Genomic DNA, 57,671 nt, shown 5'->3' on the forward strand with positions numbered 1-57,671 from the left:
CACACCGCAGGAGATCTACTTCGAAGAGGAAGACCTATAGCAGTCTGACCTAAACTAATCTAGGCTAAAAAATGGTCTTGACAATGGGGTCCACCATAACGTCGTACTTTACGAAAGTTCTGGAGGTCGTTCGTTCAGCTTTTATTCTAAAAAGCTCGATTCCATCCTCTCCTGAATTCAAAAAAGTCAAAGGCTTTACAATCCTAAACTCTACAAAGACGTCCGCTCCGACCAGAGAGACCGACGGAACCCTTTCCCCCATAACGACATCGGCTATGTCGGCAGGTGGAGACACCGGCAGATAGTTTTCAGACCTCAGTCCATGATCGTTTGTCCACAATATAGGAGTTCCTTCGACGTAGATATTTCCATCTATCGAATAGGGGCTATGAGAACCTACATGCATCCTCCTTACTCTACAGGTATCGATAAGGATAGTCCGATCTATCGGCCAAGGCCATTTTAAGTGTATCCCTTGAGAAAGCTCTACGATGGGACACCCCCAACGCAAAAGAACCGCCTGAAAGCCAGGAGGGACGATCTCTATAGAGGAAAGCCCAATCAACAAAGAACAAACCAAGAAAGAACCCACGGGCAAAAAACGCCACGTCATCTGAAAAAACCAATTTTTAGATGGATCTATCCCAAACTGATAACGAAAAAAATCCCTCGTGATTTCTTTAAAGGAAGAAGACCTGCTTAAAAGAGACAACATACGTGATTCATGTACCCAACGAGCAGTATTCTCATCGAGAGGACGATACCATTCAAGGATCAACGAAAAAAACAACTCTGAAGCCACGGCCAAATTCAAAGACAGTATTCCCCATCCGACAAACTTAGATAGATCGAATCTACCAAGATGACATAGTATAACCTGCGCCACCATCAAAGCCCCTACGATCGAAGACCCCCTAAGATAGCCAATGCAGGGAGTTAAAGACCCATCCTCCACTGCGAGATCTTCCATGTAAGACTTCGCGAACCACGAAACCACCGGAACCGCGACGGCTAAAGCCAAAGTAATGCTGATAGATAAGCCGGGAAGAAAGCCCTGTTTTGAAGGGTTGAAGACATGCGAGAGGGAACCTAAAACCAAGACTGCGACGATAAGCCCCGCTGTTGAAAAGCGCCATTCGTCGAAGTGAGGGGACGGAGTTGTTTCCGATGGCTTCGAAAACAATAAAGCTCCCCAAGGAACAAGTGAAGCCCAGAGAAAAACAGGACCCAAAAAACCTATTTCGGAACTTCCAAAAAGGGATGTAGCCGAACCTAAAAGTACGATAAAGGTCTGAGCGATAAATCCCTGAAGGTAGACTTTCCGGAAAAGGTCAGACACCAAAACCATCACCCCCTTTAAACCTTACCAATCTGGCAGAGTTGAAAACTACAGTTAAAGAAGTTCCTCCGTGCAAAACGGCAGCAGCTATGGGGTGCAAAACCCCGACAGCGCCTAAAATCATGGACAACGTCACAGCTATCAGAGCAAAATGCAAGTTCTGCCTCATAATGGACAGAGCCTCTCTGGCAAGATCTATTACCAAGGGAATTTTCGATATATCGTCTTTCATCAACGCGATAGATGAAGAAGAGATGGCTACGCCGCTTCCGGCGGCTCCCATAGCAATGGAAAGATCTCCAGCTGAAAGGGCTGGACCGTCGTTGACCCCGTCTCCGACCACCGCAACGACATCTCCTTCATTTTTCATAGCGGTAACATAATCCATCTTTTGATGAGGTAACATTCCGAACTCCCAAAAAGACACTCCTATAGACTGAGAAACCCTCTCAACAACCGTTTTTCTGTCTCCCGACAGAAGAACGATCTTATCGACCCCTCGGTTCCTTATTTCGACAAGAGAAGATTTTACGTCGTCCTTCACTCTATCTTCGAGAAAAATTTCCCCGGCAAAAACACCGTTCACGGCGACATACAACACACTCTGTCCAAAGTGGCTGTCCTCTATGTCTGGAACATCCACGCCAAAGGATAAAAGCCAAGACCGCCTCCCTACCATTACAGATTTATCTCTCACTTTTCCAAAGACTCCCATTCCATGGACTTCCTTCATCTCCTCGGAGGGAAGAAAATTCAATCCCAGAAACCCCGCTTTTTCACAGAGAGATCTGGCAACCGGATGACTAGAGTCCCTTTCCAATGAACAAGCCAAAGAAAGAAGCTCCTCTTCGTTCATAAAACCGCATGGAGAAATTTCCGTCACCTCCAGACGACCGGTGGTAACGGTACCAGTCTTATCGAAAACTATCGCTGTAATCCTCTCTGCCACCTCGAGATGGGCTATGTCCTTTATTAGAACGCCTAGTCGAGCAGACACGCCAAGTAAAGCAACCACCGCGGTAGGCCCCGCCAAAAGTATGGAACAGGGGCATGCTACGACCACTATGGAAACAACCCTGTCCAAATCACCGGTTACAAAAAAAACTGCCCCGGAAAGAAGCATAACAACCGGCACATACCATCTAGCGTAACGATCTATCATTCTCATAACAGGGGTACGAGATTTTTCCGCATCGGAGATCATCTCCTGCACCTTTCCCAGTGTAGTTTCAGATCCTACCGATTTAACTCGACAGATTACAGTTCCAGTTAAATTGACCGTTCCTGCGTAGACCTCGTCCCCACTCTTTTTTCCAGCCAGCAAAGACTCTCCCGTGATTGTCGATTCATTGATTGAGGTCTCTCCATCCAGGACCACCCCATCGACGGGGAGCCTCTCTCCCGGGATGATCCTGACTTCGTCTCCTACGACGAGATCCTCCGCATCCACGGTAAGCCATTCTCCATCCCGAAAAACCGTTCCCTTAGGTGGTTTCAGATCCAAAAGCTCTTTAAGGCTCTCCCTAGCTCCTCTTGCAGAACGTCCCTCCAATAGCGCGGAAAGGACCATAACAAAGGAGATGGTGGCGGAAGTTATAAAACGTCCCGACACGAAAGTAGCTGTAACACCTAAAGCGGCCAATTCGTTCATCTCCGACGATTCTTCGAAAAGCTCTCTAACGGCCCTCAAGAGAAGAGGGGTTCCCATAAAAACAGCGGCTCCCATCGAAAGCAGGGACGTTCTCTCTTCATAACCATATATCGAGATGGAAAAAAGCGACGCGATCAAAAGAGATCCTCCAATAAAAAAGAAGAAAAACCCCCCTGAAGACCGCTCTCCTCCTTCGACTATCTTTCTAACAAAGTCATGAGCCATTACATCTCCTCCTCTAAAAGTATACAAATATCAAAAAAAGATGGTCACGTCAACATGACTAACTCTTTTCACCAAGAAAGGTCTCTTGATCCTACCGAAACGGTATGGTATTATCGCCAAACAAAGTACGCATAGCTCGCAGAGGGGGAAATAACGTGGTCAAGATAGCCATGAGACAGATGGAGGATAACCAGACCGGGACCATCGCCAAGGTAAGGGCCGAGGGGGAGCTTGGCAGACGTATAAGGGATATGGGGCTAACTCCGGGAACGACTATTAGAATAATGGGAAGGGCTCCTCTCTACGACCCAGTGGCCATAAGGGTTGGTGACTTTACCTTGACCCTTAGAGACAGCGAGGCGGACTACATAGACGTGGAGGTGGAGGAAAGATGACCACCGTAGCCCTAGCGGGAAATCCAAACTCGGGAAAGACGACACTCTTCAACGGTCTGACCGGAGCCAGACAACACGTCGGCAACTATCCGGGAGTGACGGTGGAACACAAAAGGGGAACCTACAATCACGACGGTATATCGGTGGAGGTCGAGGACCTTCCGGGAATATACTCTCTCTCCGCCTACTCCGCCGAGGAGGAGGTAGCCAGGGATTTCCTTATCCGACAGACGCCGGACGTGGTGATCGATATAGTCGACTCCTCCAATCTGGAAAGAAACCTGTACCTGTCGGTCCAGCTGAAGGAGATGGGCCTTCCGGTATGCCTGGCATTGAACATGATGGACGTGGCCGAGTCGAGAGGGATGGAGATAGACACGGAAAAGCTCTCTTCCCTTATGAGGACCCCGGTGGTCCCCATAGTCGCCAGAAAATCCGAGGGAATCCACGAGATGATGAATCGGGCCCTGGAGATAGCAGGAAAGGACCCGGAGCCTTTTAAGATCTCCTACGGCCCCGATATCGACCCGGTTCTGGACGAGATGGCCAGGGCTATAGACCAGGACCCGATATTGGACGAGGCGATAAGGCCGAGATGGTCAGCCCTGAAGTATCTCGAAGGGGACGAGACTATAAAGATCTCCATAGCGGAGAGAGCCCCGGAGCTGGAGAAAAAACTTAACGGCATGGCCGAAACTCTGGACTCCCACTTGAGAGCCACACTGGACACTTACGCGGAGGCCTTAATAGCGGACCATCGTTACGGGTATATAAAATCGATCCTCCAGCAAGGCGTTCTGATATACAGAAAGGACAGAGAGGCCAAGAGCGTGTCCGACAGGATAGACGCCATAGTGACCCACCGTTTCGTGGGCCCCATAGTTATGCTCGCCGTCCTGGGGACCCTTTACCATATAACCTTCGCCTACAGTGAGATACCGGTGGGATGGTTCGAGAGCTTTTTCGGGTGGATAGGATCTCTGGCGAACGATTATATGTCTGAAGGACCGTTGAAATCGATGATAATGTCGGGAGTGATAGACGGGGTCGGAGGTGTTATGGGATTCGTTCCCCTCATATTCCTGATGTTTCTCGGGATATCCTTCCTGGAGGACACCGGATATCTGGCAAGGGTGGCTTTCATGCTGGACAGGGTCTTCAGAGTTTTCGGACTACATGGCAGTTCGGTGATGCCTTTCATAATCTCAGGAGGCATCGCCGGAGGATGCGCCGTTCCAGGTGTCATGGCGGCCAGAACGATAAAGTCGCCCAAGGAACGATTGGCCACCTTACTGACCGTCCCCTTCATGAACTGCGGGGCGAAGCTGCCGGTGTTCGCCCTGTTGATAGGGGTCTTCTTCCCTGAAGGGGAAACCCGAATGATGCTTCTGATAACGGCAATATCGTGGATAGGAGCCATGTTGGCCGCCAGGCTTCTCCGTTCGACGATCCTTCGAGGAGAAACCACCCCCTTCGTGATGGAGTTGCCGACCTACCGTTTCCCTACTTTCCGAGGGCTTCTGATACACACATGGGAGAGGACGTGGCAATATATAAAGAAAGCCGGCACCGTCATCTTGGGGATATCGATACTTCTATGGGCTATGATGACCTATCCCGGACTGGACGAAAAGGCTACAGTCAAGTTCGAGAACATGAGGGAAAAGGTCTCGAAGGAACTGTCTCAGGAAAAACAGGCCGAGATACTGGCAGAGATAGACGGAATAGAGGCCCAGGAGGCCCTGCGGCGTTCTTACGCCGGGCGAATCGGGACCGCTTTGGAGAGAGTGACGTCTTTCGCAGGGTTCGACTGGAGGGATAACATCGCACTTGTTGGAGGATTCGCCGCCAAGGAGGTCGTGGTGTCAACGCTTGGGACGGCTTATTCCCTAGGCGAGATAGATCCGGAGGAAAGCGGTGGTCTGGCATCCATAATAGAGAGATCTCCAGACTGGTCACCTCTCAAGGCATTGGCGCTGATAATATTCACTATGTTCTACGCCCCATGTTTCGTAACCGTGGTGTGCATCGCCAGGGAAGCAGGCTCGTGGAAATGGGCGGCCTTCTCCATGATATTCAACACACTTTTGGCCTATCTGTTGGCGGTGGCGGTCTACCAGGGAGGGACGTTTATACAATCCATAGGAGGGTAGATTATGGAAAAACTCGTAGTAGCCGTCATAGTGGCCTTCGCCGGATGGATCCTATTCAGGCGATTCAGATCGTTGGTAAAGGGAGGAGGCTGCGGATGTTCCGGTTGTTCCGGCTGCAAGACCTCCTCCAGCTGCAACGGCTGCGATATCCGAATCGATCCGGGAGAAGACGATAGAGAAAAGCCACAAGAATAGGCATCGAGAGATACATGCTATACTGATAACAAGAACCAGAATTAAAAAACATCGCAAAGGAAGGAAGGTGCTTTATGATGGAAAACAGAATACCCTTGATAGGAGAGGCTATGCCGGAGCTTAAAGTGGTAACAACCAGAGGAGAGAAGACCATCCCCAACGATTACGCAGGGCAGTGGTTCGTGCTCTTCAGCCACCCTGCGGACTTCACCCCGGTCTGCACTACCGAGTTCGTTGCTTTCCAGAAGAGATACGATAAATTCAAGGAGTTGAACTGCGAACTCATCGGAATGAGCATCGACCAGGTCTTCGCTCACATAAAGTGGGAACAGTGGATAGAGGAGAATCTGGACGTCGAGATCCAGTTTCCCATAATTGCCGACGACGGCACGGTCGGGAAACAGCTCGGCATGATACACCCCGGCAAGGGGTCCAACACCGTCAGGGCCGTATTCATAGTCGACCCGAACGGCATGATAAGGGCGATCCTCTACTACCCTCAGGAACTCGGCAGGAACATGGACGAGGTGCTGCGCATGGTCAAGGCCCTTCAGATAAGCGAGAAGAACGGGGTCGCCATGCCCGCGAACTGGCCGGAAAACGAGATTATCGGAGATTCTGTGATCGTTCCTCCGGCAAGTGACGTTGAAAACGCGAAGAAGAGGCTGACCGAGTACGATAACTTCGACTGGTGGTTCTGCCACAAGAAACTCGATTAAGATCGTCTCGAAAAAACGGAAATCCGGGAGAGGGTCCCCTAAGGGGAGCCTCTCCTTTTTATGTTGAACCCTCGGTCTTTCGCTGGTATAAATGGGGGATCAAACGTCAAAAGGAGATGGCGCCATTGGACTGGAGAAAGACGATCCCGCAGGGATTGAAGAACACCACCACCGAGCTTTACGTCAACACGGTAGAAAAGAGAAGTTTCTCCGTAGACTGCGCCCTGGGATCTAGCCCTATAGGGGCTCCATACGGCGTCGTATCCGCCTTCGGTAAGACTTTTGGAGAGGACCTTTCGTCTTACGTTCCTCCGTCGGAGAGACTGACCGAGCCTGTCTGCCGTTTCTGGAAAGGTCTGGTGTCTCCGGAGGAGCTGGTCTTCGCCAACGGGACGGACACCATCCTGGTGGTGCTGGCCAAGGCTCTGGGGGCCCCGGGAGGACGAATCTTGGGCATGGCTCCACAGTTCACCGACGCCCCGGTCCATTTTCAGCTTTCCGGATGCGACTTCAAAGCGGTGAATCTGGAGGGACCCTCCTACGAGATAGATACATACCGGCTACTGGAGGCTCTGGACGATTCGATATCGCTGGTCTACATAGATCGTCCACACAATCCTACGGGGCAGCTCATGTCCTTGGACGATCTGGAGAGGATAGTGACGGCAGCGGATAAAAGGAAAGCCCTGGTGATAGTGGACGAGGCTTATGGAGATTTCGTCAACGAATCCACGTCCTGTCTGAACCTGAAACAGGACAACATCCTCTGTCTTCGCAGTTTTTCCAAGGGATGGGGGATGGCCGGCATAAGGGGAGGATACGGGGTATTTCGATCTCCCTTTGCAAGGGATCTCTATCTGAGGGTCAGCCCTCCCTTCACCGTGGACGCACTGGCTTTCGCAGCCATACCTATGGCACTGGACGAAGCCGGTGAGTTTCTACCGTCCATGAGACGGGAGGTCGCCAGGCTGAAGAGAAAGACCATGGACACGATAACCGAGTCTCCCCGGTTCTCCGTGGCCAAGACCCATCCGTCGGTATCCATCATGATGGTGACCTACGACGACAGGGACGCAAATCTCTACGATATGCTGATGAAACATGGGATAAAGACCGCTCCCGGATCGGGTTTTCTAGGTATAGGCGACAATTCCGTAAGGTTGAGGGTTCCCCCGGAGGATCAATTCGAAGATTTCAGGACGAGATGGAGAGACATGGTCTCGTCCCTTCCCAGGTGATGTCGTGAAGTTAAGGGAGCGAAGCGCCGACTTGGTTATGTTCCTGGCGGTGTTCGCAACGTCTACGGGGTCCATCTTCGCCAAGGCGGCAAACGCTCCGTCCTTGACAGTAGCAGCATACAGGGTCGGCCTGGCCTCTCTCGTTCTGGTGCCAACGGCTTTCATGTTTCGAAGAGACGAGATAAGGTCCCTGTCCTCCAGGGACTGGAAAGATACGGTTCTATCCGGGACGGCGCTGGCGATCCATTTCGCCTCGTGGATATCGTCCCTGAGTTTCATCTCGGTGGCCAGCTGCGTGGTTCTGGTCAACACGGCACCTCTATGGGTGGCGATAATGGCCCCTTTTCTGACCGGTGAAAGGATAAACGGAAAGACTGCCGCCGCTATAGCCGTGGCTATATCCGGGGCCGTGATCATAGGCTGGGGGGATTTCTCCTCCGGCTCGGAGGGATGGAAGGGAGATCTTCTAGCCGTACTTGGAGCGATAACCATGGCCATCTACCTCCTGCTAGGGAGAAGGGTCCGGGAGAAGGTATCCCTGCTCTCCTACGTATCAGTATGCTACGGAACGGCAGCGGTCCTTCTGTGGGTCGTTGTTTTGATAGGACCCTATAGAGCCTGGGGGTTTTCCTCCGGCACGTGGTGGGCATTCTGGGGGATGGCCATAATCCCCCAGCTGTTAGGTCACTCCGCCTATAACTGGGCTCTCAGGTGGGTGAGTCCTTCGGTGGTATCGGTGGTGTTGCTGGGCGAACCGGTCTGTTCGTCGGTTATGGCGTTGTTCTTGTTCGGCGAGCCCCTGGGGCTCAAGACTATAACCGGTGGATGTCTCATACTTATAGGGGTTCATATGGCCCAGAGAGCCAAAAAGGACCTTTAACCTCAGTACAGGAGGTCCATGGCGGCCCTGTAACCGACCTCCATGGCCTCCTCCGCCCGGAAAAACTCCATGAAACGGATATGACCGAGTTTCGGTGCGATCAGTAGCTCCGGAGAGTCCACCTTAAGCTTGTTCTCCGTTATGGAGCTCTCCATGATGTTTATGGAGGTAACCATGACGTCTATCAAACCCGGTCCCTTGGATTTTTTCTTCTTCTCCTCGTCGTTCATGAGAGAGCTGATCTCGTCTATCAGAGAGTCCACCAGAGAGGAACCATCGCCTTTCTTGACCTTTTTTCTTCGAAGTCCACCGCCCGTTCTGTGTTCCTGTTTGCTTCCCACCACGTAACGGTTGAGGTCGACGGCTATTACGAACTCGGCCCCCAGGGATCTAACCACGTTTACCGGGACCGGATCCACCAGACCTCCGTCCACCAACAGGGCGTCGTCGGTGACGAACGGCGTGAACACTCCCGGGACGGCTATGCTTGCCCTTACCGCGTCGATGACGTCCCCGGACGAGAGGACGACCTCGCTTCCGTCCCTGAGGTCGGTGGCGACCGCCGCAAAGGGAACGGACAGATCATCGAAGGATCTGTCGCCCAAGATCCCTCTAAGGAGTTCCGTAACCTTTCTTCCGTCGACCAAGCCCGAGTGGGGGAAGACCACGTCGAAATAAGACAGCAACTGCAACAGGTCCATCTTGAGAAGCAACTCCTCCAGATGATCCATTCCTCCGGAAGCGTAGACGGCCCCTACCATGGCCCCTATGCTGGTACCGGCGATACATCCCACGGGAATGGATTTCTCCTCCAGAGCACGCAGCACCCCTATATGAGCACAGCCTCTAGCGGCCCCGCCTCCCAAAGCCAGCCCTATCTTAAGATCTTTCGATACGGCATCACGCAGATCTGCGGACAACCAAACCGCCCCTTTCCCTGAATATAGCAAGCAGGTCGGCCAGAAGCGCCTGGCCGGTCTCCTCTCTTCCAGCCCCGGGACCAACTATAGTGACGTCCTTCAGGTTGTCGGTCTCGTAGGTGATGGCGTTGGTGGCTCCCATGACTCCGGCCAGAGGGTGATCCAAAGGAAGCTCCATTGGAGACACCGAAGCTATCACATCCCGCCCCCTCCGCTCGACCTGCGCTATAAGCTTTATTCGATTTCCTCTATCCAGGGCGGCGATCACGTCGTCTCGGGATATCTCCGATATTCCACGCCTTTCGACCTGGTCCAACGATATGGGCTCTCCCATTATGACCGACGCTATTATCTGGGCTTTTACCGCCGCATCCCATCCGTCGACGTCGCCGGACGGATCGGCCTCGGCATATCCCCTGTCCTGAGCCTCCGAGAGGGCATCCTCGTATCCCATGCCCTCCTCCATCCTGGTCAGGATGTAGTTGGTCGTACCGTTTACTATACCCTGAACCTTCACGACGTCGCAACCGGCCATTGCCTCCATCGCCAGGTTGATGGACGGAGTTCCGCTGAGAAGGGCTCCCTCGAAACGGTAGGCCACTCCATGTCTGCTGGCAAGGTCGGTCAACTCAGGCAGAGCAACCGATACCGGCCCCTTGCTGGAACTGACCACGTGTTTCCCCGATTCTATAGCCCTCTTTATTATGGAGAGCCCCGGCTCCCCCGTAACTAGATCGGTAGGAGTGGTATCCACCACCACCGATATCTCGTCTCCCTTTAGGATCTCGTCGAGAGTGGCGGGAAGGGCGGATACCCCGGACAGGTTTTTCAGGTTAGCCATGGAATCGAGAACTGCCTCCAGGTCCAGCCCGGAAGGATCCCAAAGGGTTCCCTTCGATCCGGTTACCACTGCCTTTACGACCGGGATTATGCCGTATCTGATGGTCAGAAGATCCCTCTTTCTGATCAATATCCTGGCGAGCCCCTGGGCGACGTTTCCAAAACCGACCAAAGCTATTCCCAACTCCATGCTAATCCTCCTTTCTACGCCAAAAGTTCGGCGATCTGAACGGCGTTCAACGCCGCTCCCTTTCGTATGTTGTCCGAAGCGACCCAAAGATCCAGTCCGTTCTCCAGAGAGAGGCTCTCCCTTATCCTGCCCACATAGACCGGATCGGTTCCGGCTGCATCGGTGGCCAGAGGGTAGATCGATGAGGACGGATCGTCCTTCAAAACTATTCCCGGAGCATCGGCCAGTATCGCTCGAGCCTCGGAGGGAGATATTTTTCTTTCGAACTGGGCCGTTATGGAAAGAGAGTGCCCTCTCATCACCGGAACCCTGGTGCAGGTGCAGTCGACCTTAAGTTCCGGAGCCCCCATTATCTTCCTGGATTCGTTGACCATCTTCCATTCTTCGTCGGTGTATCCCTGATCGTCGAAGCTTCCTACCTGAGGAACTGCGCCGAAGGCTATCCTGTGAGGGTAGACGGAGGCCCTTTCGTCCGCCCCCTCGACGTTCCCGTCGAGCACCATCCTGCTCTCGTCCTCCAGCTCCACCAAGGCCTTCCATCCCGATCCCGACACCGACTGCAACGTCGTGACTATCATCCTGCTTAAGCCGGCCTCTTTATGGAGCGGGTATAGGGCCATCACACCGTGTATGGTAGAACAGTTCGGATTGGCTATTATACCCTTGGGACGATCCTCCACAGCCTTTTTGTTTATCTCCGGGACGACCAAGGGAACCTGAGGATCCATGCGCCAGGCAGAGCTGTTGTCCACGACGACCGCGCCCCTCTCAGCCGCTACAGGAGCCCATTTTCTCGAGGCATCCCCTCCGGCGGAGAATATGGCCACGTCTACACCGTCGAATCCCTCGGGTGACACCGCCTGCACTTCCCAATCCCGACCGTCGAATCTCACCTTTGTTCCGGCCGACCTAGGGGAGGAGAGAGGTCTGAAATCATCCACCGGGAAGCATCGGGCCTCCAAGGTGGCGATCATCTCCTTGCCGACCAGTCCTGTCGCTCCCAAAACAGCTACGCGCATAGTACGAACCCTCCCTCTAAAAATCGTCCGTGAAGCGCACGGACCGTCTCTTTTCCATCGGAAGCCTTTACGACGCAGGTAACCGACATGGCCGAGGGCAGAAGCATCTCCACCTTGACCCCAATTTCCTCCAGAACCGACAATATCTGAGAGGAGACCTCCGGATGGTTTGCAAGCCCGGCGCCTATTATGGAGACCCTGGAAAGCCCCTCTTCCCAACGCAATCCCGAGACATTCAACTCGCCACAGATCCTTAGGGTTTCCTCAAGCCTGCTCCGCCTTATGAGGAAGATGGCCCTTCCGTCCTGAACGACCAGCTGAGCCACTATACCTCTGTCGGAAAGCCTACGGGCGACGTTACACGGATCACAACAACCGTCGAAAGCGACCCTGGCTGCGTCGTCGTCCTGGGATACTGCCCTCACTGCGGCTTTTTCCTCTATGCAATCCCTCATGATCCAGGTCCCTTCCTTTCTCTCGTCGAAACTGGAGGCGACACACACGTTTATGCCACTCCTTATAGCCATCTCCACGCTTCTCGCCTGAAGTACCTTGGCTCCAGCCACTGTCATCTCCAGGCATTCGTCCCAGGAGAGGTTGTCCAGCTTGTAAGCTTTTTCCACTACCCTGGGATCGGCCGTGTATATTCCATCCACGTCGGTAAATATGTAGCAGCTTTCGGCTTCCAATGCCGCCGCAAGTGCTATGGCGGAAAGATCAGAGCCTCCCCGTCCCAGGGTTATTACGTCTCCGTTCTCGTCTATTCCCTGAAATCCCGCCACCACCGCGACCACGTTCCGGTCCATACAGGAGACGACCCTGCGAGGATCCACGGTCTTAATGCGCCCCTCGCCGTGACGGCCGAAGGCCCTAAAACCGGCCTGAGATCCGGAAAAGGATCTGCTATCTATACCAAGGTTCCTCAAGGCCATGCTCAACAGGGCTATGGACTGCTGTTCCCCCGTAGCCAGAAGCTGATCCAGCTCCCTTGGACAGGGTCCGTCGGGGGCGACGGAATGAGCGAGCTCGAGCAATCTGTCGGTGGTGTCTCCCATGGCCGAGACGACTACCGCGACCTTGCAACCTCTCTCCAAGAATCCCGATATCCTCTCCGAAACGGCTCTTATCTTCTCCGCCGAACCGACGGAGCTTCCGCCGAATTTCAGTACGACCCGTTGGCCATCCCTTTCCATGACTAGTTCCCGTCCTAATCGTGCAGCAAAGGAGCCGCTACGAAGGCTAGTCCCCGTTCCGTCAGGGCCCTGGCAGTATGGTTGACCGCATCGTGCTTGGAAAGATAGTCCCTCTCCAGCTTGTCCATCAGACCCTTTTCGAGGATCTCTGCTTTAGATATGAAATAATCGGTTATCGAGGAGGGGTAGGACAGATACCGCAGGACTCCGTCGTTATCGAAACAGAGACGTTCTCTCAATGAAATCACACTCCTGACTTTCTCGTTGGATGAGGATACAAAAAAACCGGGTCCACCTATTCTAGGCAGACCCGGTCAGAATGAGCTTTCTGGTGCGTACGTGCAGCTACGCGCCGACTCCTCTGGAAGGGTCGCCGAACTTAGTAGTGCACATCATAGTGGTTCCAAAAACAAAGAACTTGAAGTTCACGACGAGTTACCTCCCAAAAGAAGAATTTCCGCTTAATACGGATGTTGACGAGGATAATACATCAGCTATCCTGTAATGTCAACCCCCATGGGAACTAAGCTATGACGAAATCCTCGAAATCGCGGTAGACGTCATAGTCCTCCAGCTTCTCCTCCAATATGAGCTGGTCCAACCCTTCCTCCTCGGCTACCTCGTACACCATCATCTCGTCGTCGGTGTAGTCGGCGACTAAGCAGAGTCCGCCACGCTCCTTCAGATCCCTGAAGAGGGACAGCAGCTCTTCCATCTCTATCAGGCGGATGAAGAACAGGTCGTAATCATCGTCGTCCTGCACGGAGAGCCCCTCGCCCTGGAAGTAACGATCCATCCGTTCCCGCAGTTTCTCCGTCATATCGTCGTCCACGAAGATTCCGGTAGGACCTCCGTCGGGGTCCTCCTCGAAACTCCCCACATTGGCTCCATCGAGATAAAGATCACCTCTGTAGACAGGGTCGCCCTCTCCCGTCAACGATACCATGTCCCTTATCTGAACTCCGTGTATCTCGGCATGCTCAAAAGACACGACTACATCACTCCTCGAATTCGTCAAGATGATGAAGCTGATACTCTGTGGATATCTGCTGGACCACTATCCGCCCGGTTCCACCGCAATCCTGACAGGGACGACTGTCGTCGGGACCGTATATGAAGGCTCCCAGACCGGCACAGCTTTTACACACCCGGACTTTCATAGTCTCTTTGTCGAACGTCAGATTTTCGTTCAACTCGTCCAGGGCGAATTCGTCTTTAAGCACCTTCATCACAACTCGGCCGGATCCGCTACACTCGGGACAGCCGAACTTCTCGCCGCTTTTCCCTATGGCGAAACCGAGTCCTTTGCATTTCTTGCACAGCTTGACCTTCATGGTCTCCGGATCGTACTTCATCTTTATCTACTCCTTATCTATACGTACGGCGAAACAGAAAGAAAGTCGCCCTATCAAGACCGTCGGGCTCCATAACCAGCCTTTCCCAGGGGGCTATAAGAAATCCGACGTCCTCCGTTATCTCCCGAACCGATCCCATGCCGGAGAGCCTGGCTAGATCCCTATATATATCCATCATATTCGAGAGAGCCCGAAGGTCCAATGCGAGGACGTGAGGCGAGGCTTTGCCTGCCGCCTCTGCCAGCGATTCCGGAACATCCGGGCTATCGTTCAGGCTGTCGGGGCGCATGAGCCCCATCGCAAGACCATCGTCACCATATGCCATCACGGCTGTGACGGGTATATCCAGTGCCAGTCCATCCTTCCATCCTGGAAGATCGAGCCTCCTGATCCCGAAGGGCAGAGGAAGGGGCCTTGCCATGTCCACTAACCTTTTTCCAAGTCCGTTCGAGATCCCCTCCAGGAGAAGGCAGAATCCTGGAAAATCGCCCAGAAGACCACCGGCGTCGACTCCTAAGGACAAAGAGACGCGGCCATCCAATATGTCCAGCAGGTCGTTCTCGTCGAGTCCTATAAACCTGGCGTCGCCCAGCAACGGCCCCAGCTCTTCGCGGACCTCTCCTCCCAGTTTTGACGTCATGTCTCCGAACGAACCGGTCCAGGACATGAGACCTGCCATTTTCCCCTCTCCGTGAAGGGGAACCGGCTCCATAACCGCCAGCTCGTCTCGCCTCTCTTGGGACAACAATACGTCCGCCCAGTCGCTCCAACAGGAGAGGGTCGCCTTTTCGTCGTCCAAGGATAGCCCCCACTCCAAGGAGATCCGTTCGTCCGACGATAAATTCCCTGAGAGAACGACGAGATTCGTTGGGATCTGAACCCTGAGCCAATCGTCTCCCTCGGTCTTTCTGTTCGAGGCATCTCTCCTCTCACAGACCATAGTAGCCAATCTATAAGGATCTTCGGCAATTAGTACGACCGATCCCTCTCCCCCCCGCCATAGAGCAAGAGATACATTTCCGGCCTGTCCCTCCAAAGAGAAGATAGGCTTAAGGTTTTCCGGAAGGGTTACGTCGAGGGACCTCACAGCTATTCCCCTGCCCTCGGCCCAGGGTATCAAAGAAAAAAGGACCGATTCAACCCTAGAGGTATCGGCTATCTCTACCGCTCCGTGAAAGGAGCTCCGATCTATTCCCACTCCCGAGAGGGAAACTCGAAAGGCCCCTCTTCCCAGAACACCTTCATGCCCTTTTAAAAGAGACTCAAACCCCGAGCCTCCCGTTGTAATGTCGAACTCGGAGAGCCAGGCGGCTGCCACGTCGGATCTCTCTACGTGAAGCTCGACGAAGCCTCCTTCGTCGAGGCACAGGAAAACACCGGGATCGAGGGCAGACCCGGCTAAAAAGGAGAGGACCACTCCGACCGACAGGGAAAGGGCAATCCCGATCCAGAGTATCGATTTCCTCACAAAAGCTCAACTCCTAACGTCCCGTCTCCGTGTATGATAACATCTCAAGGTCCGTTCCCAGACCTATGGAACGATACCACAGAGAGAGGAGTTCTGCCATGTTCATCCTAGTCGTAGGATCGACGGATATAAGCAAAATACCGGGAATCTCAGCAGCGGGAGCAAATCTGGAGGTGCTTCCCTACACCGCTCCAGCCGACGCCGACATGATCTGGTGGGGAAGGCCCAGGGTGGTGGATTGGGTACCTCTGGACCCTCAGGGACATCCGACCCCGGCCATAATAACCAGAGCCGCCAGGATCGAAAGCGATTTTCCAGTGACGTTAGTGAAAGCCGGAACATCGGTTGCTCCCAAGGCCCCTTACGTGGAGACCGGTGCAACTCCGGGATTGAACCCCGGCAAAACGACGTCACTTCCGGACGGAGAGGAACTATTTGAAAGAGGCCGGGAATTGGCCCGAACCTTATCCTTAGACGATGGCCCACTGGTGATAGGAGAATCGGTCCCGGGAGGTACCACGACGGCTTCATTGGTCCTGGATGCCCTGGGATACAGGGGTATGGTCTCCTCCGCAGGCCCTGAAAACCCGACCGATCTCAAACGCCGACTGAGAGACGAAGCCTTTTTGCGACTGGGAATAAAACAGGGAGGTCTGGCGGATAAAGGACTTATAGCCTTGAAGGAATTGGGAGACCCTATGCAACCCATAGTGGCAGGGCTGATATCGGGAGCCCCCAGGGGGAAAGAGATCGTGTTGGCAGGAGGAACCCAGATGTTGGCCGTCGCGGCGGCGACAAGACACATGGGAATATCCAGGCCTATCACTGTGGCCACCACCTGCTACGTGACAAGAGACGAGAGCGCGGACTTCAACGGTCTGGCCGAGGCGATAGGAGTGAGTACATGGTCGGCACCTCTGGATTTCTCCGATTCGCCCTGGACGGGATTGAGCGACTACGAAAAGGGATACGTCAAGGAAGGAGCGGGGGCGGGAGGCGCCGTTTGGTACGCCGAGAGACTCGGGGTCTCCACCTCTCAGGTAATATCCAGGACAAAAAAGCTCTACGGCGCTATGGTCGAAACGAATGTATAAAAGGGATATAATGGACCTCGGAAAGCGATATTAACAAGAAGAGGAGAGAAAGACATCATGAGATACGACGCCATCATCGTCGGATCCGGTCCCGCTGGGATATTCGCGGCCATGGAGCTGGTGAAGACAGAGAAGAAAGTCCTCATTCTGGACAAGGGGAAACTCATAAAGGATAGGATCTGCCCGATAATAGCCGGCAAGGCCACCTCCTGCATAAATTGCCCCATCTGTAGCGTCGTCTCCGGCTGGGGAGGAGCCGGTTCCGCATCGGACGGGAAACTAACCATAACCACCGGTTTCGGGGGGAACCTGGAGGAATACATCGGTGAATCCGCCCTTCTAGAGCTGATAGAGTCGGTGGACTCCACCTTCGTGGAACACGGAGCCGATCCAAACTACTACGAGCCTAAGGGTGACATGGTCAAGGAAACCATCAGAAGAGCCGCCAGCGTAGGCATAAAGGTGCTTCCCGCAAAAATCCGACATATAGGCACGGACGCTTCCCGAGAGGTTCTTGACAACATGTACAACACCCTCAAGGATCAATGCGACATAAAGATGAACACCTTCGTGGAAGACATCGTCGTGGAGGACGGAGAGGCAAAGGGAGTGATCCTGAAGGACGGCACAAGATACGAGGCCGACACCGTCATAGCCACCCCCGGGCGGGACGGAGCCTCCTGGCTGGAAAAGGTGGTTCGTAGGCTGGAGCTTCCTATAGCCTCCATGCCGGTGGACATAGGGGTGAGGGTAGAGGTCCCCGACAGCGTATGTCAGGACCTGACCGAGGACTTCTACGAGGTGAAGTGCCTCTATAACACTCCGACCTTCGACGACCGCTGCCGTACATTCTGCATGAATCCGTCGGGATACGTGGTTTCGGAGTACAACAAGGGACACGACCTAGTGACGGTGAACGGACACAGTCTAAAAAACACGAAGTCGAACAACACCAACTTCTCCATCCTGGTGACGAAGAACTTCACCCATCCGTTCCAGGATCCCATAGGCTACGCCACCCATATAGCCAGGCTAGCGAACATGTTGGCTGGAGGGGGAATATTGGTCCAGAGACTGGGCGATCTCAAGGACGGCAGAAGGTCCACCACGTCCAGGATCGATAGAGGCATGATCGAACAGACCGGATCGGCCGAACCGGGAGACCTGAGCCTGGTGCTCCCCCACAGGCATATGACCGACATAGTGGAATTCCTGGACGCACTGAACGTCATAATGCCGGGGGTCAACCAAAACGACACGCTCCTGTACGGAGTAGAGATAAAGCTGTACTCATTGCGGATACAGCTAAATGACTCTCTGGAGGTTCCGTCCGTTAAAAATCTGTTCATGGCAGGAGACGGAGCGGGGGTAAGCAGAGGGATCATACAGGCCGCCTCCAGCGGCATCGTGGCGGCCCGATCGGCGATAAAAGCCATGGGATAAAGGGAAAGGAGGTCCGTCAAGGACCTCCTCTTTTTATCTAATCGTTGGATCTGCTTGTATCCACCACCGGTTTTATGTCTATCAGCGGGGTCCCATCCAGCATGTCGGGACCTCTGAAACAGATCTCCAATCCTTCTACCGAGATCACCTCCACCTCGGTCATACCTATGCCATTAGGCCGGTTCGGACTCCTGGTGGCGAATACTCCCTTCTCGCCGTCCAGCCAGTGAGCGTTAGCGGTCAGTTTCGCTCCTTCGGAACGATCGAACAGGAAGAGAAAGATCAACCTATCACAGCAATCAAGACCTTTCATGCCCTCTCTCCATTTTTCATCGAGGACGGCCACAGCCTCCACTTCCGGCTTGAAATGGCCCTGACGGGGTATTTCCTCTTTGCTCTTATAGGGGGATCTTATCACCCCCAAAGGCTCTATCTCGTGTTTTTCCCTCATCTTCCGACACCTCCTGGAACGACCACGGGGACCCCCCGATGGTCCAAAATGTCCACCTCCACGTCGTACACTTCCCTTATGGTCGAGACAGATACCTCCATCGGAGCGCAGCATCGCTCCACCTTTCCTCCCTTAAGGAAGAGACACCTGTCGGCATATCTCATGGCTCCGTTCACATCGTGTATTGTCGTCACAGCCGCCAGGCCGTGGCCGTGAACCACGTGGGCCACTATATCCATGAGCTCGAGGCGGTTTTTCATGTCCAGGCTAGCCGTGGGCTCGTCCAACAAGAGGACCGACGGATCCTGGACCAGAGCCCTGGCCACAGCGACCTTCTGTCTCTCCCCTCCGCTAAGCCTGTCCAGATAGCGAAGTCTGAATGGCCCCAGATCCAGAAGGGATAAGACGCTCTCCACCACGTTAAGGTCCTTATCGGTGACGGACCAGCCGAGATGAGGCCTTCTGCCCAGGAGGACCGAATCGAACACCGTCATCCTCTGAGGCTGGGTGAACTGAGGGACGTAGCCCATGGCCCTGGCGATATCCTCCCTGGACATGGACGATACCTCCACTCCGTCAATCGAGACAACCCCCTCGTGAGGTTTCAGTATGCCGTTCAGACATCGGAGCAAGGTGGTCTTTCCTACCCCGTTAGGCCCCATGACGGCGAGCATCTCGCCGGAAGACAGGGAAAAGGAGATGTCCCTGAAAACCCAGTCCTTACCCCAACGGAAACCGAGTTTTTCGACCTTTAGCAACATCATTTTCCTCCTCTCAACAACAGCCACAGGAAGGCGGGAGCTCCCAGAAAGGAGGTCAGCACCGCCACAGGCAATACATGGGGAGATAGGATCTGCCTGGCGGCGGTGTCGGCCAGAAGCAGGAGCAACGCCCCGGCGACGGCGCTGGCGGGAACAAGATAGCGATAATCGTCCCCTATCATCCTCCTTATAGCGTGGGGACAGACCAAGCCTACGAAACCGATGACCCCCAGATAGGATACGGTTATCGAAACGATCAAGGCGGAGATCACCAATCCTCTGAGTCTCAACCGGGAAACGTCAACCCCCAACCCCCGTGCGGTCTCGTCTCCCGCCTCTACTGCGTTGAAGTCCCAACGTCGAAGAAAGAAATAGCCTCCGGCGGGAAGCAGGACGGCGGTCATCACGGCCAGATCCTGCCAGTCGGCCCTGGCCAGGTCCCCGAAGGTCCAGAACACTATGGCGGCCAACTGCACGTCGTCGGCGAAGTACTGGAGAAACATTGTGCCGGCGGTGAACAAAGACCCCAGGGCCACGCCGCAGAGGACCATGGTCTCAGGAGCAGCTCCTCTCGTCGCGGATATCGCCAGGATCACCGCGGTGGCTACCATACAGAAACAAAATGCCCCGATCGCCACGATGCCGGGACCAAAGGACAGAAGCCAGTAAGGCGCTCTTTCAGACAGATTCCCTATCAACATGACCGTCAAGGCGGCACCGAAAGCTCCGGCATGGGAAAACCCCAGGGTAAAGGGAGAGCCCAGGGGATTTCTGAGAATGGCCTGCATGGCCACTCCCGACAGGGACAACCCTGCTCCGGCAACGACGGCTGCGATAGCCTGAGGGAGCCGAATGTTCCATAATATCAGGGACTCCCTGCCCTCCGACAACCCCAGCAGCCCTCTGATAACCTGGGACACCGTCATCCCGGAGACCCCCACGGAGAGAGACAACATAAAAGCCGATAGGGTCAAAGCGATGAGCCCCAAAAGGAAAAGCCGCTTTTTTCCGGCATACTTTTTATAGGAAAGAGAGACCTCGACTCTGTCCAGATGCATGGCGGTTAGATCTCTCCCGGCACGAGCTTACGGAATACCTTGCCTTTAAAACAATCGTTCAAATCGGAGAAGACCGGTTCTCCGACGAGAAAAGCGTATATCTGGTCGGCCTTATCTCCGGGATCCACGTCCTCGAATCGATCGGGAAAGAGCAACGAACCCACGAAATAAGCGTCCGCCAGGATGTTGCCGAAGTTCTGGGTATACCAGTTATAGGGCAATACCCCGTAGATCTTGCCTTCCTCCACGGCAGAGAGCCCTCTCCACAGAGGATCATCGGCCAATTCCTTCAAAGCGCCCCCTCCGACCGCCGTTATGGTGGACAGATCGACGAAGATGAAACTCGGATCCCATTTCAACAGGGCCTCCTTGGAGACCACCGCATGTCTGGCCTTGGCCCCCTTGCCCTCTGCCGCCACGTTCGCCACTCCGGAAAACAAGAAGGGAGGATAATTAGGCTCTGTGGACAACAATCCGTGAGGACCTCTGAAAGCTATTCCTCCCACGTAGGCGGACCCCTCTATAGAAGCCCCAGCGGTCCTCGTTTTAAGGTCTTCTATGACGGATTCGAAGAAATTCACCACTTCCTTCGCCCTGTCGGAAACATCGGTCACCTGCCCCATTATGGAGATGGACTCGTACAGTCTCCGCCTCTTTCCTGCCAGATTTCCGTAGTCCAGGGCGACGACGGGAATACCGGTCTTGGACTGGAGACTTTCGGCTTCGTCGCCGGTGCAGCCGGTTTTGAATATCACCTGAGGGGCGGGATCCAGAGAGAGAATCAACTCCGGACTGTCGTTGCCTCTGAACTCGCCGAACAACGGCAGGGTCTTATATTCCGGTCTGGCAATGGCGTAAGGTCTAGCGTCGAAATTCTCAGTTCTCCTCTCTATGCTGTCAACCGCAACGACTTTGTCCTCCAGTCGAAGATAGGTGGCCAATCTGAGACATCCCGATCCGGAACAGATTATCCTGTCTACCTCGTCGGGGACCTCTACATCTCTACCCAATCCGTCCGTCACAGTGGCGGCGTAAGAGGTTACAGCCCAAAGCATAGAAAATAAGGCGATGGAAAAGGCTACAGTTCTTCTCAAGTGGTACATCTCCTTTCAAAATATATCTCAGCCTACAATGATAGCACGAAAGCAAGATCTTGTAGTACCAAAAAGACGAAATCGACGATAGACTTTTAGAAGGAGACACTACAACAGTAAGGGGATGAATGAAATTGAAAGAGAACAGTTTCGTATTTCGAGGCGAAGAGGTGCTTATCCCGGAGATGGATGGGATCGAACTACCTCGGGGACTTGATTACATATCTACGGGAAAGGTCGATGGCGTGGGCACGTGGAGAGAGCTCCACGTGGAGACCGACCTGAAAGGGTGGAGGGCCGTACCTAGAAAGGGCCTGTGGGAACTGATAGGAGAGATATCCTTCGCGAAGGCCAATCGTCTCTACGCCGAGATGGATTGGCGTAAAAACAGCCGATTTTGCGGCAGATGCGGCACTCCCATGAAGGACGGAGAGGACAACGGCCGGGTCTGTCCGAAATGCGGTTACAGAATATACCCTATAATCTCCCCCGCCGTGATAGTCGCGGTGGAGAGGGGAAACCGTATTCTCCTGGCCCATAATTCGGCCTTTCCCTCCGGCAGGTACAGCGTCCTGGCGGGTTTCGTGGATCTGGGAGAAAGCCTGGAAGAAACCTTGAAGAGAGAGATCAGGGAGGAGGTCGGAATAGAGATATCGGACATAAGCTATTTCGACAGCCAATCGTGGCCATTTCCTAGATCACTAATGGTGGCCTTTCAGGCTCGATGGGCCTCCGGCGAGATAGAGGTCGACGGCAAGGAGATAGACAGTGCTGGCTGGTTCGCTCCCGAGGATCTTCCCGAGATCCCCGGAAGCGTCAGTGTATCACGAAGATTAATAAACGATTTTATCAGGAGAAACTCCTGATCTACCTCTCCAGAGCCATGACTTGGTCCATGTCCTTGTCACCCCGGCCGGATAGGTTGACCAGGAGGATCTCGTCGGATCCCATCCGGGGCAGCCTCTTCACAGCGTATGCCAGGGCATGGGAGCTTTCGAGAGCCGGTATTATCCCCTCGGTTCGACAGAGAAGATGGAAGGCATCGAGGGCCTCCTCATCGGTTACAGCAACGTAGGTGGCCCTGCCGCTGTCCTTGAGGTAGGAGTGTTCCGGCCCCACACCGGGATAGTCCAATCCGGCGGAGATAGAGTAAACCGGAGCGGGATCTCCGTTTTCGTCGGTAAGAACGTAGCTTTTGAAACCGTGTATCATTCCCGGAGCTCCTACGACGAGGGTGGCTGCGTGCTGTCCCGTCTCCAACCCTTTTCCGGCTGGTTCCACTCCCGTTATAGCAACAGAGGCATCGTCGAGAAAACCGGAAAAAAGGCCGATGGCATTGCTGCCTCCTCCGACACAGGCCACTATCTCGTCGGGTAGACGCCCCTCTCTGTCCAGAATCTGTTGTCGGGCTTCTCTGCCTATGATGCTCTGGAAGTGACGGACCATGGAAGGATAGGGAGAGGGTCCTACCGCCGATCCTAGAAGGTAGAAAGCGTCGGGATCCTCTACGTAGGCGTTCAGGGCAGCGTCCACCGCGTCTTTCAGTACTCCCTGTCCCTGGGTCACCGACACCACCTTCGCCCCTAGCAGATTCATTCGGCTGACGTTGGGAGCCTGGCGTTCCACATCCACCGCTCCCATATAGACCACGCATTCCATACCCATCAGGGCCGCCACAGTGGCGGAGGCGGTTCCGTGCATACCCGCACCGGTCTCGGCTATGAGACGGGTCTTTCCCATCCTTTTAGCCAATAGAGCCTGTCCTATGGCGTTGTTGATCTTATGGGCCCCGGTATGATTCAGGTCCTCCCTTTTAAGGAATAGGCGGCCCCCTCCAAGTTTATCTCCGAGATTAAAGCACTCGGTAATCGCGGAGGGACGTCCTACGTACTCTCTCATAAGGCGCATATATTCCCTCTCGAATTCCGGGTCCGACGAGGCCTCGAGGAAGGCCTCGGAAAGTTCCTCCAAGGGCCTCTCCAACGATTCCGGGACAAATCTTCCACCAAAAACTCCATAGTATCCTTTTTTCGCGGCGTTATCGACGGTCGTGACGGTCATTTAAATCTCCTCCATATCTCTAAATTTTGGATCCGAATAAAGAAAGGGCCGCTCCCCCGATCAGAGGGGCGCGGCCCTTAAATGAAAAGCCGCGGCAGCATCTGCCACCGCGGCTGAAAGCACAGCCTGAGACGCGGTGGACCTAGGTCCACCACCACCAGCAAAGCATCGAATTGTCAGTCATGGGTTTAGAGTACATAGCCTTCCACGGCCCTTCGATGAATTTTGAAGTATGATACACCTCTTCAATCCTCCGGTCAACGGGAGAAAATCAAATCAGCCCCTTTTCCCTGTATATCGGCTCAGCCAGACTCCAGAGGAGATCGCCCCTCTTGAGCAGGACCAACCCTATCAGGAGACAGACCGCCCCTCCGATGGCCAAGGTAACCCTGGCTCCGATGAAAGAGGCCACCGTCCCTGCCACGAGGCTTCCGATAGGGGCGGTCCCCGTCAGGGAAACAACGTAAAAGGACATAACCCTGCTCCTCTTGTCCTCGTCCACCAAGGTCTGTATCACAGTGTTCCCCGCCACCAAAACCGACACCATGCCGAACCCCACCGCGACTATAAGCAATATCGACATAGGAGCCCATAGGGAAAGGGAGAAAGCGGCCAAGGAAATGCCAAAGAAAGAGAGAGATATGGCCATAACCCTCATGAGCCCAACCGGGGTCTTCCTGACGGCCAGCCTTATCGATCCGGCCAGGGCTCCGAGCCCGGACGCACCGGTCAACAGACCGAGAAGAGTGGGACCGCCGTGTAGGATCTCCTTGGCGAATATAGGCAAAAGGACCAGATAGGGCAAACCGGCGAAGCTCAGTAAAGCCAGGGATATCAGGACGTCCCTTATGGGAAGAAAGGAACGGACGTAACTGATGCCTGAGAAGAATCCCTCCCAAAAGGGTTCCCGCTCCCGAGAGACCTCCTGAGGACGCAAACGAAGAGCCATCAAAGCCGCCAAGGTGGCCAGATAACAGGCGCTGTTTATACCGAAACATATCCCCTCTCCGAAGGCGGCTATGCAAAACCCCGCTACCGATGGACCTATCAGTCGGGCTACGTTGAACAGAGAGGAGTTGAGCGCCACGGCGTTTCCCAGGTCCTCAGGCCGATCCACGAGCTGAATGACGAAGGTCTGACGGGCCGGGAGCTCGAAAGCGTTCACTACCCCCAACAAAACCCCTAACGCCAAAACATGTATGTAATTGACGGCTCCTGTAAGGGTCAGTCCGGCAAGAACCCCGGCGTGAACCATGCAAAGGGTCTGGCAGATCACCATCAGACGTTTCAGATCCCAGCGTTCCATCAAGACCCCCGCAAATGTCGAAAGAAAAAGCAGCGGGATCTGACTGGCGAAATCCACGGCCCCTAACAAAAAGGCCGAGTCTGTCAAACGATATACCAGCCAACCCATAGCGACCCTTTGAATCCAAAATCCCGTCAAGGAAATGCCCTGACCTGTGAAAAAAAGCCTGTAATTCCTTGACCCAAGGGCGGAAAATGCCCCTATCTTCACCAAAGACATCAAGATTCCCCCAATCTCGATTATCAAGCCAGAACATGATAGCATAAAATGGATCCATACATTCGTCAAAAGACGAAACTAGCCACAACAGGACAAAAAAGCAGATGATCCCATGCATGACCTCTTCCATTCCTGATGATAGGATTTTCCCAGATCCTCAGGTTGGGAAGTGATCGTATGGCTGGATATTATCTAATGCCACCGGTAAACCTCATGGGAAGAGGGAGCCTTCAAAAGACCGGTTCCTGGATGGAGAAACTTGGCGGCAGGAAAGCTCTTATAGTGGCATCGATAGGGGAATACGGAGAGCTCCAGGGCTCCATGGTCCTGGAGGTCCTGAAGGCCCATGGTCTGGAAGGCGACGTATTCCCAGGTACGGGGCCGAACCCCACGGACGTGATGGTGGAAGAGGCGGTAGGCAGATATTTCGGACAGAGATGCGACTGTCTCATCGCCGTCGGAGGCGGAAGCGCCATGGACTGCACAAAAGCAGCATCGGTATCCATCGGAAGGATAGACGAAAAATCCGGAAAAGGAAAAGACAGGAAAGACAGACCGCCTTTCATCGCCATCAACACCACCGCCGGAACCGGCAGCGAGGCAACCAGTTTCGCGGTCATAACGGACAGCGAAAACCACCGCAAGATAACCGTACAGGACTGGACCCTCATGCCGGACGTATCGATCAACGATCCGGACCTGATGCTATCCATGCCCCCGGGACTTACAGCCGCCACAGGGATGGACGCCCTCTCCCATGCAGTGGAGGCCTACGTTTCCACGGAGGCGTCGCTTTTTTCCGACGGCATAGCCCTTCAGGCAATAAGAACCATATTCCGCTGGCTCCCTATGGCGGTACGCTACGGAGACAGCATCGAGGCGAGAGAGGCCATGTGCAACGCAGCTTTCATGGCAGGGGTAGCCTTCAACAACGCCGGTCTGGGCTATGTCCACGCCCTTTCCCATCCGATAAGCGCCATGTACGGAGCTCCTCACGGACTGGTAAACGCCATATTGCTTCCGGTAGTAGAGAGATACAATCTACCGGCAGCTGCCACCAAGATGGCCACAATGGGATCGGTGATAGACGAAGCCACCTACGACAGATACGGCATAGACCACTCCGGTTTCAGGACAGCGGAAAAAGCGGAAAAGGTAGTGGAGGCCATGGCCGATCTGGCGAAGGAGATAGGCATAACAGGTGGACTGTCCTCCCTGGGAGTTACCGAGAATTCCATAGACGATCTGGCTTTAGCCGCCTCGAAGGAGGCCATCGGGATCAACAACCCCCGCAAGGGGGTCCTACAGGAGATAAAGGAGCTCTATATTCAGGCTCTTTAAGGAATCAAGCGCCCCCCAAAGAAGGCGCCGCCTCTCGAGAGGCGGCGCCTTCTTTGGTAGAATGGAGTCTCCATCGGCACATGCCGACGAGAAGAAAGATAACGGAGGAGATCTCATGCTGCTAAGAAAGGAATTCACATTCGACGCCGCCCACAGGCTCGAGAGATACAGGGGAAAATGCGAAGCCCTTCACGGCCACACCTATAGATTAGCCGTCACACTGGACGGACATAGCGACGACGAGGACATGGTTTTCGACTTCACCGAGCTGAAAAGGATCGTTTCGGAAAAGGTCCTGACCGAGCTGGACCACGCCTATTTAAACGACGTCATGGATCAGCCGACGGCGGAGAACATAGCCTTATGGGTATGGAGAAAACTGGAAGAATCGGTCAAAAGACCGAACTGCGAGCTACACTCCGTGCAGATCTGGGAGACCGCGACAAGCTCCGTGATAGTTTTCCGAGAGGACGTGGAGTAACCATGACGACCTGGTTTCACCGTTTCAGGTCGACGGCGGAGCTGAAGAAAACTCTGGAGGAGATAGGCTGCGACCCGGGGGCACTACCCTATTTCAACGACAAGAGAGATCTGACGGCCCTCAGGATATCCGACGTAGACACCAGAGCGGCCAACGCACTCAAACAGGAGATGCTCTCCCGTGGTGGAGACGTGGCAGTCCATCGTCACGCCATAGACAGAGGAGTAGAACGCTGCGATTGTCTCCTGTTCGGGACGGACAAACAGATAGCCCATCTTGCGGAAAAGCTGGTCGTCATGCCCTACTGGGGACTGGATCAGGTCCGAAAGGAGATACTGGATGCCATGGCGGGAAAGAGGAAGAGAAGGCGTCTTCTGACCCTGCCGGGAAACAAAGTACTCCAGCTCGGCGACAGGACTAAGCTCATGGCCATAGTGAACCTCACGGAGGACTCCTTTTTCTCCAAGAGCAGGGCCGGTTCGACCTCGGAATGTCTGAAAAGGGTGGAGACCATGATCGAGGACGGGGCGGACATGCTGGATCTAGGAGCCGAGTCCACCAGACCGGGCTCGCTGCCTGCGGAGGCCGAAACGGAGATAAGTCGACTGGTCCCGACGGTGGAATCCATCAGGAAGGAATTCCCCCATCTTCCCATATCGATAGATACCACCAAGTCGGAGGTAGCCCGGGCCTGCGTCGATGCCGGAGCGGACATACTGAACGACATATCTGGACTGGGATTCGATCCGGAGCTAGCCTCCGTGGCGGCGACCTCCGGGACTCCGCTGGTGATAATGCACATGAAAGGGGTCCCCAGGACAATGCAGCGGGAACCCCATTATGGCTGTCTCCAGAAGGAGATATGCGATTACTTTCGAGAGAGGACGAAGCTGGCTAATAAAGCCGGAGTTCCAGAGGGCCAGATAATCCTGGACCCCGGAATAGGCTTCGGAAAGACGGCATCCCATAACCTCGATCTGCTCTCCCACAACGAATTCTTCCGATCGCTGGGGTCCCCGATTCTCATAGGCCATTCCCGAAAAAGCGTATTCGGAGCTGTCCTCAAGGGGGCTCCCACGGAAGAGAGACTGGAAGCCACCCTGGCCGGGACAGCTCTCTGCGCTTGGCAGGGAGTGGAGATCATCAGGGTACACGACGTCAAGGCCAACCGTCGCGTGCTGGACACGATAGAGGCGATGAAAGACCCGGATAGGGTCGACTGATCAGATATCTCCGAAGAGCCAGCCCTCCAAGGTGATCGGCCTGCCGGGACGAAGCCCCTCCATTTCCCTTCTCAGGTCGCCGAGGAGGGCCGCTCTCTCCGCGAAGGCGTTGTGTCGGTGGATACTCTCGAAGTTCTCCTGTCTGGCTAGGACGAAAACCCCGTCGGGAAGGTCGGGAGAGACCTCCACCACGTTTCGTAGCATTTCCCTCACGACGTCCTCAACGAATCGAGGATTGCTGTGAGCCTTGTTGACAACGAAAAACTCGTCCGGTCTTTTGAGAAGCTCGTATATCTCGGAACTCATGGACGCCTCGGCCAGGTGGACCAGGTTCTCCGCCCTTATGGTACCGGCACCACCGATCATCAATGTGGCCCGTCCCCTCTGGTTGTGGGACGCCAGGGGCAACACGTCTACGATACGCTCCGCCTCTTCCTCGCCATATCCCTGGGATATCAACAATCCCTTGGAATGGGCGCGGACCATGTCCTGGGCGCAGGGACAGACGGTCAAACCGTCCACCTCCACCCCTGATATCGTTCGGCATACGTTTCCGTCGCAGGCGGATATCCCTATAAAATTGTAGATCTCCTGGGTCGTCTTTCCCGATATGGGCGCGTGCTTTTTCAGTGGGAAATGGGCCTTTATCCGGACCTCCGATCTAAGAGCCTCCTGCCGCTCCATCACAGACGAGGCCAGACGCTCCGCCATGGTCTCTATGTCGGGAGCGACGGAACCGGCGGCGTCCTCCGCCGCCTGCTCCAATATCTCGCTGAAACGGGACATATGGACGCCGGCCCTTGCCCCGTCAAGATCCACGAACAGATCCATGGTCGCATAGAAAAGGGAGACCTTCCCCTCCGTCTCGAGACGTATTATCCTCTCCAGGCCGGTCACACCGACCCGCCCCAAAAACAGAGGGACCTCGGGGACACCTTTCTGCACATCCCTATCAAGGGAAAATCGAAGAGATCTCTCCACCTTGGTGACCCCTTGGGCATCCACCAGACCCCTTAGATCGGAGATGGTCTTCCCTAGGACGGGGTGGACCAGGTCGGGGGCAATCTCGGCGAGAGGGACCAACACGAAAGCCCTCTCCTGCATCCTGGGATGGGGAACGGTCAGTTTATCTTCTCCCAAGACCAGATCGTCGTACATTATCAGGTCGACGTCTATAGGTCTCGGTCCGTTCCTGAAGTTGACGGTTCTTCCCATCCGCTGTTCGATCCATTTCGCCAGATGGAGGACCTCCATCGGAGACAGGTCCGTTAGGATCTCGCAGGCACCGTTGAGAAAGAGGGGTTGATCCTCGTATCCGATCGGCTCGGTCTCGTAGAACGACGAGACCGCCACGACCTCCACCTTGCCCTGAAGATATTGAAGCGCCTGTAGTATATTGCCCTGACGGTCGCCCAGATTGGCTCCCAGGGCCAGAAAAACCCTGTGTTTGCGATTCATCTTTGGACCTCCTAGTCGTAATCGCTGATACTCACGTTGGGGATAATTGTAACAGAAGGGAGAGGGACTGATGACCATCGTATCTTTCAGAAAATGCAGTTCCTACGAAGGTATAAAGGACGTAATAGCTCGAACGATAGACGATCTGGGAGGGATGAGGCGATTCGTTTCCCCCGGCGATTCTGTGCTCATAAAGCCGAATATGCTGGGAGCCTACTCTCCGGACAGGGCCGTAACCACCCATCCGTCCATGGTGAAAGCAATGACGGAAATGATATTGGACTGCGGAGGCAAACCGACCATAGCAGACAGCCCCGGCATAGAGAAATTCTCCAAGGTAGCGGAGAAAACCGGCATAGCCCAGGTAGGCAAAATATTGGGGGTTCCCGTCGTGCCTCTCGGCGACTCCCGGCCTGTTCCAGGCAAAAGGGACGATCGTTTCAGGGGGCTCGAGATCTCAGCCCTGGCATTGGAATCGGACAGAATAATAAACCTTCCTAAGCTGAAAACCCACTGTCAGATGACCTTGACCATGGGGGTTAAAAACCTGTTCGGAACGGTGGTGGCCCAGAGAAAGGCGGCCTGGCACTACAGAGTCGGACTGGATAGAGAGAACTTCGCCCGGCTGCTTTTGGAGATATGGACGACATTGCGCCCCGGCTTGACCGTAATGGACGGGGTGATCGGCATGGAGGGCAGAGGTCCGTCCAACGGATCGCCAAGACGGTTCGGCACTGTGGTGGCCTCGGACAACGCTCTGTCCATGGATCTTGTAACGGCCGAGCTAATGTCCTTGGACCGATCGAATTTTCCTCTGAGAAAGGCGGCCGAGACGGCTGGCATGGTCCCGAAAAACATACGGATAAAGGGAGATCCCATCACAGGGGAAACCTTCGAAAAGGTTCAACTTCCTCCGCCCGACTCGCTGAGGCTTCTGCCCTCCTGGATGGACCGTTTCGGAAGGGAGCTCCTGGCGGCCAAGCCGGAGCAGGACCGAGAAAGCTGTATCCTATGCGGTAGATGTGTGGAGATATGTCCCGCCGACGCCATAACCATGAGAGGTAGCCACCTGGTCTTCGACTACGGAAAGTGCATAAGGTGCTACTGCTGCCATGAGATGTGTCCCGCCGACGCCATAAGACTGAGACAGAATATCCTCCTAAGAGGTCTGGAAGTCCTGGGTCGCTAGAACCATTTGCACCTGAACGGCATAATCCTGTAATATGAGTCTGAAAAGACAGCCCACCGCCCAAGGAGGCACTGAGATGCCCCAACCCTCGGAAAGCTTTCACGAGACAAAGGAAAAGATAAAGAAATCCGTCGAGGAGATGCGTCGGTCTCAGCTCACCGCTACCCTTGAAAAGCTGGCGAACCGATCTCCTAGGGTACCGGAGATATCGACAGTAGAGATATGGCCCGAGGGAGATCAGGAAATCGGAAGAAAATACGTGGTCGTCAAGTGCGCCTATAGGACGAGGACTTCCGGAGGAGCTACCGGGCTGGTCGTCTTCCTCGCCGACGAGACCCTGGGAGAACCGGAGCTTCTGTGCCTCTGGACAGGCTACGGAGGCGGACTGGGAGAGGCGGACATAGACGCTTCATGGCAGGCCCTGGCCATCCTCATGGAGAGGCTCGAGGCCCCTCAGGACAAGCTGCTCCACGAAAAGACCATGGAGACATTAAAAAAACGGCTGTCTCCTCCTACTGTCAACCGTATGGCATCCGACGATGAGGACAGACGAAGACAGGTCATGGAGGACCTCCAGCACGAACTGGAACGGGAGCTAGGGCTGAGTCTGGAGATGAAGTTCGGAATAGAGAAGGCCACTGGGGAGGACCTCGGCAAATTCAGAGAGAGTAGAGAGGAAAAGAGAGAGAAAAAAGAGGAAAAATCCAGAACGGACTCCGCCGAGATAGACCATCTGACTCTGCTGTGCGGCGTAGTGGTGGATCCGGTCAGAGGTGAGCCGGTCTCGACCCTTCGACCAGGCGACACTATATACGTCAACATAAAGGACGGCTCCGCCATAGCTCACGCCCTAAGACAGGTGATGACGAAGGGGAACATCGACAAGATCCCTGTAACGCTTCTCTCGACGAAAACTACCGAGACCGGCAACGTCGAACTCAAGGTCGAGCTGTCGGACGGAATATACGGTAAGGCTCTGGCGGGAGAAAGCTACAAAATATCGGTATTAAGGGAGGACAGCTCACCGAGGATAATCGGGTTGTCGTTTTATCAGATGCTGTTCGCTCTGACGATGGCGGGACTGCTGATGATAATAGCGGTGCATCTGCTCATCGACTGACATCAGAATGGGAGACGGGGAGAAGAAGATGGAGAGAAAAAAGCTGAAAGCGGACGAAAAAGCGTTTCACATGGTCATCGACAGGATCATCGCTCACAGGATACGCCCGGGAGACAAGATCTACGAACCGGACCTGGCGGAAGGGCTTCAACTAAGCAGGACCCCAGTAAGGCACGCCCTCAGCCGTCTCGTGGCCGAGGGCGTCCTCGAGAAGACCAGGGGAAAAAGAGGCTACACCCTGCCGATACTGACCCAGCAGGACATGGAGGATGTATTCGACGTCAGATCATGCCTGGAGGGCAAGGCAGCCTACCTAGCAGCACGAAGGAGGACCTCCGAGGACCTCTCTTACCTCAGAGAACTCAACGAAAGAGAGCGATCCCTCTACCATCTGGGACAGAGAAAGGAAGAGTACGCAGAGGTAAACGAACTCTTCCACTCTAAGATCGTCGATATATCCAGAAACGAATATATATCCCGTTACTTCCGCCAGGCATACTGGCGTTCCTCGCTGTACACCTTCCATTTCGGGCTCTTCTACAACACCGACATGATGGGCTCGGAACAGTCCTTTTCCGATAAAGGACACCACACATATAGAGAGCACAGGAAAATAATAGACGCGGTAGACTCCGGCGACTCCTCCCTTGCCAGAGAGCTGATGGAGGACCACATCCACAACACCATCAGGAGAAGAGGACTGCAGGTCTCCCCTCAATAGGGGAAGGCCATCCTGCCGGACAGATTGGACTCGGTCAGTCGTTCCAGATCCCTCTCCACCAAGATCGTGGGATCGACCATGCGACCACCGACCGATACACCGAAATGAAGATGAGGACCGGTCACCCTTCCGGATCGGCCGGTCTTACCTATCACCTCACCGGATCGAACGAACTGCCCCTCCCTCACATCGATCTCGGACAGATGAAAATACATCGACACCACCGACCCCCCATGGTCGACATAGATCGACTTGCCCGCGTAATAATGATCTCCGGTGAGGACGACCCGTCCAGACGACGCGGACTTTACAGGAGTTCCCACCGAAGCGCGATAATCCACCCCTCCATGACGGCTCCTAGGGATGCCGTTGTAGATCCGTCTTTTCCCATATACGCTGGTGACAATTCCCGAGACGGGACGAACCATCGGCAAGGACCAGTACAACTCGGGAGAATGGGCTCTCAATACCTTCCTGACGGCCTTTCTCTCTCTGGCTATCCTGTCGCGCTCCGAGCCGGGGGGATTCACCATGGCGGGGGGAACCGAAAGCCTCTCGGCAGGGTATGATTTTGAAATAACGTCTATCTTCCACCGAGACATGTAGTTGACCCCTTTCGACCTCACCCATATCTTAACCACATCTCCCTTGGCAGACGATCTGGCGACATCTGTTCCCAAAAGAGCGACCCCCTTCGAAACTCCTCCCTCCGCAACGGACAGCGACATGGGGTAATTCCTACCCCTCCAGGATAAAGTACTTTTCTCCACGTCCCCACTTACAGTCAGAGAAACCACGAAAGGCTCTCCCAAAGACACCTTATCGGGAGCATCGAAAGAGACCTCCAATGCCGAAGCACCGGATATCGTCCATAGAGAAAGCAAAACGGACAGAGAAAACTTCAGTCCCGTCCTCATCCGTCCGAACCCAGTTGAAAGCGACACGAAACCAACTCCTTCCTAGAATCAGTCCATTATACCGGCAACGCCGGGACGGCGAGGATAACATAATTGAAAAACTAGACTGTATATAGGTAATATTGATATAATAACCTTGGGGTAGAAACACATAGACGATTGGAGGGGATCACATGTCCATCAAGGGGAAATTCGTATCTATGGTAGCGGCCGTACTGGTCATAATAGTCGCAATGACAGGGATCACCTATTTCAGGAGCCAAAGTATCCTGGAAAACCAGGTAATCAAGACCGGTGAGGAGACCGTCAAGACAGCGGTGCTCACTGTGGAGGAGAACTTCGGGAAACTGTTAGCCATGCTCAAAAACGCCTCTGTGGCTATACAGAGGGCCTGGGATGAAGAGGGTCTACAGGAGGCGGAGACCCTGGAGGATCTCATGGCCTCGTTGCTGGCCCAAAACGGAGAATTCGGAGTGCAGGACATTTATTTCGGCCTGGAGAAAAACGGCAAGCTGCCTATCGGATCGAGGGCCAATATGGCGGAGGATTACGACGCCAGAAAGAGAGCCTGGTATGCCGACGCCATGAAGAAGGGCTCCGGCATGATAGTCACCGAGCCATATATCGACCTGATAACCAACAAAGCGGTCATATCGGCGGCCATGACGGTCGAGAACGGCGACGGCGAGATCATCGGAGTGATAGGGGTGGACATAAGTATGAACGCCCTGGTCGATTTCGTCGGGAAGCTGAAGCTGTTGGGAGAGGGACATGGACTTCTTCTCAGCAAGGCGGGCATGATAATAGCCGGACCGGTTGAAAAGGACATCATGAAGGTCAACCTCTCCGAAAGCGACGAAAAAGACGAATCGGTCAAGACAATGGGCAAGGAGATGGTCTCCGGGAAATCTGGCTCCGCCGTAATAAACTGGGAGGGAGAGAGGTTCGAGGCCTTCTACGATAACACCGCCCAGGGACTCTCCCTGGCAATCCTCTATCCCGTGGAGGCCATAGACGCCCTGGTAAGGGGGACCACCTCCATACAGATAGCCGTAGCGATAGTGGCCCTCCTGGCTGTCGGACTGGCCGTGCTGGTCACCTTCAGAAGCATAGTTCTTCCTCTCAGAAAGGTCGCTAGCATGGCGGGCGAGGTCAAGGACGGCGATCTCACTGTAGACCCCAGATCCATAAATTACAGGGCCAAAGACCCTCTCGGCACCATGATAGACGCACTTTCCGTCATGGTGGAAGGTCTTAGGGAGACCATGCTGGGGATAGTCGAGGAAAGCAAAAAGATAGCTGACAGCTCCACCGGACTGGCCGCACTCAGCGAGCAGAGCAGTGCATCCATGGAGGAGGTCCGTCACTCCGTCGAGGAGGTATCCACACTGGCGGAGAACAACGCCGCTGCATTGGAGGAGACCAACGCCGGAGTAGAGGAAGTATCGTCCAGCGCCTCTATGGCGGCGGAGTCGGCCACTAAGGGAACGGAGGCGACGGAAAGGGCCTCCCAGACCTCAAGCAAGGCCGTATCCATAGTGGCGGATATAATAGGCAACGTCAAAGAGGTAGGAGCCAAGGCGGGAAAAAGCGTAGAGGCCATGACCGCCCTCAGCACGTCGGTCCAGGAGATAACCGGTTTCATAGCCACGATCAACTCCATAGCGGACCAGACGAACCTTCTGGCCCTCAACGCAGCAATAGAGGCGGCCCGAGCGGGAGACGCCGGACGAGGCTTCGCGGTCGTGGCGGAAGAGGTAAGAAAGCTGGCGGAGGAGTCGGGCAACGCCGCGGGCAAGATAGGGAACCTCATAGAGGAGCTCCAGTCTCAGACCAAAGACTCGGTAGCGATAACCCAACAGGCCGGGGATCTCATGAAACAGACGGTGGTCCAGGCCGACGAGGCCAAGAAGGGACTGGACGAAACCTTGCAAGAAATTGCCGTGGTCAACGACTCTATGCAGAACATAGCGGCGACCTCGGAAGAACAGGCCGCTTCGGCTAACGAGATGGCCAACGCCGTCGACCAGGCTTCTAGATCCACCGTCGACATGGCCCATAAGGTAGGAACTATCAAAAAAGCCGCGGAGGAGACCTCTTTGGTCTCAAGTAACGTAGCCAAGGAAGCTGAGGCCATGTCCTCCCTGGTGGACAACATAGAGAGACGGTTAAGCAAGTTCAAGACTGAAAGATCCAAAGAACTGGCCCAAAAGTAGCATCAAGAAACGGAAAAGAGGCGGGGTGCCGGACAGAGGCATCCCGCCTCTTTTTTCTTTCTGCCAGGGGAATAGATTAAAGACCAGCCAGAACAGAATTCAATATCGTCTGATACATATCGCCTATAATACAGCTTATTTATGACTTAGAAGCAGGTAGCAAGCTCTATATATCACGAAAAAAAACATAAACTCATGCTCCAGATCTACTTTGTTGTATGCACAGTTGTATTTTGAACCAATATTACGTATGATGTTCTGGCGTTCTGAGAAAAATCTACTTTATCATTTTCATAATTGGGAGGTATATAGGTGATTCAACAGTTAGTAAGCACAGCAAACGGCATTCTGTGGGGCAAGCTGATGGTCTGGCTGCTTCTAGGCACTGGCATCTTTTATTCCATAAGGTTGGGGTTACCTCAGGTCAGACATTTCGGCCATATGTTCTCGGTCATATTCAAAGGTCGAAAGTCGGCAGAAGGAGGGATTACCCCTTTTCAGGCCTTATGTACGGGTCTGGCTGCCCAAGTCGGCACAGGTAATTTGGCTGGGGTCGCCACCGCCATAGTCTCGGGAGGCCCGGGAGCAATATTCTGGATGTGGATAACGGCATTGGTCGGGATGGCCACCATCTTTGGCGAAGCCACATTGGCCCAGATTTTCCGGGTTAAGAGCAGCGACGGGACCTACCGAGGAGGACCGGCTTATTACCTGGAAAAGGGACTAGGACAACGATGGATGGGGGTTCTTTTCGCCTTCTCCATAATCGTGGCTATGGCCTTCATCTTCAACGCGGTTCAATGCAACTCCATAGCAGCAGGTCTTCGAGGGGCATTCCAGCTCAACGAACTATACGTGGCCATAACGGTGATAATACTGACCGCTCTTGTCATCTTCGGAGGGCTCAGAAGGATAGCCCAGGTAGCGGAGGTAATCGTCCCTCTCATGGCCGGTCTCTATATACTGGGTTCGCTATATGTGGTACTCACCCACATTTCAGAGATCCCCGCCGTGTTCTCCCTCATCTTTAAGAGCGCCCTTGGCCCTAAACAGGTCGCAGGAGGGGTCTTGGGACATACCGTGGCCATGGCATTCCGTTACGGAGTCGCCAGAGGACTTTTCTCCAACGAGGCGGGTATGGGGTCCACACCCAACGCTCACGCTACAGCCGACGTCCGACATCCGGCCAGGCAGGGTTTCACCGCTATGGTGGGAGTTTTTGTGGACACTATCCTGATATGTACCGCCACAGCGGCCATAATCCTACTCTCCGGGACGGTCGACAGCGGAAAGACCGGAGTCGAGCTTACACAGCTGGCGGTGAATGCGACTCTCGGCTCCTGGGGTCCTACCTTCATAGCTATCGCTCTCATGTTCTTCGCCTGGACCTCGATCTTAGGCAACTATTATTACGGAGAAAGCAATCTGATGTACATCTTCCCCAACTGCGGTAAATCGGGGTTGACGGTCTACAGACTCATGGTTTTGGGTATGCTCCTTTTCGGTGCGACCAGCTCGGTTCCCTTAGTATGGGAACTGGCGGATTTCTTCAACGCGATAATGGCACTGCTAAACCTCGTCGGCATACTGCTGCTGTCGGGAGTGGTGATAAAATTCATGAAGGACTATGAAAAACAGATTAAGGAAGGAATAGACGATCCCGTGATAGACAAGGAGAAGTTCTCCTTATACTACAACAGATAGGACGATGATTCCCATGAAGGATATCCTCGAAGAGATCTCCAAAAGGAGTAGACTCAAGGCAACGGAGGGAACGATTGCTTCCTATATACCGGAACTGGCGAAGGCCGATCCGGAGGCTTTCGGATTAGCCGTTACAGAATGCGACGGAAGTCAGTATCTGTCGGGAAACTGGGATCACCCCTTTACATTACAGTCCATATCCAAAATAGTCACTCTGGCCCTGGCATTGGAGGAACGAGGACCGGAGAGGGTCTTCTCCTCCGTCGGGACCAGCCCTACGGCGGACCCCTTCAATTCCATAATGAGACTGGAGATGGACGCTCCCCACAGACCGAACAACCCTCTGATAAACTCCGGCGCCATAGTGGTGGTATCCATTCTTCCAGAGGAAGGCCGTGAGAGAAAGATCGACGCCATCATGGATCTCTGTCGAAAACTAATGGCCAACGACTCGATAGACATAGACGACAGGGTCTACCGATCGGAGAAGAACACCAGCGACAGAAATAGATCGCTCGCCTATTTTCTGAGGAGCGTAGGCAGCCTGAACGGAGATATCGAGGATATCCTAGACGTGTATTTCAGACAGTGCAGCATAAAGACCTGCGCCAAGGATCTATCCATAATGGGGGCGACCTTCGCCTGCGACGGCCTAAACCCCATATCGGGAAAACAGATAATATCTCCATCCACGGCCAGAACGGTGAGGGCAATAATGACGACCTGCGGAATGTACGACGGCTCGGGAGAGTTCGCCGTGAAGGTGGGAATCCCTGCCAAAAGCGGCGTAGGAGGAGGGATCCTCGGTACGGTTCCCGGAAGGATGGGCATCGGCGTGGTGAGCCCTCCTCTGGACGAGAAGGGAAACTCCGTAGCCGGCCTCGCTGCGATGAAGGAGATATCGGAAAAACTCAGATGTCGAGTGCTATGACGAGATGCTAAAAGCCCGGAGCCCATCGATGGGCTCCGGGCTTTCACTCTCTCCATCCAGATTTTTCCAGGATCCCTTCGATCTCTTCCAACAGCTCCGATAGGCCGTGTCTCCTACAATAGGAACACTCCTTGGCCGGACGATCGCATATGAGACACCTTCTGGGAGGGAAGCCAAGCTCGCTCCTCCCCAGGGGAGCTCCGTTCTCGTCCAGAACGTCCAGATCTACGATCCTGCCCAAACCGTGGCTTTCTTCGATCGCCAGAGCCCTTTTTTTAAGTTCCTTGCCGGAAAGATCGACCACCCAGTGGACGGAAGGGCCGTCGGCACCGTCCAGGTCGATTCGCCGAGATAAAGCGGACCCCATGGTCTTTTCGACCTCATCGGAGATTACTTTAATGGCCCAAAAGATCCCGGGAGCGCTTTTATTTGGACCGGGGACCGTCATGGAGAGGGACAACACCGGCTTCCCGTAGGAGCGGGACAGCTCTTTTCTGAGACTCCACCGGGCCTCCCTGGCCGCCAGTATAAGGTCCATGGATTCGTACCCCAACTCAGGATACCTCCGATATCCGGTCGATTACCCTGCCGTCACGATACTCCACTATCCCCACCGTTCGCCCCTTAGGCCGATAGGTCCGGGGAATACCGGTTATGGAGAGGGCGATCTCCCTGAGCTCCCCAATCGACATGACCGGAAGCCCAGCTCGGTCGAGAGTTTCCCTCAGTTCCGGCCGAGCTGGGTTCACCGCCATGCCTCTCTCCGTTACCAGAAGATCCACCGTATCACCGGGAGTGCTCACAGTGGTAACTCTGTCGACGACTATCGGCAATCTGGACCTCACCAGAGGGGCCACGACCACCGCCAACTTCGCTCCGGCGGCTGTATCGCTGTGACCTCCAGACCCTCCGATTATCCTTCCGGAAGAGTCGGTATGGACGTTTACGTTAAAGTCCAGATCTATCTCGGTCGCCCCCAGTATCACCACGTCCAGATCGTCCACCAGAGGTCCCTTGGTTCCGGGGCTGGCGTATAGAGAGGCGGAAACCTCCACGTGTCTCTCGTCCTCGGCTATCGACTTTACTGCCTCCAGGTCGAAGCACTGGACGTCGTAAAGCCGTTTGACCAGACCTTCCCGAAGAAACCTCACCATGTGAGAGGTTATTCCTCCCATTCCGAAGCTCCCGACGACTCCTAGGTCCCTCATTATATCCCTCAGATAGGAGGCGGCAGCCAAGGAGGCTCCGCCAGCTCCCGTCTGAAAGGAAACGCCGTCGGCCAACAGCCCCGACGCCTTTATCGCCATGGCGGCATATCTAGCCATCACCAACGCGACTGGATCTCTGGGCATCCTGGTGGTGCCAGAGACTATGCCGGCGGGATCGCCGATGGAATCCACCGTCACCACCGCATCGACAAGGCTCTGATCTATCGACGCCGGAGCCACACGGTCCACCGGGTTGTCCGTTACGGCCAAGACCCTCTTGGCACAGCGAGCGTCGGCCATGGCGTAACCGAGAGAGCCGCAGGCGGAAGGCCCCTTCGTCCCGGTGAGGTTTCCTCTTCCATCGGCGGAAGGAGCAGCCACAACGGCTATATCTATTGGCAGCTCGCCCGACTCTATCGCCCTGGGTCTTCCTCCATGGGTTCTGAAGATCACCGGCTCCATCATGCCCCCTCGAGAGACGAAATCGGCCACGGGACCGCTCATGTAGTTGACCTCGAGACGGGACACCGTTCCCCTGCGGATATGTTCCACCAACGGCGCGTGTACCGGAAAGATAGAGCTGGCCGCGACGGTCAATCCCGATATTCCAAGCGAGGAAGCCGCATCCAACGTCCCGTTCAGCACCGCATCGCCGTTTCTGAGGTGATGATGGAAGGACAGTATCATTCCGTCGGTCAATCCCATAGCCTTAAGGGCCTCTCTCAGACTCCCGATCATCTTATCTCTCAAGGACTACGCCTCCCCTCTCATGGCCAAGGTCTTTCTGGCCCTTGCCGCCACCGGGGCGTCCACCATCTTACCTCCGACCGAGACAGCTCCCTTTCCTGCCCTCTCTCCCTCCTCGAGGGCCCGAACGACCGCCCTAGCCCACTCCATTTCCTCGTCGGTGGGGGTGAAGGCCCGGTTTACCGCCTCCACGTGTCTGGGAGATATCAAAGCCTTGCCGTCGAATCCGATGGATCGGGCGAAAAGGGTATCTTTTTCCAATCCCTCCATATCGTCGGTATCGGTGAAGGGTGTATCGATGGCATCGATCCCCGCGGCTTTGGCAGCCATAACCATACGTCCCCTGGCGTAGGAGATCTCCTCTCCGTCAACGGTTCTGGGAACGCCTAGGGCAGCGGTGAGGTCCTCCGCACCCAGCAGCATCCCGGAAACCCTACGAGCCGCTGCAATACCTCTAGAGTTCTCTACCCCTGTGGGAGTCTCGACCAAAGCGATCACGTCCAGGGCCCCTTCCTCCCTGCCGACCTTTTTCTCCACGTCGGAGAGGGCTCGATCAAGCTCCTCCATCTCGGCTCGACTCTGGGCCTTGGGAAGCATGATCGAGTCCGCTCCTCCGGCTACCACCGCCCCCAGGTCCTCCAACCATATGGGACGGTCCATGGAGTTTATCCTGACGATCCTCTCGCACCCCTTCATGGGAAGAGCCGCAAGAGCGTTTCTGACGAGTATTCTAGCACCGTCCTTCTGCTCCTGGGCGACGGCGTCCTCGAGATCGAAGATGATTCCGTCGGCCCCGAAGACCCCGGCGTTGGCTACCATTCCCGGATTGTTGCCAGGCACGAACAGGAGGCTCCGTCTTCTTTTCATCTGTCACCCTCGCAGCCACGCAACAATGCTGTTTCCACCCGAGCCCTTAATGTACAGTCGAGAGCCCCTCTGTCCTTGACGGACAGGATACAGCCATCCACGGAGAGATTCTTCAAAACCTCCATGACCGATCTTTCTATAGCTTCCCCGAACTGAGCCTTTACCACGCTCTCTATCTCGACTGAAAGCTCGTTCGAGGGCTCTACCGTCACCATTGCATCGTTGGATTCCATTGAACCGGCGACGGCCATTCTCAGGATCTTCAAAGAGAACACCTCCAAAACGAAAATGGCGCCGGAAGCCATAAAGCCTCCGACGCCGTAAAAGCCGGAACTATCCCAGCACGGGAAGCAACAGGCTTACCAATATCAAAATCAGAGCACCTCCGAGACGTGAGGATATCTGAGCGAAGGGCATAAGCTCCATCCTCTTGGCCGCGGACAGAACCGCGACGTCCCCGGTTCCCCCCATGTTGGCCATACAGAGACCGGCGGTTATGGCCGACTCGACGAAGTTGAAGCCCACTGCCATCCCGGCAAATCCCGCCCCGACGACAGCTCCGAATACCACGACCGCCACCAGGACTATATACTGAATAGACACGGCGTTTATGACCGCTCCGAGGTCGGTATAGGCCACCCCTATACCCACGAGAAGCGCGGCGGTAAAGTTCTTGGCCACGAACTTATACCACATATTACAGCTCTTCTGGACCGAATCGGGAACGAGGTTGAATATCTTGCACATAGCTACCGCTATTATCATTAGGGCGTAGGAATGGATCATAGGCACCACTTTGTTCAAAAGAACTCCCAGAATGAAGAAAACGCAGGAAACCATTACGCCTACTCCCATCATCTCTATGTTCGGAGTTATCTCCTCTTCTTTCTCCACCTTGAAGTCCTTCATGAGGTGTCCGTTGCCGGTCAGGGAAGGACGAGCCTTGCCCAGTTTGTCCAACAGTCCGGCCGCCACGATGGACATAACGTTACCCAGGGCCAGGGCCGGGATAAGTATGGACAGTATATCCTTGGTATCCATCTTGGTTATGGTGCTGAATATCTGGGACATCGGCACCGCACCGGCTCCCATGCCGCCTCCCATTATAGGCATTGCTATGTGCATTATACCCTGCTGCCATCCATAGCCTATCATACCTGCCACCACGGCTGCCAGACCACAGGAAACCAGCACCGCCGCCAACAAAGGAGCGGCGTATCTAGCTCCTGCCTTTATAAGCAGATCCGAGCTTATTCCGAGTATGCTTCCGCATATCAGTGCCGCTATGTAGAAATTGAGGAACCCCCCGCCCTTCATGAAATCGGTGATTATCTTGACGGTGGAATCGGGCATGACGCCGAAATATACCAGGGCTGCCGTTCCGAATATACAGACAAGAGGAGCCCCTCCTAGATATTCGTTGACCACGGGGGTTTTGTCCCCGATCTTGTCCATGATAGCGCCCATGGTCATCATGGCAGCCAGGGCCCCTATCATTCCCTTGGGCAGTTTTCCTATATACATCGCCAGGATCACGAGCCCCAGACACACCGCGAAAAGAACGGGGGAAAGCCCCCAGATGGTAAAACTCTTTCTATCCGTCTGCACGGTCATATAGATCGTCTCCTCTGCTGTCGTTGTATTACGCTCTGGCTATCCCGGCCTTTCTAGCCGCCTCCGACACCGCTTTGGCGACCGTCGGGACGACCCTCTCGTCCAAGGCCTCGGGAATTATCCTCTCGGAGGAAAGTTCATCGTCCGAAACCAGTCCGGCCAGTGCGTAGGCCGCGGCCAACTTCATCGACTCGTCGATATCGCTGGCCCTCACGTCCAAAGCCCCTCTGAATATGCCGGGAAAGCCGAGACAATTGTTGATCTGGTTCGGGAAATCGCTGCGCCCTGTGGCGACGACTGCCGCTCCGGCCTTCACAGCCTCGTCGGGGTATATCTCCGGGGTCGGGTTGGCCATTGCAAATATTATGGCATTGGAAGCCATAGAACGGACCATATCGGCCGTGACCAGTCCGGGACCGGATATTCCAAGGAAAACGTCCGCTCCCGCTATGACGTCCGCCAGAGTCCCCGATTCCTTGCCCCTGTTGGTCTCCTCGGCCATCTCCTTCTTGATCCAGTTCATGTTGGTCTCTCTTCCCTCGTAGATGGCTCCGGCTCTGTCGCACAATATGACGTTACCGGCCCCTACGCTCTGAAGGAGCTTGCATATGGCTATACCGGCGGCACCGGCACCGTTCATCACTATCTTGACATCCTCTATGGACTTACCGACCAATTTAAGTGAGTTGAGCAAACCGGCCAGGACTATTACCGCCGTTCCGTGCTGGTCGTCGTGAAAAACCGGTATATCCAGTCTTTCCTTAAGCTTTCTCTCGATCTCGAAGCATCGGGGGGCGGCGATATCCTCCAGGTTGATGCCGCCGAATCCGCTGGATATCATAGCTGTTGTCTCAACTATCACGTCCACGTCCTTGCTGCCGACGCAGATCGGGAAGGCGTCGACCCCGGCGAAACGCTTGAAGAGAACCGCCTTGCCCTCCATCACGGGAAGTCCGGCGGCTGGACCTATGTCGCCCAACCCCAGGACGGCGCTTCCGTCGGTTACGACTGCCACCATGTTCCCCTTGGTCGTGTAGGTATACACGTCCTCGGGATTTTCCTTGATCTTACGACAAGGCTCGGCGACGCCGGGCGTGTATACCACCGCCAGATCGTGCATATCCTTCACGGGAATTCGACTCTCCACGCTGAGTTTACCCTTGGCCTCGGCGTGGGCCTTCAACGCCTCCATATAGATACCCGAATCGCTCACAGAGATCTCTCCTTTCAGATCTAAACCGGTCTGTCGACAGGTTCTTACCGTCATGACAGCTACACTGTACCGGGATAAAGCCCGAACATCAACGTATTAGAACACAAAAAAGACTTTTGGTCATTTCGGTCACGAAGAGACAAAAAAGCAGGCGAACCTAAACAGGTCCGCCTGCCCCATAGATACCGCCACTCTATATAGACACCCTGGAGGAACTTCTGCCTTGATCAAACAACTCCTGAAGTAGTGCAGAATCATCCATGTCGAAGATCAGATCCCGAAAATAGGTATCCTCCACCCCGAGGTCGGAATATATATCGTCCTTGAATAAAGAATCCACCTCGGAGAACATCTGACCGAGAGGGCTGGTCACGTCGATCATACGAAGATCGGAAAAGTCCGCTCCTAGGGAAAAGGCCATGGTCCCCAGGGGACCGTCCACCTTGTTCTGAAGGTCCAGCAAGTCCCTGTTCACCGATAGGTCCTTTCTCGCTCCACCTGAGTCGGAGGATTTCATTTTCTCCACGAATTCCTCGAACTTTGCGGACATGTCCCATATCTTCTTGAGATCGTCGTCTATCCTGTCCGTTATCTCGCCCGATCTCTCCGGATCGATCAGCATCATGTCGTCCTGGGCAAACATCGGCTCGGACGCCACTTCCGAAAGGCTCTTCCCAGATTCTCCGGCCTCCGCCAAGGCGGAGATGAGTTTGTCCGTGTGACTCTCCAAAACATTGCCCTTGCCCGTGGCGACAAGCGTAACATAATGTACCGTATCACCGTTTATCATTGGGGCACCTTCCTCTGGATCAAGTTTTCTGGCACCAAAGATCCGCAAGCCATCAAGACCTAGATTACCTAGATTGACTTTATTTAAAGACTGATCAGAGGAGAGATCCAAGAAGCAACCGTAAAATCCATATTCGTCGGATCCTTCAACTCCCTCACCTACTATGCTTTTCGCTCCGTCAGTAGGGAGGGTGGACTCGTAGGTCTTTCCGGCCAACTTCAAGGCCACAGAATGGATTTCCCTATGCAAATCTGACTGAAACTCAGCCATTCTGGACTGAAGCAACAGCCTCTCGTCCTCCGAAAGCGACTCCTCCCCTTTTTCGGAGATCAGCTTCATTCCCTGCATAACCTTGCCTATTCTCTCGAATCCATCCCTTATGGTGGACACCGCCTGACTTTCCTCCAAGGAAAGCTCCTCCGTGGACGAGGTCTTCAGAACACTTCCGCTTTCCAGCTTTCGACCTCCCACCCGGAGTCCTGCCGCTTGATATCCTAGGCTCTTTCCCCATATACCGGAAAGATTCTGATCGTTTCCGTATATCCTCATAGTTCTCTACCTTTTTACTAACATCAACAACACAAGCCCCGATAGAAGCATAGAGAAATTCCTGGACACGAACATCTCCTCCTTGAAAATCATCAGATATTCGTGGCACCCTCCATTATTTTTATCGACGTTATCATTTTAAACCATTAGTTTTTAGATAATAACCAAGACAACAAACACAAACTGCGAACTATTCCATCCAGTCTCATATTACGCAAAACATGCTGCGGACCTAAAGTCTGGATATCTCGATGTCGTTATCTCTATCGTACGGTGAGTCAGACATGGCCTGAAGACTGTTGTCCATACCAATTCATGATATATACTCTTACTAAACTAAACGCCGGGATTCCTCGGTTAAGGAGTGATAGGTGTGAGAGTCTTTCTTTATTCTGTTCTTTGCTCCGTCCTTTTTACTACCGTCTTATGCCCCACCGCCGACTCCGAGGTTAGATCAGGCGAGTACGACGTCATAGTTGTCGGTGCGGGATCGGGAGGCACCGCCGCAGCGATCCAGGCCGCCAGGTGCGGGGCTTCGGTCGCCCTGGTGGACGAGACCGGCTGGATCGGCGGACAGATCACCGCCGCGGCGGTCTCCACCATGGACGACGTGGGGCACAACAGATCGGGATTATATCTGGAGTTTATAAGAAGGGTCAGAGAAAGCTACGGAGCGACGGGAACCGACGTCAACATATGCTACTGGGGAAACGACACCATAGCGACGGAGCCCAAGGTGGCAGAGGAGATATTTCTCGACATGCTGAGAGGAGCGGCTCCCGGCAAGGTCGAACTCTTCCTCCACAGGACGCCGGAGGCGGTCCTGACGGAGGAAAATCGAGTCACAGGGATTATCCTGAAAGACGGCGATTCGGGAACGATAATGCTCAAAGGGAAGGTCACGATAGATGCAACGGAATGCGGCGATCTGCTTCCAATGACCCCGGCTAGATACAGGGCGGGAAACTCCCTGTCCACCAACCTGGATATGGACGGGGAGATACAGGACATAACCTGGGTCGCAGTTATAAAGAGCGAGGACTCGATCCCGGAGGAACTGAAGGTAAAAAGACCGGACGGATACGACAGAGACGTGGGGAGGTTCAGAAGAGTGGTGACCACCGACGGGGCCACCTGGCCGGGACAAGCCCCCTTCGACTTCGCCAGTCACAAAGCCTACAGAGCCCTTCCGGACAGGGGCAATCCACACAGAATAGAGGGAGGGGAGTCGGAGACCTGGCCCTACATAACCAGGACCTGCGTCAACTGGGCCAACGACGTTCCCGCCAACGGCCCCGATCACGTGGGACTGACCGTCCGCTATCTGGAGGACAAAGACTACAGACGGCTGGTAAACGGAGAGGCCATCGGCAGGACGTTGAGGTTCATCCACTACGTCCAGACCGAACTGGGGCTGTCCAACTGGACGGTGGACCGGTCTCAAGGATACGGAGAAAGAGGGGACCGTATAAGGGACAGAGCCCTATATCTGGACGAGAGTAACGACGCCGTTCTGAACCACTTCCCACCAATTCCCTACGTCAGAGAGAGTCGAAGGATCGTCGGAATCGAGACAATGACGGCCAAGACCGTCGCCAGAGACATACGACTCGGCCGAGCGGTGGAAAACAGGACGAACTCGATCGCCCTCGGTGAATATCCTCTGGACATCCATGGATCCAGGGTCCCAGGAAGCCTGGAATCGGATCTAGGAGAGTCTATGGCCGACTATCCAGGCGAGTGGAGATCCGACGAGGGAGTCTTCCAGGTGCCCTACGGAGCCCTTATTCCGGAGACGGTGGACGGCCTCTTAGCCGCGGAGAAGAACATATCGGTGTCCAGGCTGGTCAACGGGGCGACGAGGTTGCAACCCATAACGATATTGACTGGCCAGGCGGCGGGAGCCATAGCAGCCCTCAGCTCCCTCTCCCACCGAGATCCAAGGAACCTGCCGGTCATATCGGTCCAAGACGTCCTTTTGAGGGGTAAGAGCGCCCTGTCGCTGTATTCCTTTTTCGACGTCCAGCCGGACCATCCCCATTGGAGGGGCGTCCAGGGAGCGACCCTCTACGGATACTTCGATCCCATGACGCCGGTGATCTTCGGAACCTCCCTGCCGGTGGAGGAACGACACATGTCCTACATGATATCCAGGGCCTTCTACGTGAGGGACCTTGAGGGAGGCGATCTTTTCGTCTCCAGATCGGATTTCGTGGAAAGACTGAAGAAGACGGCCCCCCGATGGGAACCGTCTTCTATGGACTGGGATGGACCACCGGAGGAACTGATCTCCCGAGGAGAGGCCGTCACAGCAGTATGGGACGCACTGGTTCAGTCGGTTCCACTCAGATAGGAGTCCATGGCCTCGACCACCTTCTTGGAGAAACGGACCGCCTCCACGACGGTCTTCGCTCCGGTCACGACGTCACCGGAGGCGAAGACCCCGTCTCTGGAGGTACGACCGGAATCGTCGGCGACGAGAAAATCCTCTCTGGTCTCTATGCCGTCCCTGCTGGATCCTATGAGAGACCGGGGCCCCTGGCTGACCGCCACTATCACCGACTCGCAGGGGAAGAAGTCCTCCTCTCCGTCTCTAGCGAAACGAACTCCCTTGGAAGTTATCGCGACGGGCGTGCTCTCCAGCATAAAATCGACCCCGTCGATCTGGGCGTATTCCACCTCGATCTTGCGGGCCGGCATCTCCTCCCAGCCTTTTCGGTACATCACAGTGACATGGGAGACTCCCTTGCGGACGGCGGTCCTTGCGACATCCATGGCGGTGTTGCCGGCCCCTATCACGCACAGGGTTCGACCCAAACGGTAGACATCCGGGTTCTTCAGATAATCTATGGCGAAATGACAGTTACCCAAGGATTCCCCCGGTATTCCCAGCCCCTTGGGCCTCCACACGCCGGTCCCTACGAACACGGCGGAGAAACCGTCCCTAAACAGATCGTCCAGACCCAGGGTCGTACCGATGGTGGTATTGGGCCTTATCGTGACTCCGAGCTTCCTTAGGTTGGCCTCCAGCCCGTCGATCAGGTCCTTGGGAAGGCGGAACTCGGGAATTCCGTAACGCATCACTCCCCCGATCTGGTCCTTTCCCTCGTAGATGGTTATTGAATACCCCCTCAAAGCCAGAAGAAAGGCTATGGTTATCCCGGCGGGACCGGAGCCGACTATGGCAACGGACTTGCCCTTCTTCGGCAGGGGCTCCAGGTCCATAACGTTCATGTAGAATGACGATATGTAGTGTTCTATGTCGCTTATCCTTATGGGGGCTCCTTTGCGTCCGAGTACGCAGTGCCCTTCGCACTGACGCTCCTGAGGACACACTATGGAACACACCACCGAAAGGGGGTTGTTCTGGAACAGGGTCCTTCCGGCGGAAACTATCTGGCCGTCCACCAACATCCTTATCATGTCCGGTATGGCGGTGTTCACCGGACAGCCCTTGACGCAGGCCCCACACCTTATACAGCGACGGGCCTCCTCCAGTATGTGCATCTCCATGGCTCTCTCTCCTTATTTATACGATATACACCGAAAGGATTTCAGCATCATACCTCAGGCCCGTCGAATTGCCAATCTTACTTTAACATAAAGATAGCTATCACATACACAAAGGCCCGGCCGTCACTGGATCCACTTTTTTCTGATGGACCTGAGGCTCACCATAAAGAGCAAGGAGGCAAAGCCGACCAGTGCCAGCCAATCCACCGGAACAGATATGAGCCCTTGCCCCTCCAGTATCCACCTCATAAGGTCGACCCCGTAGGTAAGGGGCAACATGTAGGAGAGGGGACGGAGAAAGATGGGAAGACTGGAAACGGGAAAGAAAAGCCCGCATAGAAACAGCATGGGAAAGCGGAAGAAGTTAGAGAGGGTCTGGGCCTCGAACACCTCCTTAACCGACACGGCAATGAAAAGCCCCATGAAGGTACAGACGACGGAAAGCACCGCACCGGCCGCCAGGATGGAGGGTACAGACGCCCCGGAGAGATCGTAGAAAAACGACGCCATCCAGAAGGGTATCATGCAGTTCAACACTCCGAAGGCTATGGCTCCGGAGGTCTTGGCCGCCATCAGCATCTCCAGAGGCAGAGGGGCCAGAAGAAGTCGATCGAAGGACCGTCCCTTCCTCTCGAAGGTCACGGTTACCGCCAACATGGATGTCGTACCGAACAGGACGGACAGGGACATTATTCCCGGAAGGAGGGCCCTCACATCCTCCATTGAACCTCCCGACCGTATCAGGAACATGGCGGTCCAGGCAAGGGGAAAGAGGATCCCCCAGCTGATGTTCGGGGGCTTGAGGTAATAGGCCCTGACGTCTTTGACGAGAATATTCCAGTAGGCTATCCACCATGAGGGTCTTATACCGGCTCTCATCATCGTTCATCCTCCATCTCCGCCACCTGCAAGAAGACACCCTCCAGGGTAGACACGATCCTCCGGGCCTCCAAAACCTCGAAGCCTCCGTCCTCCAGCGTTCTGACCATCGCTCCCACCGACAAGTAAGTCTCGGATCTGGCTGTAACGGCACCCCGTCCTGACGGCTCGAAAGAGACGGCTGGGAATGCCGATCGGAGAATGAATTCAGCAGGACCGTCTCCTTCCCCGTCGAATCGTAAAAGTATGGCCTCTCCCCTTCGATCTTTTTTGAGCAATCCCTCCATGGTGTCGGTGAGAACTATTCTACCGGAACGGATGAAAGCCACTCTATCGCAGAGTCTCTCTGCCTCCTCCAGATAGTGGGTCGTCAGAAACACGGTGGTTCCGTTCTCGTTCAAACTCCTTATCATCGAACGAATGGTCCTGGCGCTGACGACGTCTATGCCGGTGGTCGGCTCGTCCAGAAAGAGCACCGAAGGTTTGTGGATCACTCCGGCGGCTATGGTCAACCTGCGTCCCATTCCCTTCGAGTACCCTCCGAAACGTCTTTTCGCCGCATCTGCAAGGCCGACTGTATCGAGAAGCTCTTTAGCCCTGGCGATCCTCTCTTTTTTTCTCATTCCGTAGAGGGCCCCGCAAAAACAGAGGTTCTCGAAGCCGGTGAGTTCCGGATAAAGGGAGCTTTCATCCGGGACCACCCCTATTAGGTGCTGGACCGGTTTTCTGTCCGACGTACAGTCCAGGCCTCCTAGCTCTATACTGCCTCCGTCCGGACGGGCCAGGCCGGTAAGCATGTTTATGGTCGTGGTCTTTCCCGCTCCGTTCGGCCCCAGAAAACCGAAGATCTCCCCCTTCTCCACCTCGAAGGAAACCCCCTTCACGGCTTCCACCGATCCGAAGGACTTCGAAAGCCCTATTACCTTTATTTCCGGATTTATCAAGAACAATCCCCTCCTTTAGCGTCCAAAAGCCTGTAAAGGTTGACAGGACGACCTACGTCCCTATGAAGAGGCTCCACCGCAGCCCTGTTTATGGACACGAGATACTCGAGGTATCTCCTCGCTGTTACCCTGGAGACGCCGGCCCTAACTGCGACCTCGTCGGCTGAGAGGGCCCCTTCCTCTTCCATGAGTATCGACCTTACCCGATCCAGCTGAACCGACCCCAATCCCTTGGGAAGACATCTGTCTCTCTTCTCCCGAGCTCCTCTTCGCATTATCCTGTCTATGGCTCCCTGGTCAAGGTCTCCCTTTTGTGCCCAATATAAAAGGTAACCCTCCATAGCCTCTTTGAACCTCTCGTAGGTAAAGGGTTTCACTATATAGTCGAAGGCTCCGAAGCGCATCACGTCCCTGACGGTATCGGTCTCATGAGCGGCGGAGACCACTATGACGTCCACGTTTCGACGTCTTCGACGGATTTCGTGCAGTGTCTCCAGACCGTCCAGCTCGGGCATGTAGATGTCCAGGATGACCAGATCCACGCTTCTCTGTTCCAAAACCTTCAGGCCGTCCATCCCGTTCGCCCCGAGCCCTACGAGCTCGAAACCTGGTATGGATAGGACGAAACGTTTGTGAATATCCATTACCATCGGGTCGTCCTCGACTATGAGAACCCTTATATCGCTCACGATCTACTCCCTCCGTTCGGCAGGTTCACCAGGAACTCGGTGGAGACCCCTTCCCTGGACTCCAGGTTGATCTCCCCTCCGTAGGCTTCCACCAGAGACTTGACGTTGAAAAGTCCGTACCCGCCGTGGCCTTCGCCCTTGGTGGAGAAACCCCTCTCGAATATATCCTCTTCCAGGTTTTCCGGGATGCCGGGCCCGGTGTCCTTTACCGATATTATTATCCGCCCCGACTCGTCGAACAAAGACAGGTAGATCCTCCGTCTCTCCCTCGACACGTCCATAAGGGCGTTCATACCGTTCTCCAGCAGGTTCCCCAGTATCGCCACGAGGGCGTTGGAATCGACCCTTCCAGGAGGTCCCAGATAGCTATCTTCGTCTATTCGAAACTCGATCCCCAACTCCCGACAACGGCCCATCTTCCCCAGTATCAGGCCACCTACCGACGGGTTTTTTATCCTTCTCGCGATGAAGGACATCACCGATTGGGTAGACTGGACGGTCTCTGATATGAAGGCGACGGCTCGGTCGTGTTCCCCGAGCTGAACCAGCCCACTTATGGTCTGAAGCTTATTCAGAAACTCGTGGTTTCTCACCCTCAAGGCATCGACGTAACGTCTGACACCGGTCAGCTCCTCCGCCATCGAAGTGACCTCGGACATATCCCTGAAACTGGCCACGGCTCCAACCGTTCTTTCCTGACATACTATGGGCACCCTGTTGGTGAGTATCCTGGAGTTCTCCGACACCTGCTCTCTGTCGTATTCGGGAACACCGGAACTCAACACCTGAGGAAGACGGCTGTTCGGGACGACTACGTCCACTTGACGCCCTATCACGCCCGAATCAGGAAGCCCCAAGAGCCGCCGAGCCTCGCCGTTTACGAGGGTTACCTTGCCGGTCTCGTCCACGGCCAGGATCCCCTCTTTTATCGATTCCAGCATGGCCTCTCTTTCCCAGAGGAACCTGTCTATCTCCTCCGGCTCGAAGCCTCTCATAGATTGCTTGACACCGTCGGCGAGCACGGTAGCTCCCACTATGCCGACCACCAACCCTAGAGCAAGAGCCATGAGAACGTTGGTCGTCAGTCTCCAGGTCTCTGCGTTTACCCTGTCGATAAGTATACCGACGAGTACCGCTCCCACCAGCTCGCCATTCCTGTAAATTGGAGCGAAAGCCCTCAGGGAGGGGCCTAGCGTTCCGACCGCCCGCGAGACGTAAGATTCTCCAAGGAGCGATCTTCCTTCGTCTCCTCCCACCACTCTCTTGCCTATCCTCTCAGGGACCTTGTGGGAATATCGAATCCCGTCCGTGTCTATCACCACGACGAACTCGGTCCCAGTCTTCTTTCTTACGCCGTCCGCTATGGGTTGAATTGCCTCCGCCCCGTCGGGTCGACCGACGTTATCGATTATCCCTGGAATGTGAGCCACGGACAAAGCGATGTCCATAGCGTCCTCCGCCATGCTCCTCTCGAACATGGGAATGACCGTTCCCCTTATGACCAGACCTGTCACCAGAGAACTCATCAGAAAGAAACAAAAGACGAGCCCTATCACCTTGCCTTTGAGAGACAGACGAAAGAAATTACCCATCAGCTCGCCGAACTAACCGAAACCCCCTGGGGAACCTTCATCTCAGGATCGTCGGTTATCACGTGCCCGAAGCTCTCGGCCGACGCTATCAAGGAAGGCGCGGCCGCACCTATCTTGCTGGAATCGACCATCAGGTAGAGCTGCTTCGTGTTGTTCACCACCACCTGTTTAACACCTGCGGTGAAAGGGGATAGATCGAACACCCCCGAATCGCATCGGTAGGACGCGCAGGAGAGAAAGGCCTTGGAGAAAAACGACGACCGGAGCGAAGACTCCGCCTTGGGACCTACCATGGAGTTGAAACCTGGAAGAAGGCTGCCTCCTACGCATTCCACGTTGAACCCCGGCGCTCCCGCCAATATCTCCAGCGCCTTAAGGCCGTTGGTGACTATATGTAGCCTGGTGAAGCGACTCACCAGCAGTTCGGCCAGAAAATAACAGGTCGTGCCAGCCCCGAGAAAGACGACGTCGTTGTCGTTTATGTATTCCATAGCCTTGATAGCCAGAGATCTCTTCACGTCCACGTTTACGTGAAGTCGTCTGGCGAAAGACTGTTCCGCCCCGCTGGGGCTCGACTGAAGTCTCACAAAACCGTATCCCGATGAGATCTTCCCCAGCGAAATCAGGTCCTTTATATCCCTTCTTATGGTGACCAGAGATACCGACAGATCCTCCGCAAGATCGGCCGGCTTAGCGCTGCCCTTTCTGTGAAGGACCTCAAGTATAGCTTTCCGTCTATCCTCTTTTGCGCCCAAGAGTCCGACTCTCCCTTCATAATACCCTGTCTTATTCACACCTTTATCTTGATCATTATAACGCCGAGTTGACATCGTCTCTCCATCGAGATGATTACTTCTTGAAACATCGAACTTTCACTCGCTGAAGCAGTTGACTTTTGATTTTTCAGACGATATTATGTATCCAGTAACGAATACACTATATGGACACGTTCCAAAAGGAGGAATCGTCATCTTGAAAAGAGCAGCTTTAGCTATCCTGACGGCATTTATCGTGATCCAAGCGGCGGCCTGTTACGCAACGGGACCAAGAGACATAGTGATAGGGTTGGCGGGAGACGCCTACTCGTTGGATCCCTACCCTCTCAACGAGACGATCACCAACGCACTGAACTACCACATATTCGACAGACTGGTGGAGCCGGACAAGAACCTACAGCCCCTCCCGGGACTTGCCGAGAGCTGGGAGATCTCCGACGATTCCAGAACCTGGATCTTCCACCTAAGGAAGGACGTCAAATTCCACAACGGCAACGATTTCACCGCCGACGACGTGATTTTTTCCTTCGACCGCTCCAAGAGAAGCGGGAAGTCGGCCTTCACCTACTGTCTCTCAACAGTGGAAAGCTATGAAAAACTGGACGATCACACCCTAAAGGTAGTGTGCAAGGATCCCAACGCCCTTCTATTGGCCCACCTCAAGGATCTAGCCATAATGGACGAGGAAAGCTGCAAGGGCAAGGAAGACGACTGGATCGCCCTTCATCCCAACGGAACCGGTAGGTACATACTGGAGGAACACCTTAGAGGAGACAGGCTTGTCCTCGTCAGAAACGAGATTTACTGGGGAGAAAAGCCCGCACCGGAGAAAGTCACCTTCAAGCCCATCACCAACGAAGGCACCAGGACCGCCAACATGTTGTCCGGAGCGGCCGATCTGGTGGTGGACATCCCTGTCAGGGACGTAAAGATACTTGAGCGAAACAAGAGGATATCGGTACTGTCCGAGCCTAGCCTCAGGGTAATATATCTCAACCTGGCAGGATGGACCGACAAACCGTCGGTGGACACTAAGATGCCCCTGATATCTCCGGACGGATCGAATCCCTTTAAGAACAGAAAGGTTCGGGAAGCTATTTACAGAGCCATCGACGAGGACGAAATAATCGATAAGGTGATGAACGGCTTTGCCGAACCTGCAGCCACCTATATCCCCGAGGGCTTCAACGGCTACAACGGTGACATCAGAAGACTGTCCTACGCCCCCAAGACGGCGGAAAAACTTCTGGACGAGGCGGGATATCCCAGACAGAAAGACGGCTATCGTTTCGAAGTAACCCTCGATGCCTCCAACGACCGCTACATAAACGACGGAGCCATCGCCGGGGCAATCGCCGGATACCTTGAGAAAGTGGGAATAAAGGTAAACCTGAACCTGATGTCCAGGACTGTATTCTTCTCCTACATAAGTACATCCAACAAGACCGGCGACAACACCCATCTCTGCATGACCGGATGGGCCGACTCCGGCGGCGAGAGCGCGTTGATGGCTCTGGATCTGGTATATAGCATACGGCAGGACGGACCAGTCAAGGAAGGCTACGGAGGGGTCAACAGGGGTTACTATCTCAACCCCGAGGCGGACAGACTGGTAGACCTGGCGATGTCGACATCCGATCCGGAGGAGAGGGCAAAGATCATGAGAGGTGTATGGGCCATGGCCGCCGAGGACGTATCCTACATCCCCCTGCATTTCCAAAAGGACATCTACGCCTGCAACGATCGCATCGTCTACCATCCCAGGAAAGACAAGTACGTCTATGCCTGGGACGTAGAGTTCAAGGACTGAGCTGCCGATTCTAAATAAACCCGACCGCCACGGCGGAGTCTTCCCGTTCAGGAGGATCCGCCGTGGTGTCTATCGCAACCACGGAGGTTGACAGTGTTCAGATTTATAGTTAAGAGGATTGGACAGCTGTTTCTGGTGCTGTTCGCAGTCTCCCTCATAGTGTTCATCTTCACCAGCGTCATGGGGAATCCGGTATATCTGATGGTCCGGGAGAACGCCACCGAGGCGGAGATCCAGGCGGTCACCCAATATCTGGGATTGGATAAATCGTTACCGACCCAGTACTGGATCTTCGTTAAGAACGCCTTGTCGGGAGACTTCGGTAAATCCTATATGTACCACCTGCCGGCTTTGGGACTCATAGTCGAGAGGTTCCCTGCAACCTTAGAGATAGTTTCTGTAGCCCTTTTGCTATCCGCTTTCATTGGCATTCCCCTAGGAGTAATATCCGGAGCCTACCCCAAGAACCCCTTCAGCAAGGGAGTCATGGCCTTTTCCATAGCGGGAATATCCATGCCCTCCTTTTGGATAGGCATGGTTCTGATATTCCTTTTCGGCATTTTTCTTGGAGTGCTTCCCGTCTCCGGCAGAGGGGAGACCGCCGAGTTTCTGGGCATATCGACGAGCCTGGCCACGTGGGACGGATGGATGCATATACTGCTACCGTCGGTGACCCTGGCCCTGGGCAACATAGCCACGATAATAAGGCTGACCCGTTCGGGGATGCAGGAAAACATGAGACAGGACTACGTAAAGTTCGCCAGGGCAAAGGGAGTACCCCGAAGAAAGGTGTTGTTCGGCCACGCCCTGAAGAACACCCTCATCCCGGTGGTGACCATCTTCGGTCTACAGATGGGGAGTCTCATAGCCTTCACGACCATAACCGAGACCATCTTCGCCTGGCCCGGTATGGGCAAACTGCTGATAGACGCCATAAACAGCGCCGATCGTCCGATAATAGCGGCATATATACTCTTCGTGGCGGTCATGTTCGTCTTCATCAACTTCGTGGTGGACATCATGTACGTGTTCATAGATCCCAGGATAGATCTACAGTGAGGAGGACCAAATGGCTGAAGCGACGAAAAAGGGGATCCTGACGGATCTTAGAAAGACCGAATTCTTCCACAACTACATCCGATCCACTTCCGGCATGGTCGGGTCCATCCTGGTTATCTCGGTCCTCCTCATAGCCGTATTGGGGCCTCTATGGACGGTTCAAAATCCCTACGACATAGCGACATTGGAGCTCAAGAACGCCTATAAACCGCCTATGTGGCTAGAAGGGGGATCCCCCGACTTCCCTCTCGGAACGGACCAACAGGGGCGAGATATGCTGAGCACTATCGTCTACGGAAGCAGGGTCTCCCTCTTCATCGGGCTTGCGGGAACCGCTTTGGCCAGCGTCATAGGGATATTCCTGGGGCTGGTAGCGGGCTACTTCGGAGGCAAGGTGGACAACGTGATAATGAGGATAGCGGACATACAGCTTTCATTTCCGACAATGCTGATAGCCCTGTTCCTCATGTCCGTCCTGGGGAGGGGTGTGGTAAACATACTGATATCCCTGACTCTGGTGGGCTGGGTCAGATACGCCAGAACCGTCCGAGGCGAGACCCTTTCGGTCAAGAAAAACGAGTACGTCGAAGCAGCTAAGGTTATAGGGCTTCCTCACCGCAGGATACTTTTCCGACACATAATGCCCAACGTTTTCGCATCCATCATAGTCCTCTCAACAATACAGGTCGGATCATTCATACTTACCGAAGCCAGCCTGAGCTTTCTCGGCCTGGGAGTACCTCTTACCCGGCCGTCCCTGGGAATGCTGTGCAACAACGGATTCTCGGTGCTCTACAGCGGCCTTTGGTGGGTCTCGATCCTCCCGGGGCTCTACATCATGGTCATAGTGTTC

Annotated in this window: 53 protein-coding genes (1 of these 53 running past the window's edge); 22 read left to right on the plus strand and 31 right to left on the minus strand. The window is 54.6% G+C overall.

Annotated features, from left to right (window positions below):
* Window positions 1-64: 64 nt before the first annotated feature.
* On the minus strand, window positions 65-406 hold the full coding sequence (locus tag L2W48_RS11360) for a hypothetical protein (protein ID WP_236100088.1): 342 nt from the start codon (window positions 404-406) through the stop codon (window positions 65-67).
* A gap of 925 nt (window positions 407-1,331) precedes the next feature.
* Window positions 1,332-3,215 (minus strand): heavy metal translocating P-type ATPase, encoded by a 1,884-nt coding sequence (locus tag L2W48_RS11365; protein ID WP_236100089.1) that lies wholly within the window; start codon window positions 3,213-3,215, stop codon window positions 1,332-1,334.
* Between the two features lie 155 nt (window positions 3,216-3,370).
* Between L2W48_RS11365 and L2W48_RS11370 the strand changes: the two genes are divergently transcribed.
* The 6 genes from L2W48_RS11370 to L2W48_RS11395 all read left to right on the plus strand — a co-directional run bounded on the left by L2W48_RS11370 (window position 3,371) and on the right by L2W48_RS11395 (window position 8,795).
* Window positions 3,371-3,610, plus strand: coding sequence for a FeoA family protein (locus L2W48_RS11370; RefSeq protein ID WP_005660947.1), 240 nt, complete (start codon window positions 3,371-3,373; stop codon window positions 3,608-3,610).
* The gene (gene feoB, locus L2W48_RS11375; RefSeq protein WP_236100090.1) at window positions 3,607-5,763 is read left to right on the plus strand and encodes a ferrous iron transport protein B; all 2,157 of its coding nucleotides are present in this window, start codon (window positions 3,607-3,609) and stop codon (window positions 5,761-5,763) included. The genes L2W48_RS11370 and feoB overlap by 4 nt, the downstream gene beginning before the upstream one ends.
* 3 nt (window positions 5,764-5,766) lie before the next feature.
* Window positions 5,767-5,958: a hypothetical protein gene (locus L2W48_RS11380; RefSeq protein WP_236100091.1), complete on the plus strand. Its 192-nt coding sequence runs from the start codon at window positions 5,767-5,769 to the stop codon at window positions 5,956-5,958.
* A 74-nt stretch (window positions 5,959-6,032) separates the two neighbouring features.
* Window positions 6,033-6,677: a peroxiredoxin gene (locus L2W48_RS11385; RefSeq protein WP_236100092.1), complete on the plus strand. Its 645-nt coding sequence runs from the start codon at window positions 6,033-6,035 to the stop codon at window positions 6,675-6,677.
* A 125-nt stretch (window positions 6,678-6,802) separates the two neighbouring features.
* A complete protein-coding gene (locus L2W48_RS11390) occupies window positions 6,803-7,915 on the plus strand; it encodes an aminotransferase class I/II-fold pyridoxal phosphate-dependent enzyme (RefSeq protein WP_236100093.1) in 1,113 nt (370 codons plus the stop codon).
* A gap of 4 nt (window positions 7,916-7,919) precedes the next feature.
* Complete coding sequence (locus L2W48_RS11395; RefSeq protein WP_236100094.1) at window positions 7,920-8,795, plus strand: DMT family transporter; 876 nt, start codon at window positions 7,920-7,922, stop codon at window positions 8,793-8,795.
* A gap of 2 nt (window positions 8,796-8,797) precedes the next feature.
* Here the strand turns inward: L2W48_RS11395 and L2W48_RS11400 are convergent, their stop codons facing one another.
* The 8 genes from L2W48_RS11400 to L2W48_RS11435 all read right to left on the minus strand — a co-directional run bounded on the left by L2W48_RS11400 (window position 8,798) and on the right by L2W48_RS11435 (window position 15,780).
* Window positions 8,798-9,715 carry a patatin-like phospholipase family protein gene (locus L2W48_RS11400; protein WP_236100095.1) on the minus strand — a complete coding sequence of 306 codons (918 nt, stop codon included), beginning with the start codon at window positions 9,713-9,715 and terminating at the stop codon, window positions 8,798-8,800.
* The gene (locus tag L2W48_RS11405) at window positions 9,696-10,745 is read right to left on the minus strand and encodes a homoserine dehydrogenase (protein ID WP_236100096.1); all 1,050 of its coding nucleotides are present in this window, start codon (window positions 10,743-10,745) and stop codon (window positions 9,696-9,698) included. Before L2W48_RS11405 ends, L2W48_RS11400 begins: the two co-directional genes overlap by 20 nt.
* A 14-nt stretch (window positions 10,746-10,759) precedes the next feature.
* Complete coding sequence (locus tag L2W48_RS11410) at window positions 10,760-11,764, minus strand: aspartate-semialdehyde dehydrogenase (protein ID WP_236100097.1); 1,005 nt, start codon at window positions 11,762-11,764, stop codon at window positions 10,760-10,762.
* Window positions 11,755-12,957 carry an aspartate kinase gene (locus tag L2W48_RS11415; protein WP_236100098.1) on the minus strand — a complete coding sequence of 401 codons (1,203 nt, stop codon included), beginning with the start codon at window positions 12,955-12,957 and terminating at the stop codon, window positions 11,755-11,757. Before L2W48_RS11415 ends, L2W48_RS11410 begins: the two co-directional genes overlap by 10 nt.
* Window positions 12,958-12,971: 14 nt before the next feature.
* Window positions 12,972-13,196: a hypothetical protein gene (locus tag L2W48_RS11420; protein WP_236100099.1), complete on the minus strand. Its 225-nt coding sequence runs from the start codon at window positions 13,194-13,196 to the stop codon at window positions 12,972-12,974.
* A gap of 284 nt (window positions 13,197-13,480) precedes the next feature.
* On the minus strand, window positions 13,481-13,948 hold the full coding sequence (locus L2W48_RS11425; protein ID WP_236100100.1) for a hypothetical protein: 468 nt from the start codon (window positions 13,946-13,948) through the stop codon (window positions 13,481-13,483).
* Window positions 13,949-13,955: 7 nt separating this feature from the next.
* A complete protein-coding gene (locus L2W48_RS11430) occupies window positions 13,956-14,312 on the minus strand; it encodes a molecular chaperone DnaJ (RefSeq protein WP_236100101.1) in 357 nt (118 codons plus the stop codon).
* A 13-nt stretch (window positions 14,313-14,325) separates the two neighbouring features.
* Window positions 14,326-15,780 (minus strand): hypothetical protein, encoded by a 1,455-nt coding sequence (locus L2W48_RS11435; RefSeq protein ID WP_236100102.1) that lies wholly within the window; start codon window positions 15,778-15,780, stop codon window positions 14,326-14,328.
* Between the two features lie 65 nt (window positions 15,781-15,845).
* Between L2W48_RS11435 and cobT the strand changes: the two genes are divergently transcribed.
* Both cobT and L2W48_RS11445 read left to right on the plus strand, forming a co-directional pair.
* Entirely contained in the window at window positions 15,846-16,874 is a 1,029-nt protein-coding gene (gene cobT / locus L2W48_RS11440; protein ID WP_236116551.1) for a nicotinate mononucleotide-dependent phosphoribosyltransferase CobT, read from the plus strand.
* 57 nt (window positions 16,875-16,931) lie between these two features.
* Window positions 16,932-18,317 (plus strand): NAD(P)/FAD-dependent oxidoreductase, encoded by a 1,386-nt coding sequence (locus L2W48_RS11445; protein ID WP_236100104.1) that lies wholly within the window; start codon window positions 16,932-16,934, stop codon window positions 18,315-18,317.
* A 37-nt stretch (window positions 18,318-18,354) separates the two neighbouring features.
* Here the strand turns inward: L2W48_RS11445 and tsaA are convergent, their stop codons facing one another.
* Genes tsaA through L2W48_RS11465 form a run of 4 tightly spaced genes read right to left on the minus strand, consistent with a single transcriptional unit; the run spans window position 18,355 to window position 21,681 of the window.
* Complete coding sequence (gene tsaA / locus L2W48_RS11450) at window positions 18,355-18,768, minus strand: tRNA (N6-threonylcarbamoyladenosine(37)-N6)-methyltransferase TrmO (RefSeq protein ID WP_236100105.1); 414 nt, start codon at window positions 18,766-18,768, stop codon at window positions 18,355-18,357.
* Window positions 18,765-19,529 (minus strand): ABC transporter ATP-binding protein, encoded by a 765-nt coding sequence (locus L2W48_RS11455; RefSeq protein WP_236100106.1) that lies wholly within the window; start codon window positions 19,527-19,529, stop codon window positions 18,765-18,767. The genes tsaA and L2W48_RS11455 overlap by 4 nt, the downstream gene beginning before the upstream one ends.
* Window positions 19,529-20,587 carry a FecCD family ABC transporter permease gene (locus tag L2W48_RS11460; RefSeq protein WP_236100107.1) on the minus strand — a complete coding sequence of 353 codons (1,059 nt, stop codon included), beginning with the start codon at window positions 20,585-20,587 and terminating at the stop codon, window positions 19,529-19,531. The genes L2W48_RS11455 and L2W48_RS11460 overlap by 1 nt, the downstream gene beginning before the upstream one ends.
* Window positions 20,588-20,592: 5 nt before the next feature.
* Entirely contained in the window at window positions 20,593-21,681 is a 1,089-nt protein-coding gene (locus L2W48_RS11465; protein ID WP_236100108.1) for an iron ABC transporter substrate-binding protein, read from the minus strand.
* Window positions 21,682-21,815: 134 nt separating this feature from the next.
* Between L2W48_RS11465 and nudC the strand changes: the two genes are divergently transcribed.
* Window positions 21,816-22,547: an NAD(+) diphosphatase gene (gene nudC / locus L2W48_RS11470; protein WP_407928689.1), complete on the plus strand. Its 732-nt coding sequence runs from the start codon at window positions 21,816-21,818 to the stop codon at window positions 22,545-22,547.
* 1 nt (window position 22,548) lies between these two features.
* On the opposite strand, the gene trpB is transcribed toward nudC, so the two are convergent.
* Window positions 22,549-23,742: a tryptophan synthase subunit beta gene (gene trpB / locus L2W48_RS11475; RefSeq protein ID WP_236100110.1), complete on the minus strand. Its 1,194-nt coding sequence runs from the start codon at window positions 23,740-23,742 to the stop codon at window positions 22,549-22,551.
* A 271-nt stretch (window positions 23,743-24,013) separates the two neighbouring features.
* Window positions 24,014-25,267, minus strand: a complete 1,254-nt coding sequence (locus L2W48_RS11480; protein WP_236100111.1) for an MFS transporter — start codon at window positions 25,265-25,267, stop codon at window positions 24,014-24,016.
* Window positions 25,268-25,444: 177 nt separating this feature from the next.
* Between L2W48_RS11480 and L2W48_RS11485 the strand changes: the two genes are divergently transcribed.
* The 3 genes from L2W48_RS11485 (at window position 25,445) to folP (ending at window position 28,312) form a co-directional block, all read left to right on the plus strand.
* Window positions 25,445-26,608, plus strand: a complete 1,164-nt coding sequence (locus tag L2W48_RS11485; protein ID WP_236100112.1) for an iron-containing alcohol dehydrogenase — start codon at window positions 25,445-25,447, stop codon at window positions 26,606-26,608.
* A gap of 115 nt (window positions 26,609-26,723) precedes the next feature.
* Window positions 26,724-27,089, plus strand: coding sequence for a 6-carboxytetrahydropterin synthase QueD (gene queD / locus L2W48_RS11490; protein WP_236100113.1), 366 nt, complete (start codon window positions 26,724-26,726; stop codon window positions 27,087-27,089).
* Between the two features lie 2 nt (window positions 27,090-27,091).
* On the plus strand, window positions 27,092-28,312 hold the full coding sequence (gene folP / locus L2W48_RS11495) for a dihydropteroate synthase (RefSeq protein WP_236100114.1): 1,221 nt from the start codon (window positions 27,092-27,094) through the stop codon (window positions 28,310-28,312).
* On the opposite strand, the gene mptA is transcribed toward folP, so the two are convergent.
* Window positions 28,313-29,770, minus strand: a complete 1,458-nt coding sequence (mptA, locus tag L2W48_RS11500) for a GTP cyclohydrolase MptA (RefSeq protein WP_236100115.1) — start codon at window positions 29,768-29,770, stop codon at window positions 28,313-28,315.
* A gap of 70 nt (window positions 29,771-29,840) precedes the next feature.
* Here mptA and L2W48_RS11505 point away from each other — a divergent pair, with 70 nt between their 5' ends.
* The 3 genes from L2W48_RS11505 to L2W48_RS11515 all read left to right on the plus strand — a co-directional run bounded on the left by L2W48_RS11505 (window position 29,841) and on the right by L2W48_RS11515 (window position 32,800).
* Window positions 29,841-30,959, plus strand: a complete 1,119-nt coding sequence (locus L2W48_RS11505; protein WP_236100116.1) for a DUF362 domain-containing protein — start codon at window positions 29,841-29,843, stop codon at window positions 30,957-30,959.
* Window positions 30,960-31,035: 76 nt separating this feature from the next.
* A complete protein-coding gene (locus L2W48_RS11510; RefSeq protein WP_236100117.1) occupies window positions 31,036-32,079 on the plus strand; it encodes a DUF4899 domain-containing protein in 1,044 nt (347 codons plus the stop codon).
* 28 nt (window positions 32,080-32,107) lie between these two features.
* Window positions 32,108-32,800 (plus strand): GntR family transcriptional regulator, encoded by a 693-nt coding sequence (locus L2W48_RS11515; protein WP_236100118.1) that lies wholly within the window; start codon window positions 32,108-32,110, stop codon window positions 32,798-32,800.
* Here the strand turns inward: L2W48_RS11515 and L2W48_RS13125 are convergent.
* On the minus strand, window positions 32,794-33,744 hold the full coding sequence (locus L2W48_RS13125) for a M23 family metallopeptidase (protein ID WP_236100119.1): 951 nt from the start codon (window positions 33,742-33,744) through the stop codon (window positions 32,794-32,796). The two genes, L2W48_RS11515 and L2W48_RS13125, sit on opposite strands and share 7 nt — an antisense overlap.
* 146 nt (window positions 33,745-33,890) lie before the next feature.
* On the opposite strand from L2W48_RS13125, the gene L2W48_RS11525 reads away from it, so the two are divergent.
* From L2W48_RS11525 to glsA, 3 genes are all read left to right on the plus strand, one after another.
* Window positions 33,891-35,933, plus strand: a complete 2,043-nt coding sequence (locus tag L2W48_RS11525) for a methyl-accepting chemotaxis protein (protein ID WP_236100120.1) — start codon at window positions 33,891-33,893, stop codon at window positions 35,931-35,933.
* A gap of 312 nt (window positions 35,934-36,245) precedes the next feature.
* The gene (locus L2W48_RS11530) at window positions 36,246-37,637 is read left to right on the plus strand and encodes an alanine/glycine:cation symporter family protein (protein ID WP_499776570.1); all 1,392 of its coding nucleotides are present in this window, start codon (window positions 36,246-36,248) and stop codon (window positions 37,635-37,637) included.
* Window positions 37,638-37,650: 13 nt separating this feature from the next.
* The gene (gene glsA / locus L2W48_RS11535; RefSeq protein WP_236100121.1) at window positions 37,651-38,568 is read left to right on the plus strand and encodes a glutaminase A; all 918 of its coding nucleotides are present in this window, start codon (window positions 37,651-37,653) and stop codon (window positions 38,566-38,568) included.
* 43 nt (window positions 38,569-38,611) lie between these two features.
* Here glsA and citX read toward each other — a convergent pair whose 3' ends face one another.
* From citX to L2W48_RS11570, 7 genes are all read right to left on the minus strand, one after another.
* Window positions 38,612-39,121, minus strand: a complete 510-nt coding sequence (citX, locus tag L2W48_RS11540; protein WP_236100122.1) for a citrate lyase holo-[acyl-carrier protein] synthase — start codon at window positions 39,119-39,121, stop codon at window positions 38,612-38,614.
* A gap of 1 nt (window position 39,122) precedes the next feature.
* A complete protein-coding gene (gene citF / locus L2W48_RS11545; RefSeq protein ID WP_236100123.1) occupies window positions 39,123-40,526 on the minus strand; it encodes a citrate lyase subunit alpha in 1,404 nt (467 codons plus the stop codon).
* A gap of 3 nt (window positions 40,527-40,529) precedes the next feature.
* Entirely contained in the window at window positions 40,530-41,390 is an 861-nt protein-coding gene (locus L2W48_RS11550; protein ID WP_236100124.1) for an HpcH/HpaI aldolase/citrate lyase family protein, read from the minus strand.
* Window positions 41,387-41,656 carry a citrate lyase acyl carrier protein gene (citD, locus tag L2W48_RS11555; RefSeq protein ID WP_268906618.1) on the minus strand — a complete coding sequence of 90 codons (270 nt, stop codon included), beginning with the start codon at window positions 41,654-41,656 and terminating at the stop codon, window positions 41,387-41,389. Before citD ends, L2W48_RS11550 begins: the two co-directional genes overlap by 4 nt.
* Window positions 41,657-41,723: 67 nt before the next feature.
* The gene (locus L2W48_RS11560; protein ID WP_236100125.1) at window positions 41,724-43,004 is read right to left on the minus strand and encodes a 2-hydroxycarboxylate transporter family protein; all 1,281 of its coding nucleotides are present in this window, start codon (window positions 43,002-43,004) and stop codon (window positions 41,724-41,726) included.
* A gap of 28 nt (window positions 43,005-43,032) precedes the next feature.
* Window positions 43,033-44,217: an NAD(P)-dependent malic enzyme gene (locus L2W48_RS11565; protein WP_329604271.1), complete on the minus strand. Its 1,185-nt coding sequence runs from the start codon at window positions 44,215-44,217 to the stop codon at window positions 43,033-43,035.
* 193 nt (window positions 44,218-44,410) lie between these two features.
* Entirely contained in the window at window positions 44,411-45,556 is a 1,146-nt protein-coding gene (locus L2W48_RS11570; protein WP_236100126.1) for a hypothetical protein, read from the minus strand.
* A 373-nt stretch (window positions 45,557-45,929) separates the two neighbouring features.
* Between L2W48_RS11570 and L2W48_RS11575 the strand changes: the two genes are divergently transcribed.
* On the plus strand, window positions 45,930-47,909 hold the full coding sequence (locus tag L2W48_RS11575; protein WP_236100127.1) for an FAD-dependent oxidoreductase: 1,980 nt from the start codon (window positions 45,930-45,932) through the stop codon (window positions 47,907-47,909).
* Here L2W48_RS11575 and L2W48_RS11580 read toward each other — a convergent pair.
* The 6 genes from L2W48_RS11580 to L2W48_RS11605 form a co-directional block, all read right to left on the minus strand.
* On the minus strand, window positions 47,888-49,069 hold the full coding sequence (locus tag L2W48_RS11580; RefSeq protein ID WP_236100128.1) for an NAD(P)-dependent oxidoreductase: 1,182 nt from the start codon (window positions 49,067-49,069) through the stop codon (window positions 47,888-47,890). The genes L2W48_RS11575 and L2W48_RS11580 overlap by 22 nt on opposite strands.
* A 123-nt stretch (window positions 49,070-49,192) precedes the next feature.
* Entirely contained in the window at window positions 49,193-49,951 is a 759-nt protein-coding gene (locus tag L2W48_RS11585) for an ABC transporter permease (RefSeq protein WP_236100129.1), read from the minus strand.
* Window positions 49,948-50,892, minus strand: a complete 945-nt coding sequence (locus tag L2W48_RS11590; protein WP_236100130.1) for an ABC transporter ATP-binding protein — start codon at window positions 50,890-50,892, stop codon at window positions 49,948-49,950. Before L2W48_RS11590 ends, L2W48_RS11585 begins: the two co-directional genes overlap by 4 nt.
* Window positions 50,889-51,581, minus strand: coding sequence for a response regulator (locus L2W48_RS11595; protein ID WP_236100131.1), 693 nt, complete (start codon window positions 51,579-51,581; stop codon window positions 50,889-50,891). Before L2W48_RS11595 ends, L2W48_RS11590 begins: the two co-directional genes overlap by 4 nt.
* Complete coding sequence (locus L2W48_RS11600) at window positions 51,578-53,173, minus strand: ATP-binding protein (protein ID WP_236100132.1); 1,596 nt, start codon at window positions 53,171-53,173, stop codon at window positions 51,578-51,580. Before L2W48_RS11600 ends, L2W48_RS11595 begins: the two co-directional genes overlap by 4 nt.
* Window positions 53,173-53,928 carry a DeoR/GlpR family DNA-binding transcription regulator gene (locus L2W48_RS11605; RefSeq protein ID WP_236100133.1) on the minus strand — a complete coding sequence of 252 codons (756 nt, stop codon included), beginning with the start codon at window positions 53,926-53,928 and terminating at the stop codon, window positions 53,173-53,175. Before L2W48_RS11605 ends, L2W48_RS11600 begins: the two co-directional genes overlap by 1 nt.
* 217 nt (window positions 53,929-54,145) lie before the next feature.
* Between L2W48_RS11605 and L2W48_RS11610 the strand changes: the two genes are divergently transcribed.
* The 3 genes from L2W48_RS11610 to L2W48_RS11620 all read left to right on the plus strand — a co-directional run.
* Complete coding sequence (locus L2W48_RS11610; RefSeq protein ID WP_236100134.1) at window positions 54,146-55,759, plus strand: ABC transporter substrate-binding protein; 1,614 nt, start codon at window positions 54,146-54,148, stop codon at window positions 55,757-55,759.
* 93 nt (window positions 55,760-55,852) lie between these two features.
* Window positions 55,853-56,818 carry an ABC transporter permease gene (locus L2W48_RS11615; protein WP_236100135.1) on the plus strand — a complete coding sequence of 322 codons (966 nt, stop codon included), beginning with the start codon at window positions 55,853-55,855 and terminating at the stop codon, window positions 56,816-56,818.
* A gap of 10 nt (window positions 56,819-56,828) precedes the next feature.
* Window positions 56,829-57,671, plus strand: partial view of an ABC transporter permease gene (locus tag L2W48_RS11620; protein WP_236100136.1) — the 5' portion only. 57 nt of this gene lie beyond the right edge of the window; only the first 843 of its 900 coding nucleotides appear in the window; it begins with the start codon at window positions 56,829-56,831; the stop codon falls past the right edge of the window.

Source organism: Dethiosulfovibrio russensis (assembly GCF_021568855.1).
Taxonomy (GTDB): Bacteria; Synergistota; Synergistia; order Synergistales; family Dethiosulfovibrionaceae; genus Dethiosulfovibrio; species Dethiosulfovibrio russensis.

What these genes read in the sequence shown, in the direction of transcription:
- L2W48_RS11360 (WP_236100088.1), bottom strand. Translation starts at nt 406, where the DNA reads ATGCATGTAGGTTCTCATAGCCCCTATTCGATAGATGGAAATATCTAC.
- L2W48_RS11365 (WP_236100089.1), bottom strand. Translation starts at nt 3,215, where the DNA reads ATGGCTCATGACTTTGTTAGAAAGATAGTCGAAGGAGGAGAGCGGTCT.
- feoB (WP_236100090.1), top strand. Translation starts at nt 3,607, where the DNA reads ATGACCACCGTAGCCCTAGCGGGAAATCCAAACTCGGGAAAGACGACA.
- L2W48_RS11380 (WP_236100091.1), top strand. Translation starts at nt 5,767, where the DNA reads ATGGAAAAACTCGTAGTAGCCGTCATAGTGGCCTTCGCCGGATGGATC.
- L2W48_RS11385 (WP_236100092.1), top strand. Translation starts at nt 6,033, where the DNA reads ATGATGGAAAACAGAATACCCTTGATAGGAGAGGCTATGCCGGAGCTT.
- L2W48_RS11405 (WP_236100096.1), bottom strand. Translation starts at nt 10,745, where the DNA reads ATGGAGTTGGGAATAGCTTTGGTCGGTTTTGGAAACGTCGCCCAGGGG.
- L2W48_RS11410 (WP_236100097.1), bottom strand. Translation starts at nt 11,764, where the DNA reads ATGCGCGTAGCTGTTTTGGGAGCGACAGGACTGGTCGGCAAGGAGATG.
- L2W48_RS11415 (WP_236100098.1), bottom strand. Translation starts at nt 12,957, where the DNA reads ATGGAAAGGGATGGCCAACGGGTCGTACTGAAATTCGGCGGAAGCTCC.
- L2W48_RS11430 (WP_236100101.1), bottom strand. Translation starts at nt 14,312, where the DNA reads ATGAAGTACGATCCGGAGACCATGAAGGTCAAGCTGTGCAAGAAATGC.
- cobT (WP_236116551.1), top strand. Translation starts at nt 15,846, where the DNA reads ATGGAACGATACCACAGAGAGAGGAGTTCTGCCATGTTCATCCTAGTC.
- L2W48_RS11445 (WP_236100104.1), top strand. Translation starts at nt 16,932, where the DNA reads ATGAGATACGACGCCATCATCGTCGGATCCGGTCCCGCTGGGATATTC.
- tsaA (WP_236100105.1), bottom strand. Translation starts at nt 18,768, where the DNA reads ATGAGGGAAAAACACGAGATAGAGCCTTTGGGGGTGATAAGATCCCCC.
- L2W48_RS11455 (WP_236100106.1), bottom strand. Translation starts at nt 19,529, where the DNA reads ATGTTGCTAAAGGTCGAAAAACTCGGTTTCCGTTGGGGTAAGGACTGG.
- L2W48_RS11460 (WP_236100107.1), bottom strand. Translation starts at nt 20,587, where the DNA reads ATGCATCTGGACAGAGTCGAGGTCTCTCTTTCCTATAAAAAGTATGCC.
- trpB (WP_236100110.1), bottom strand. Translation starts at nt 23,742, where the DNA reads ATGACCGTCACGACCGTCGATAACGCCGCGAAAAAAGGATACTATGGA.
- L2W48_RS11480 (WP_236100111.1), bottom strand. Translation starts at nt 25,267, where the DNA reads ATGTCTTTGGTGAAGATAGGGGCATTTTCCGCCCTTGGGTCAAGGAAT.
- L2W48_RS11485 (WP_236100112.1), top strand. Translation starts at nt 25,445, where the DNA reads ATGGCTGGATATTATCTAATGCCACCGGTAAACCTCATGGGAAGAGGG.
- queD (WP_236100113.1), top strand. Translation starts at nt 26,724, where the DNA reads ATGCTGCTAAGAAAGGAATTCACATTCGACGCCGCCCACAGGCTCGAG.
- folP (WP_236100114.1), top strand. Translation starts at nt 27,092, where the DNA reads ATGACGACCTGGTTTCACCGTTTCAGGTCGACGGCGGAGCTGAAGAAA.
- mptA (WP_236100115.1), bottom strand. Translation starts at nt 29,770, where the DNA reads ATGAATCGCAAACACAGGGTTTTTCTGGCCCTGGGAGCCAATCTGGGC.
- L2W48_RS11505 (WP_236100116.1), top strand. Translation starts at nt 29,841, where the DNA reads ATGACCATCGTATCTTTCAGAAAATGCAGTTCCTACGAAGGTATAAAG.
- L2W48_RS11510 (WP_236100117.1), top strand. Translation starts at nt 31,036, where the DNA reads ATGCCCCAACCCTCGGAAAGCTTTCACGAGACAAAGGAAAAGATAAAG.
- L2W48_RS11515 (WP_236100118.1), top strand. Translation starts at nt 32,108, where the DNA reads ATGGAGAGAAAAAAGCTGAAAGCGGACGAAAAAGCGTTTCACATGGTC.
- L2W48_RS11525 (WP_236100120.1), top strand. Translation starts at nt 33,891, where the DNA reads ATGTCCATCAAGGGGAAATTCGTATCTATGGTAGCGGCCGTACTGGTC.
- glsA (WP_236100121.1), top strand. Translation starts at nt 37,651, where the DNA reads ATGAAGGATATCCTCGAAGAGATCTCCAAAAGGAGTAGACTCAAGGCA.
- L2W48_RS11550 (WP_236100124.1), bottom strand. Translation starts at nt 41,390, where the DNA reads ATGAAAAGAAGACGGAGCCTCCTGTTCGTGCCTGGCAACAATCCGGGA.
- L2W48_RS11560 (WP_236100125.1), bottom strand. Translation starts at nt 43,004, where the DNA reads ATGACCGTGCAGACGGATAGAAAGAGTTTTACCATCTGGGGGCTTTCC.
- L2W48_RS11570 (WP_236100126.1), bottom strand. Translation starts at nt 45,556, where the DNA reads ATGAGGATATACGGAAACGATCAGAATCTTTCCGGTATATGGGGAAAG.
- L2W48_RS11580 (WP_236100128.1), bottom strand. Translation starts at nt 49,069, where the DNA reads ATGGAGATGCACATACTGGAGGAGGCCCGTCGCTGTATAAGGTGTGGG.
- L2W48_RS11585 (WP_236100129.1), bottom strand. Translation starts at nt 49,951, where the DNA reads ATGATGAGAGCCGGTATAAGACCCTCATGGTGGATAGCCTACTGGAAT.
- L2W48_RS11600 (WP_236100132.1), bottom strand. Translation starts at nt 53,173, where the DNA reads ATGGGTAATTTCTTTCGTCTGTCTCTCAAAGGCAAGGTGATAGGGCTC.